The 57,671-nt window shown below is 35.3% G+C and carries 50 protein-coding genes, 3 tRNA genes and 1 pseudogene (1 of these 54 running past the window's edge); 13 read left to right on the top strand and 41 right to left on the bottom strand.

All coding sequences use genetic code 11. The features are described from left to right. The 6 genes from ACLU24_RS02160 to ACLU24_RS02135 all read right to left on the bottom strand — a co-directional run. Positions 1–780, bottom strand: the beginning of a protein-coding gene (locus tag ACLU24_RS02160) for an ABC transporter permease (protein WP_412610041.1). It extends 1,719 nt beyond the left edge of the window; 780 of the gene's 2,499 nt are visible here — the first part of the coding sequence; its start codon is at positions 778–780; the stop codon falls past the left edge of the window. Further along, positions 780–1,448, bottom strand: a complete 669-nt coding sequence (locus ACLU24_RS02155; protein WP_412610040.1) for an ABC transporter ATP-binding protein — start codon at positions 1,446–1,448, stop codon at positions 780–782. The genes ACLU24_RS02160 and ACLU24_RS02155 overlap by 1 nt, the downstream gene beginning before the upstream one ends. Positions 1,449–1,644: 196 nt before the next feature. Then, positions 1,645–2,724: a sensor histidine kinase gene (locus tag ACLU24_RS02150; RefSeq protein ID WP_412610039.1), complete on the bottom strand. Its 1,080-nt coding sequence runs from the start codon at positions 2,722–2,724 to the stop codon at positions 1,645–1,647. Next, positions 2,717–3,412, bottom strand: coding sequence for a LytR/AlgR family response regulator transcription factor (locus tag ACLU24_RS02145; RefSeq protein ID WP_412610038.1), 696 nt, complete (start codon positions 3,410–3,412; stop codon positions 2,717–2,719). Before ACLU24_RS02145 ends, ACLU24_RS02150 begins: the two co-directional genes overlap by 8 nt. A 202-nt stretch (positions 3,413–3,614) precedes the next feature. Further along, on the bottom strand, positions 3,615–4,007 hold the full coding sequence (locus ACLU24_RS02140; RefSeq protein ID WP_412610037.1) for a zinc ribbon domain-containing protein: 393 nt from the start codon (positions 4,005–4,007) through the stop codon (positions 3,615–3,617). Between the two features lie 22 nt (positions 4,008–4,029). Further along, a complete protein-coding gene (locus tag ACLU24_RS02135; protein WP_412610036.1) occupies positions 4,030–6,810 on the bottom strand; it encodes a CDP-glycerol glycerophosphotransferase family protein in 2,781 nt (926 codons plus the stop codon). A 254-nt stretch (positions 6,811–7,064) separates the two neighbouring features. Here ACLU24_RS02135 and sigG point away from each other — a divergent pair, with 254 nt between their 5' ends. The 3 genes from sigG (at position 7,065) to ACLU24_RS02120 (ending at position 11,136) form a co-directional block, all read left to right on the top strand. Further along, positions 7,065–7,847 carry an RNA polymerase sporulation sigma factor SigG gene (sigG, locus tag ACLU24_RS02130; protein ID WP_412610035.1) on the top strand — a complete coding sequence of 261 codons (783 nt, stop codon included), beginning with the start codon at positions 7,065–7,067 and terminating at the stop codon, positions 7,845–7,847. A 260-nt stretch (positions 7,848–8,107) separates the two neighbouring features. Then, positions 8,108–10,174, top strand: coding sequence for a glycoside hydrolase family 31 protein (locus tag ACLU24_RS02125; RefSeq protein WP_412610034.1), 2,067 nt, complete (start codon positions 8,108–8,110; stop codon positions 10,172–10,174). Between the two features lie 20 nt (positions 10,175–10,194). Continuing rightward, a complete protein-coding gene (locus ACLU24_RS02120) occupies positions 10,195–11,136 on the top strand; it encodes a transglutaminase domain-containing protein (protein WP_412610033.1) in 942 nt (313 codons plus the stop codon). Positions 11,137–11,215: 79 nt separating this feature from the next. Here the strand turns inward: ACLU24_RS02120 and ACLU24_RS02115 are convergent, their stop codons facing one another. The 3 genes from ACLU24_RS02115 to proC all read right to left on the bottom strand — a co-directional run bounded on the left by ACLU24_RS02115 (position 11,216) and on the right by proC (position 13,780). Next, positions 11,216–12,145 (bottom strand): hypothetical protein, encoded by a 930-nt coding sequence (locus ACLU24_RS02115; RefSeq protein ID WP_412610032.1) that lies wholly within the window; start codon positions 12,143–12,145, stop codon positions 11,216–11,218. 88 nt (positions 12,146–12,233) lie between these two features. Next, positions 12,234–12,884, bottom strand: a complete 651-nt coding sequence (locus ACLU24_RS02110; RefSeq protein ID WP_412610031.1) for a stage II sporulation protein M — start codon at positions 12,882–12,884, stop codon at positions 12,234–12,236. Positions 12,885–12,973: 89 nt separating this feature from the next. Continuing rightward, entirely contained in the window at positions 12,974–13,780 is an 807-nt protein-coding gene (gene proC, locus ACLU24_RS02105) for a pyrroline-5-carboxylate reductase (protein WP_412610030.1), read from the bottom strand. Between the two features lie 123 nt (positions 13,781–13,903). Here proC and ACLU24_RS02100 point away from each other — a divergent pair, with 123 nt between their 5' ends. Then, positions 13,904–14,860: an RluA family pseudouridine synthase gene (locus ACLU24_RS02100; RefSeq protein ID WP_412610029.1), complete on the top strand. Its 957-nt coding sequence runs from the start codon at positions 13,904–13,906 to the stop codon at positions 14,858–14,860. 5 nt (positions 14,861–14,865) lie between these two features. Here the strand turns inward: ACLU24_RS02100 and ACLU24_RS02095 are convergent, their stop codons facing one another. The 3 genes from ACLU24_RS02095 to ACLU24_RS02085 are packed head-to-tail and all read right to left on the bottom strand — an operon-like array spanning position 14,866 to position 16,249. After that, positions 14,866–15,279 (bottom strand): GNAT family N-acetyltransferase, encoded by a 414-nt coding sequence (locus ACLU24_RS02095; protein ID WP_412610028.1) that lies wholly within the window; start codon positions 15,277–15,279, stop codon positions 14,866–14,868. 11 nt (positions 15,280–15,290) lie between these two features. Further along, positions 15,291–15,668 (bottom strand): winged helix-turn-helix transcriptional regulator, encoded by a 378-nt coding sequence (locus ACLU24_RS02090; protein ID WP_412610027.1) that lies wholly within the window; start codon positions 15,666–15,668, stop codon positions 15,291–15,293. Positions 15,669–15,673: 5 nt separating this feature from the next. After that, positions 15,674–16,249 carry a LysE family transporter gene (locus ACLU24_RS02085; protein WP_412610026.1) on the bottom strand — a complete coding sequence of 192 codons (576 nt, stop codon included), beginning with the start codon at positions 16,247–16,249 and terminating at the stop codon, positions 15,674–15,676. 181 nt (positions 16,250–16,430) lie between these two features. Here ACLU24_RS02085 and ACLU24_RS02080 point away from each other — a divergent pair, with 181 nt between their 5' ends. Next, complete coding sequence (locus tag ACLU24_RS02080; RefSeq protein WP_412610025.1) at positions 16,431–16,721, top strand: hypothetical protein; 291 nt, start codon at positions 16,431–16,433, stop codon at positions 16,719–16,721. A gap of 120 nt (positions 16,722–16,841) precedes the next feature. Here the strand turns inward: ACLU24_RS02080 and ACLU24_RS02075 are convergent, their stop codons facing one another. The 10 genes from ACLU24_RS02075 to ACLU24_RS02030 all read right to left on the bottom strand — a co-directional run bounded on the left by ACLU24_RS02075 (position 16,842) and on the right by ACLU24_RS02030 (position 27,891). Beyond that, on the bottom strand, positions 16,842–17,165 hold the full coding sequence (locus ACLU24_RS02075; protein ID WP_412610024.1) for an LPXTG cell wall anchor domain-containing protein: 324 nt from the start codon (positions 17,163–17,165) through the stop codon (positions 16,842–16,844). Positions 17,166–17,185: 20 nt separating this feature from the next. After that, positions 17,186–17,359, bottom strand: a complete 174-nt coding sequence (locus ACLU24_RS02070; protein ID WP_412610023.1) for a hypothetical protein — start codon at positions 17,357–17,359, stop codon at positions 17,186–17,188. 46 nt (positions 17,360–17,405) lie between these two features. After that, complete coding sequence (locus tag ACLU24_RS02065) at positions 17,406–18,005, bottom strand: hypothetical protein (protein ID WP_412610022.1); 600 nt, start codon at positions 18,003–18,005, stop codon at positions 17,406–17,408. A gap of 41 nt (positions 18,006–18,046) precedes the next feature. Continuing rightward, positions 18,047–18,643 (bottom strand): hypothetical protein, encoded by a 597-nt coding sequence (locus ACLU24_RS02060; protein WP_412610021.1) that lies wholly within the window; start codon positions 18,641–18,643, stop codon positions 18,047–18,049. Between the two features lie 38 nt (positions 18,644–18,681). Next, positions 18,682–19,197 carry a hypothetical protein gene (locus tag ACLU24_RS02055; protein ID WP_412610020.1) on the bottom strand — a complete coding sequence of 172 codons (516 nt, stop codon included), beginning with the start codon at positions 19,195–19,197 and terminating at the stop codon, positions 18,682–18,684. Then, positions 19,184–24,349, bottom strand: a complete 5,166-nt coding sequence (locus tag ACLU24_RS02050; RefSeq protein ID WP_412610019.1) for a fibronectin type III domain-containing protein — start codon at positions 24,347–24,349, stop codon at positions 19,184–19,186. Before ACLU24_RS02050 ends, ACLU24_RS02055 begins: the two co-directional genes overlap by 14 nt. A 20-nt stretch (positions 24,350–24,369) precedes the next feature. Next, on the bottom strand, positions 24,370–25,680 hold the full coding sequence (locus ACLU24_RS02045) for a GHKL domain-containing protein (protein WP_412610018.1): 1,311 nt from the start codon (positions 25,678–25,680) through the stop codon (positions 24,370–24,372). After that, entirely contained in the window at positions 25,670–26,401 is a 732-nt protein-coding gene (locus ACLU24_RS02040; RefSeq protein ID WP_412610017.1) for a LytR/AlgR family response regulator transcription factor, read from the bottom strand. Before ACLU24_RS02040 ends, ACLU24_RS02045 begins: the two co-directional genes overlap by 11 nt. A 174-nt stretch (positions 26,402–26,575) precedes the next feature. Further along, positions 26,576–27,130, bottom strand: a complete 555-nt coding sequence (locus tag ACLU24_RS02035; RefSeq protein ID WP_412610016.1) for an HdeD family acid-resistance protein — start codon at positions 27,128–27,130, stop codon at positions 26,576–26,578. Positions 27,131–27,438: 308 nt separating this feature from the next. After that, a complete protein-coding gene (locus ACLU24_RS02030; protein ID WP_412610015.1) occupies positions 27,439–27,891 on the bottom strand; it encodes a hypothetical protein in 453 nt (150 codons plus the stop codon). Positions 27,892–28,103: 212 nt separating this feature from the next. Between ACLU24_RS02030 and sigK the strand changes: the two genes are divergently transcribed. The 3 genes from sigK to ACLU24_RS02015 all read left to right on the top strand — a co-directional run bounded on the left by sigK (position 28,104) and on the right by ACLU24_RS02015 (position 30,355). Then, positions 28,104–28,787 (top strand): RNA polymerase sporulation sigma factor SigK, encoded by a 684-nt coding sequence (gene sigK / locus ACLU24_RS02025; protein WP_412610014.1) that lies wholly within the window; start codon positions 28,104–28,106, stop codon positions 28,785–28,787. A 96-nt stretch (positions 28,788–28,883) separates the two neighbouring features. After that, positions 28,884–29,771, top strand: coding sequence for a dipicolinate synthase subunit DpsA (gene dpsA, locus ACLU24_RS02020; protein WP_412610013.1), 888 nt, complete (start codon positions 28,884–28,886; stop codon positions 29,769–29,771). After that, positions 29,768–30,355, top strand: coding sequence for a dipicolinate synthase subunit B (locus ACLU24_RS02015; protein ID WP_412610012.1), 588 nt, complete (start codon positions 29,768–29,770; stop codon positions 30,353–30,355). The genes dpsA and ACLU24_RS02015 overlap by 4 nt, the downstream gene beginning before the upstream one ends. A 55-nt stretch (positions 30,356–30,410) precedes the next feature. On the opposite strand, the gene ACLU24_RS02010 is transcribed toward ACLU24_RS02015, so the two are convergent. From ACLU24_RS02010 to ACLU24_RS01955, 12 genes are all read right to left on the bottom strand, one after another. Next, a complete protein-coding gene (locus ACLU24_RS02010; protein ID WP_412610011.1) occupies positions 30,411–31,313 on the bottom strand; it encodes a DUF368 domain-containing protein in 903 nt (300 codons plus the stop codon). Between the two features lie 233 nt (positions 31,314–31,546). Next, complete coding sequence (locus ACLU24_RS02005) at positions 31,547–33,787, bottom strand: DNA gyrase subunit A (RefSeq protein WP_412610010.1); 2,241 nt, start codon at positions 33,785–33,787, stop codon at positions 31,547–31,549. Positions 33,788–34,002: 215 nt separating this feature from the next. Continuing rightward, a complete protein-coding gene (locus tag ACLU24_RS02000) occupies positions 34,003–35,985 on the bottom strand; it encodes a DNA gyrase/topoisomerase IV subunit B (protein WP_412610009.1) in 1,983 nt (660 codons plus the stop codon). A gap of 43 nt (positions 35,986–36,028) precedes the next feature. Then, the gene (gene uvrB / locus ACLU24_RS01995) at positions 36,029–37,996 is read right to left on the bottom strand and encodes an excinuclease ABC subunit UvrB (protein WP_412610007.1); all 1,968 of its coding nucleotides are present in this window, start codon (positions 37,994–37,996) and stop codon (positions 36,029–36,031) included. A 243-nt stretch (positions 37,997–38,239) separates the two neighbouring features. Next, positions 38,240–38,794: a sortase family protein gene (locus ACLU24_RS01990; protein ID WP_412610005.1), complete on the bottom strand. Its 555-nt coding sequence runs from the start codon at positions 38,792–38,794 to the stop codon at positions 38,240–38,242. After that, on the bottom strand, positions 38,781–39,731 hold the full coding sequence (locus ACLU24_RS01985) for a Cna B-type domain-containing protein (RefSeq protein WP_412610003.1): 951 nt from the start codon (positions 39,729–39,731) through the stop codon (positions 38,781–38,783). The genes ACLU24_RS01990 and ACLU24_RS01985 overlap by 14 nt, the downstream gene beginning before the upstream one ends. Beyond that, positions 39,728–40,573: a class C sortase gene (locus ACLU24_RS01980; protein ID WP_412610001.1), complete on the bottom strand. Its 846-nt coding sequence runs from the start codon at positions 40,571–40,573 to the stop codon at positions 39,728–39,730. Before ACLU24_RS01980 ends, ACLU24_RS01985 begins: the two co-directional genes overlap by 4 nt. Positions 40,574–41,027: 454 nt before the next feature. Then, positions 41,028–43,556, bottom strand: a complete 2,529-nt coding sequence (locus ACLU24_RS01975; protein ID WP_412609999.1) for a SpaA isopeptide-forming pilin-related protein — start codon at positions 43,554–43,556, stop codon at positions 41,028–41,030. Positions 43,557–43,654: 98 nt separating this feature from the next. After that, positions 43,655–44,233, bottom strand: coding sequence for a signal peptidase I (lepB, locus tag ACLU24_RS01970; protein WP_412609997.1), 579 nt, complete (start codon positions 44,231–44,233; stop codon positions 43,655–43,657). Then, positions 44,220–44,552 (bottom strand): DNA repair protein, encoded by a 333-nt coding sequence (locus ACLU24_RS01965; RefSeq protein WP_412609995.1) that lies wholly within the window; start codon positions 44,550–44,552, stop codon positions 44,220–44,222. The genes lepB and ACLU24_RS01965 overlap by 14 nt, the downstream gene beginning before the upstream one ends. A gap of 204 nt (positions 44,553–44,756) precedes the next feature. Next, positions 44,757–47,129 carry an HAD-IC family P-type ATPase gene (locus ACLU24_RS01960; protein ID WP_412609993.1) on the bottom strand — a complete coding sequence of 791 codons (2,373 nt, stop codon included), beginning with the start codon at positions 47,127–47,129 and terminating at the stop codon, positions 44,757–44,759. A gap of 126 nt (positions 47,130–47,255) precedes the next feature. Next, positions 47,256–47,972, bottom strand: a complete 717-nt coding sequence (locus ACLU24_RS01955; protein ID WP_412609991.1) for a JAB domain-containing protein — start codon at positions 47,970–47,972, stop codon at positions 47,256–47,258. A 255-nt stretch (positions 47,973–48,227) separates the two neighbouring features. On the opposite strand from ACLU24_RS01955, the gene ACLU24_RS01950 reads away from it, so the two are divergent. Continuing rightward, positions 48,228–48,301 (top strand) — tRNA-Gln (locus ACLU24_RS01950). A 35-nt stretch (positions 48,302–48,336) separates the two neighbouring features. Then, positions 48,337–48,413: transfer RNA gene (locus ACLU24_RS01945), tRNA-Pro, on the top strand. A gap of 176 nt (positions 48,414–48,589) precedes the next feature. Here the strand turns inward: ACLU24_RS01945 and ACLU24_RS01940 are convergent. Together ACLU24_RS01940 and ACLU24_RS01935 are read right to left on the bottom strand one after the other, a co-directional pair. Next, complete coding sequence (locus tag ACLU24_RS01940) at positions 48,590–49,441, bottom strand: IS3 family transposase (protein ID WP_412610340.1); 852 nt, start codon at positions 49,439–49,441, stop codon at positions 48,590–48,592. Further along, a complete protein-coding gene (locus ACLU24_RS01935) occupies positions 49,441–49,977 on the bottom strand; it encodes a helix-turn-helix domain-containing protein (RefSeq protein ID WP_412609989.1) in 537 nt (178 codons plus the stop codon). The genes ACLU24_RS01940 and ACLU24_RS01935 overlap by 1 nt, the downstream gene beginning before the upstream one ends. 107 nt (positions 49,978–50,084) lie before the next feature. On the opposite strand from ACLU24_RS01935, the gene ACLU24_RS01930 reads away from it, so the two are divergent. After that, positions 50,085–51,220 (top strand): IS3 family transposase gene (locus ACLU24_RS01930; RefSeq protein WP_412609987.1). Its coding sequence is split into 2 segments (ribosomal slippage): positions 50,085–50,334 and positions 50,334–51,220, totalling 1,137 coding nucleotides; the frame shifts between segments, so codons are not numbered across the junction. Positions 51,221–51,251: 31 nt separating this feature from the next. Here ACLU24_RS01930 and ACLU24_RS01925 read toward each other — a convergent pair. Further along, entirely contained in the window at positions 51,252–51,803 is a 552-nt protein-coding gene (locus tag ACLU24_RS01925; RefSeq protein ID WP_412609985.1) for an alpha/beta fold hydrolase, read from the bottom strand. A gap of 127 nt (positions 51,804–51,930) precedes the next feature. Next, positions 51,931–52,920 (bottom strand): DUF6270 domain-containing protein, encoded by a 990-nt coding sequence (locus tag ACLU24_RS01920; RefSeq protein WP_412609983.1) that lies wholly within the window; start codon positions 52,918–52,920, stop codon positions 51,931–51,933. A gap of 352 nt (positions 52,921–53,272) precedes the next feature. On the opposite strand from ACLU24_RS01920, the pseudogene ACLU24_RS01915 reads away from it, so the two are divergent. Together ACLU24_RS01915 and ACLU24_RS01910 are read left to right on the top strand one after the other, a co-directional pair. Next, positions 53,273–54,138, top strand: a pseudogene (locus ACLU24_RS01915) (EamA family transporter). Positions 54,139–54,796: 658 nt separating this feature from the next. Beyond that, positions 54,797–54,885, top strand: a tRNA-Ser gene (locus ACLU24_RS01910). Between the two features lie 52 nt (positions 54,886–54,937). On the opposite strand, the gene ACLU24_RS01905 is transcribed toward ACLU24_RS01910, so the two are convergent. The 3 genes from ACLU24_RS01905 to ACLU24_RS01895 all read right to left on the bottom strand — a co-directional run bounded on the left by ACLU24_RS01905 (position 54,938) and on the right by ACLU24_RS01895 (position 57,636). Beyond that, the gene (locus tag ACLU24_RS01905) at positions 54,938–56,143 is read right to left on the bottom strand and encodes a tyrosine-type recombinase/integrase (protein WP_412609981.1); all 1,206 of its coding nucleotides are present in this window, start codon (positions 56,141–56,143) and stop codon (positions 54,938–54,940) included. Between the two features lie 122 nt (positions 56,144–56,265). Continuing rightward, entirely contained in the window at positions 56,266–57,177 is a 912-nt protein-coding gene (locus tag ACLU24_RS01900) for a ParB/RepB/Spo0J family partition protein (RefSeq protein WP_412609979.1), read from the bottom strand. A gap of 300 nt (positions 57,178–57,477) precedes the next feature. Further along, positions 57,478–57,636 carry a hypothetical protein gene (locus ACLU24_RS01895; protein WP_412610339.1) on the bottom strand — a complete coding sequence of 53 codons (159 nt, stop codon included), beginning with the start codon at positions 57,634–57,636 and terminating at the stop codon, positions 57,478–57,480. Between the last annotated feature and the right edge of the window lie 35 nt (positions 57,637–57,671).

The raw sequence follows: 57,671 nt of genomic DNA, 5'->3' as shown, positions 1-57,671 counted from the left end.
AACAGATATAATTCCCATAATAGTAGTAAAAACAAAGAATAAAGACATTGAATTTAAAATTAAACCGCTTGCTTTTAAATTTGAAGTATACTCAATTTTGCTGTCATTAAAGTAATAATACTCCGTATTAAGATTTCTTGATACATAAGAATCTTCCTTTGCGAATATATGAATATAGTTGGGAGTAACATCTTGATTTACTGTTAATATTGAAGGTATTAAAATATCTTTTGTTTCATCATTCAAATTCTTTAATTTATTGGAAAAATTTTTTGTGATTCCAGTTAAAATAAAGCTTTTCTTTTCTGATTTTCCGTCCGAATTTTTAATTGTAAATTCTACTGTATCACCTATTTCACTACTTAAATTAAGCTTATCATATGTACTCTTTTCTATTGCAACTTCATTTGCTGATTTTGGCATTTCTCCTGATATAAATTCAAGCGGTAAAAGTTTGTATACATTCTCATTTGCATCACCAATCCAAATATCATTTTGATTATCGTAAATTTTCCAAAGCCCTTTTAGAATACCGTTTCCTTCATCAATAAGTGTACTTTCATTTTCAGATACCGTAAACTTATCTACATTAAATCCAATATATTCATATAAACCATTTTTTATTTTTGCACTTTCTACAATAGTATATTTAAAACTATCACTGTACCAAAGAATAGTAAGAAAAGCAAACAAGAATAATGATATACATAAAACTATGCCTATACATCGTTTCGGATATGATTTTATGTACTTTTTAGTAAGATATAAATAGCTTTTCATTATATATCACCGCCCAAAATGCCATCACTTATTGTCATAATCCTTGAAAATCTTTTCGCTATATTTTCATCGTGAGTTACTACAAGAAGCGTAACTGAAAATTCTTTTGACATTTCAAACAAAAGGTCTATTACCGATTGTGTACTCTTTTTATCAAGATTTCCTGTAGGTTCATCACATAATAAAAGACAAGGTCTATTTATCAAAGCTCTTGCTATTGCTACTCTTTGTTGCTGACCACCTGAAAGCTGTCCCGGCAGATGATTTATTCTGTCTTTAAGCTCAAGGTGGTCTATAATTTTATCTACATATGACTTATTTATTTTCTTATTTTGAAGCATAAGAGGAAGAATTATATTTTCATATGCAGTAAGTTCAGGCAAAAGATTGAATGATTGAAAAATTACTCCGATATGTTCCATACGAAAATCATCACATTGATTTTGCGACATTTCAGAAAAATTGATATCGTCATAACTTATAATTCCACCAGTGGCTTGCTCAAGTCCTCCAAGTAAATGCAGAAGCGTAGATTTTCCAGAACCGCTTGTACCTGTTATTGCAATCTGTTCTCCATTGTTAATTTCAAAATTACAAGGCTTTAGTGCCTCAACTATAATATTACCCTGCTTATATGTTTTTGATAAATGTTTTGCTGATATTTTCATATAACCACCAACCTCACAAATAATACTTTATTAAATCTTCTTTCAATTCAATAATATATTTTGTACATAAAAAACACCTTCTTATATATAAAATAAAGCTGTTATATTTAAGTATATCGGATTGAAAACTTAATCCTTTCAACTTAAATATAACAACTTTTAATTTATTACAAAATAGCTTTGTGATAGTTGGTGCTTATTTTGTTATACTTGGTATTTTCAACATAACACTTACCTTAAATATTTTATCCTCCTCAGATATATTAACTATTCCATCATATTTTTCAGCGATATTTCTTACTGTTTTTATACCATACCCATGATAAAGCTTATCAGGTTTTGATGAAAATAGCTGATGATTATTTTCTAAAACTGATTTTTCAATACAGTTCATAAAAGTTAAAATATAATAAGCTCCTTTTTCGGACATCGCTATTTGAAGATTACGATTTTCAGGAGATATAGTCTCTAAGGATTCAATGGAATTATCACCAAGATTTCCCAATAATGAGATTAAATCAGAACCATTTATTTTCTTAAAACTGCTTTTTACAACAACCTTTATATCAATATGATTTTCTGTAGCTTTTTTATAAAGCACATTTAAAATAGAATTGAGATATAAATTATCCGTATTAAAGACATAAGATGTTTTATTTAATTCAGATTCGATATTTTTGCATAATTTCTGTGTCTCGCTTATGTTTTCATCTGCAAGTAATTCAGACATACATAATATCTGATTTTTCATATTATGCTTTATAGTCGCAATTTCTTCAATATATTTTCGAGCATCATCTATCTGCCTCTTATACATTTCCTGTTCAGTTTGCATAACAAGCTCTTTACTTTTTTTCTTACTATTTTTGATAATAGTATCAATAGGTATAATTATCAAAAAACTTATAATCATTGCCATAAGCACATATTTATAATAATCTATCTTGTTATAGTTCTGTTCCATAGGTTCTAAAGCTTCATAAAAGCATTTGCCGACTACTATAATAGCCACAAGCGGAAGTATTATATATACCAGCATATCTATATAATTTCGGTTTTTATATCTGATTTTTTTCCTGCGGTCTATAAGATACAATATCAAAACACTTAAATAAATCCACGATGTATAGACTAAAGCCTTGAGCTTATTACTTGATATGTACAAAAAATTATTATATATAATTTTGTCGGCGTAGAGATATAATGTCACAAAGACGACACCAAAAATCAATATCGAAAGAATCAACCATTTTATTATACGAGGAATCTTAGTCATTGATAAATGCACTCCTTTTAAGAAATTCCGACTTAACAAACTGAATTTTATTTCTGCTTACAGGCACTTTCATACCATTTGAAAGCAAAAGTTCTTTATCACTTATTAAACTAATATAATCAAGATTTACAAGATAGCCTATATGACATCTTATAAAACCAAAATCTTTCAATATATTTTCCAATGCTGAAATGGTATTTCTCTCTTTAAAATTTTCATTTTTTGTATGTACAATAATACTGTTTATGAATTTTTCTATATAGTAAATATCAGAAAATTTTATTTTAATAATCCCAGTATTGGTTTTAAGGGTTAAAAAATTGATACGCTGATTATGCTTTTCAAAGCGTTTTATAACGCTTATAAAATCCTCTTTCAATTTGTTTTTCCTTATAAATCCAAAGGAATCGGTGGCGTTATAAGCCTCAAAAACTAAAGCTTCTTTATTTGTAACAAATACAATCGCTGTATTATTTTCCTCATAATATTTAGCCGCTTGTATTCCGTTGATTTTGGGCATATCAATATCAAGAAAAATTAAATTATAATCTGTGTTTGATTTTAAAAGTTCATCAGCACTTATAAAAGTATCCACAATATCTGAATTATTTTTTGTATAGTCTTTTATCATCCTCGAAAAAAGTTCAATAAATTTTTTATCATCATCGCATAATGCTATTTTTAACATACTTAAACACACTCTTTATTTTAATAATCCTAATTATATATAAGTAATATACTTCATTTGTAAATCTATTCAATTATACTGTTAATGATATAAAATTACAAGCACTATTATATAATGAATAATCTCAGAACATAAAAAAGCATAATCCCCAGTTCTTTTTAGGGATTATGCTTTTTATCTTACTGCTGTTTAGATGAAATTTTTATCTGAGCATTTGTCCACAATGATCGCAAGTAATAGAATATCCATCAACAGGGGCACCACAATGTGGGCAGTAACTCTGTTGCTGTTGTGGTTGCTGTGGTTGCTGATATGGATTGTTGCCAAAATATGTATTTGGCTGATTATAATTATTTTGTTGTTGATATGGATTTTGTCCATTTTGTGACGGATATTGTGGGTACTGAGGGTATGAAGGTCCCATAACGGCAACTATAACTATACCCAATACTCCTAAAAGTCCAAACCACATATACGAACTTGGCAAACCTTTAGATTCTGCAATTTTTTTGCAAATCCATACAAATAATGCACATATGCCTACGACTAATGCAATCCAAAAAAGAAATATAATTAAAACAACAGCTATTTCCATAAAATAATTTCCCTTCGATAAATTATTTACCTGTTCTCATCTTATCCTTATCAACAATCTTCTGATAATCCATAATTTCCTTATATATACGCTCGCAGTTATTATGGTCATGGAAATTATAGAAATCATCAACTCTATCAATATATTTCTGCTTCATCTTACAGCCCTGACGCATATATTCGCAAAGAGTATCTACAAGCTGCTCTGAAGTTGTGCAAATTTCACCAAAGCCCATAGTATCGTAGAAGAAGCAACCGTCATCATAATGAGCGGGAAGTTCTGTTGGGTGGAAATATACAAGTGGCTTTTTCATATAAGCAAAGTCAAACTGTACACCAGAATAGTCAGTAACCATAAGACTTGATTCTGTAAGAATTTTCTCATAGCTTAAATCACCCACTGATGGTATAACCTCAACCGCACTATTTGGAGTATAATCCTTTGCCTGAGCACTTACAATCGGGTGAAGAAGATACTTAATCTTATAGCCACATTCCTTGGCTGTTGAGATAAGCTTTTCATTATTTATAAGGTCATTATAAATCTTATAATAAACTGTATTCTTGAAATCAGGATTATATGCTCTCTGTTCACCCTCACTTGTAGTAACAGGCATAGCATTATACATTCTCCATGTAGGAGAAAGCAAGATTTGCTTTTGGTCATTTGATACAAGTCCGTCATATCTGCCGATACCTGTAAGACGAACATAATCAAAGCCCTTATAACCATATGCATGGTGCATAAGGTTATTATACTCATACTTTGATGCGATAAAATAACGCTTTGTATTATCAACTATTCTCTGTTGAGCCATAGCACATTTCTGAACCGTAAGTCCATGCTGTAAGCACATTGTAGAGAAATTACAAAGTCCACGAATAAATCTTGAATACTCCATAGAATAGCCATTAAACGGGAAAGTATTGCTGTTTGTAATAAGGATTACATCAGCATTGAGGAAAGCCATCTTATGCTTTAATGAATGGTTTTTAAGTGGCTTCATACCGTCTTTTTTAAGCTTACGATAATCCGGAGTATTCTTATCTATAATATAGTAGCGAGTAATGCCGTCCTTATTTCCTTTACAGAAACGATAGAGATATTCACTCGAATCTCCGCCCTTATAGAGCTTATCATACATAATCCAAATTTTTTTATTTTTGAAATACGGTCTTGTAACCCAATAAGCAATTCTTCTGAGGAACATACTCTTACTCTGTGGGAAAGTATTTTTAAGGAAATTCATTTCCTTTTTGAAAGTATCCTTAGCGCTTGCCTTAGTTATAAGAATTGTGTTGCTGTCATAAACTGCTGTATATTCGTTAAATCTCCAATAAGCGCCCTTTGGTGAAGCTGTAAGCTTTGCCCAGTGATGTAAGAAAGAAATTCCAAGATTTACTCTTTCACCATTTACAACAGCATAGAAATACAATCTCTGTTTGTTTCTCGCTCTTTTGAGGTCCAGAGCTAAATGGAAAGTAAATTTCTTATAAGCGCTTATTCCAAAATATTTTGTAAGAGAATATCTGTCGTTATTTTCAAGCTCATAATCTACGCCGTTAAAGCTTGCATAGAGCTTATAGTTTTCAAAAGGCATAATTCCTCTGAAAGAACCGTCTATAACAAGCTGTCCGTTATGATATTCCATAACATGAATACCGACCTTGAGCGTACTTACTGCAAGCAACTCAACATCATTAAAGTTAATTCTGACATTTCTCTTGAAATATGTGTATGATAAATCTATATCGCCGTCATTTTTAATTCTCTCAAACATCAAAGCGGCTTCTGCACTATATTTCAGAATCTTATACTTATTCTTATTTAAGATAGTTGCGTCATCAATAAGGTTAAGAATTGCACGAACCTTTCTGAAGAAATCCTGAAGTTCTTCATCGTCCATTGTACGCTTATTTCTATTATCAAGGTTAGCAAGAAAACGGATTGCAATATGGAACATCGCTGCAACCTGAACAAATTCAGGTGTTTTGCCATCTTCGTCCTTAATTTCGCTCAAAAGCGGGATTAAAAATTCAGTTGTTTCCTCTGTATACCATTCCTTGAAATGTGCAGGAAGATAATACATAAATTGGTCTTCCTGTGGCATACGGAAGCTATAATAGCAATCAGAAACCGTCGATAGAGCCATTTTCTTGGCTTGAAGTCTTATAATATAATCATTTCCTGCATCATAATTAAGCTGTTCATTAAAGCGTAATTCTTTTGCAGTGCTTGTCTTTATAAAACAAGCATAGATTGAATCGTGAAAAAACTGCGGTGTTCTATGAAGGTCGATAATCATAGATCTATTATACTTTGAAAGATTGAAAAGATATGCTTCCTTACTTGTGGTAATAGCCTTATTTATACAATAAGCCATAGTGGAAACAACATCTGTTCCAGGCGTTTTTCTAAATCTTTCAAGTCCTGATGAAAGGTAATTATTGTTTATAATATCTCCGCAGTTAATTACTGTAAAAATATCTGTTTCAACAAGCGGTAATGCAATATTCATAGCTTTCGCAAGACTATCCGCAGGAGAACTTACCATATTAAGAATATTGCCAAAGGTTTTCTTATATTTTTCTTTTTCGCAGGTTTTTCTGCAAGATTTAGAATTTATACCATTTATAACAATAACCTTAATCTGATTTTGTTCAATATCTATCTGATCGAGAATCGAATCGAGAGTAGCACTCAGTTTATTTTTGAAGGTTCCGTCAAAAATTGGTACAATAACAGTCAATGCCGAAGGATTAAAGCTGCTATTAGTCATTGACATTGCTACTTTATAATCCATTTATATAGCCTCCGTAAAAATTCAATATCTAAGATATTATACCACAATTCTGACATATTTCAATCTTTACGAAACAATTTTAACTAAATATACAAAATAATGAATTATATTTCCTATTATACACTCAAAAAGCTACTGCATCTATATAAGATATGTTATTCATGTGTATATCAAACAATAAAAATCCTAAATCTGAATTAAGCCATACTTTCTTGCTAATACTAAAAAATATCAAAGAAAGTGGGGTTTATATAATGCAATTTTCAAAGGTTGAAATTTGTGGTGTAAATACATCTAAACTTAAAGTTCTTAGCGAAAACGAAAAAAAGGCTCTACTTAAAATTATGCACGAGGGAACTCCGGAACAAAGAAAACAAGCAAGAGAAGATATGATAAACGGAAATCTCAGACTTGTTTTAAGTGTTATAAAACGCTTTGCCAACAGAGGTGAAAACCCTGATGATTTATTTCAAGTCGGTTGTATCGGTTTAATAAAAGCGATTGATAATTTTGATAATTCTCTTGATGTGAGATTTTCTACTTACGGCGTACCTATGATAATAGGAGAAGTGAGAAGATTCCTTAGAGATAATAATGCCATAAGAGTTAGTCGCTCTATGCGTGATACAGCATATCGTGCAATGCAGGTAAGAGAGCGTATCACTGCCGAAAAAAATCAAGAACCTTCTGTTGAAGAAATTGCAAAGGAACTTGGCATAAAAAAAGAAGAAGTTGTTTTAGCTCTTGAAGCGATAGTAGAACCTGTGTCATTATATGAACCCGTCTTTTCCGACGGAGCAGACACTATTTATGTAATGGACCAAGTCGGTGATGCAAACGACGATATGAACTGGCTCAATGAAATAGCACTAAAAGAAGCTATCCGCTCACTTGAACCGAGAGAAAAGCGTATACTTTCCTTAAGATTTTTTGCAGGAAAAACGCAAACAGAGGTTGCAAAGGAAATCGGAATAAGTCAGGCACAGGTATCAAGGCTCGAAAAAGGTGCATTAGAGAAAATTAAAAACGAAATTTAGAGGCAGTAATGTAATAATCAGCGAATTATATTTGATTTTTTAGAAAGCATCTGATTTATCATACCGTATGCTTTTTGTCATCAATTTTTTTATCAATAGTGCATAAAAAATTGTAAATAGTGGATACAATGTCTTGATTTTATCTAACTATATGATATAATCATATTAAGAACTTTAAAAATAATTCTTTTTAAAAAATTTATAAAGACTTGATTTTTATATGATTTTTTAAATAACATATTTTGGAGGGTAAGTCTGATATGATAAAAAAGTATATTTATGGTTCTCCGATTGAAACAGGTGCGGTTGTAGTTAATATCTTTCCGGAAAATGATAAACCTGATATGTTCTATGAAGAGGACTATAAGCCAAATTGCCTCGAATTTGGTATGACTGACGCTGATATTATATATGGTCTTGGTGAAGCTAATCGTGGAATAAATAAGCGTGGATATATTTATACAAGTTTCTGTAATGATGACCCTGTTCATACAGAAGAAAAACGCTCACTCTATGGTGCTCATAATTTCATATTAATTGATGGCTTTGAGCGTTTCGGTGTTTTTGTAGACACGCCTTCAAAGGTTACATTTGATATCGGCTTTACTGACAGTAATATACTTTCTATTGATTGTGAAAACGGAAATTTTGCTCTTTATATTATTACAGGCGAAAGTCTTTACGATATTGTAAGACAATTCAGAGGACTTATCGGCAGAAGTTATATTGCTCCAAAATGGGCTTTTGGTTTTCAACAGAGCCGTTGGAGTTACCGTACGGCTGACGATGTTCGCAAGGTTGTAAAAAAATATCGCGAGAGCGGTATTCCGCTTGACGCAGTATATCTTGATATTGATTATATGGAGCGTTATAAAGATTTTACAGTTGATAAAAAATCCTTCCCTAATTTCAAGGAATTTGTTTCAGAAATGAGAGATGAAGGTATTCATCTCGTTCCTATTATAGACGCTGCCATTAAAATTGAAGATGGCTATGATGTTTATGTTGAGGGTGTTCGTGATAATCATTTCTGCAAAACTGCTAATGGAAGTGATTTTACCGCTGGAGTTTGGCCCGGAAAAACACATTTTCCTGATTTTTTAAACTCAAAAACCCGTAAATGGTTTGGAGATAAATATAAAACTCTTGTTGATGACGGAATAGAAGGTTTCTGGAATGATATGAATGAACCGGCAATCTTTTATAGCGAGAAGGGTTTGGCATCTGCACTTGAGGCTGCAAAAGAGGCACAAGGAAAAGATTTGGATATAAATTCATTCTTTGAATTAAAGGATAAATTCACAGGTCTTTCCAATAGCGACAAGGACTATGCATCTTTTTATCATAATATGGACGGCAAGGTTCTCTGCCACGAACTTGTGCATAATCTTTATGGTTATAATATGACTCGTGCTGCTGCGGAAGCTTTTGAAAGATTCGACCCAAATAAGAGAATGTTGATTTTCTCAAGAGCGTCATATATCGGTATGCACAGATATGGCGGTATCTGGACAGGCGATAACCAATCATGGTGGGCTCATCTTCTTATGAATATCAAACAAATGCCATCGCTTAATATGTGCGGTTTTCTTTATACAGGTGCAGACCTTGGTGGTTTTGGCGGTAACTGCACAAGAGATTTATTGCTCAGATGGCTTGCTTTCGGAATATTTACTCCACTTATGAGAAACCACTCAGCCCTCGGAACAAGAGCTCAGGAATGCTACAATTTCGGTAGCACAGAAGATTTCAAGAATATAATTTCAATCAGATATAGTATGATTCCATATATTTATAGCGAATATATGAAAGCGGCTCTTTCTGATAAGATGATGTTCAGACCGCTTTCTTTTGATTACCCTGAAGATAGTTTTGTATCTTCTGTCGAAGACCAACTTATGTTTGGTGACGGACTTATGCTCACTCCTGTATATACTCAAAATGCAAGGGGAAGATATGTATATCTGCCTGAAGATATGCTTTATATTAAATTCACAAGTCCAACACAAAGAAAATATGCGCTTCTTCCAAAGGGTTATCATTTTATAGATGTCGCATTGAATGAAGTACCACTCTTTATGAGAAAAAATAAACTTCTTCCACTCTGCAAACCAACAGACCGCACAGACAATATTGATACTTCTCGTTTTGAAGTTATAGCGTATGCAGATAAGCCTTGCGAATATGTTCTTTATGATGATGACGGCTACACCACAGATTATGATAAGCCTGAACATTTCGATTCTATCGCAATCAAGGAAGATGATAACGGTAAGCTTGTAGTATTTTCTAATAAGCAAATTGTCAAGGTATCATTATTTAATTAAGGGTGATTGCTCTGAAAAAGATGATAATTTCTTTAATTCTTGCATTCCTTACAGCAATACCACTGACAGCATATGCTTATGAGGGTAACTCAAGAGCATATATTGAGCAGCTTATCGTTGATAAGCTTGAAAGCTTCAATGATGAAATTGATATAAGCGGATATAATATCCAAAAAAATGATGTCAGCGAAATTGTTACAAGTATTATAGAGAAAAATCCTCAATTATTTTATGTTGAAAAGGAATATAAAGTAAGCTATTCGGAGCAAACCGACGAAGCCATCTCAATATACTTTTCATTTAAATACAGCGATTCTGAACTTGGAATAAAGGTTAATGATTTTAATTCAAGAATTCAACTTATAACTGATGAGATTATGAAATCAGAAACCGATTTTGATAAAATACATTCCTGTCACGATTATATAGTAAAAAATTATAGCTATGACGAAACTAAGGGAAGTTCTGATGTATACAATATGCTTTTGACTGGTCAAGGCACTTGTATGGCATATACCGGACTTTTCGGCTATGTTATGAAGCAGTGTGGCATAGAAAATACTACTGCTAAAAGCGAACAACTTAATCATATATGGAATGTAGTTAAGCTTAACGGGAAATATTACAATGTAGATGTAACCTGGGATGACCCTATTGGCGGAGTATCATTTTCAATAAGTCATAAATATCTCTTAAAAAGTGATTACTATTTTGATTTGCATAAACACGAAGGCAGAGAATCTGAAATTGATTGTACAAGTACGCTCTATGATTCTTATAAATGGTCTGATGAGGGTATTCTTACTCAGGTTGAAGATGTAGATGATGTATTTGAATATCTTACAGCAACAATGCCGGCAATATTCATAGTATCGGTCATAAGCATTATTATAATAGTAATAAGCATTATAATAACAGCTATAAGAAAACGCAAAAGAGGAGATTCCAGCCCATATTATTGATTAAATATTTCAGCTATATAAAAAGTCCACAGCTCATTATTATTTGAGCTGTGGACTTTTAAATTTTGTTTAAAATTTGTTATTGCTGTGACTCCTCAGATGCTTTGATTTTCTCAATCATTTTCAAAACCGTTGCTCGCTTAACCATCTTTCCATCTACATAAACATATTCGTTCGGGTCGCCCTCAGCATATTCTTCAAGTTCTTCTGCCGTAAGCTGTGGTAGCATAACTTTTTTTTCTTCCTGTGGCTTTTTCTCTGTTTTAGAATCAATAACAAAATCCTTTATTGCAGGATATGAGTTATAACCAATTACAAGAAAAATAAGAGTTGGCAAAATAATAAGCACAAGTGCCGCAAGAACACAAATAACAATAGTCATATCAGAAATAAGAATAGTTACAGAAAATATCAATGCAAATATAAACAACATTGCTAATAGCGTTTTTACATTCTGAACTATCGCCATAAATGAAAGCAAAAGCGAGTTTTTGAAAATATCTATTGATTTCAGCTTTACTGTTACCGTCATCATACCCATATTAAAGGTCATAAAAAGATAAATCAGTGCAACTATTATGCTTGCTACTAATGCGGAAATTATGAGCGGATTTGAAAGGTCGCTCCGATAAAATTCAAACGCAAAATAAAAACCGGTGAAAACAAGGTAATGTATTATTCCCTGTATAAAAAACTGAAACGCATTATCCTTAATACCACGCTTAAACTGCTCTACAATTTTTATCTTTTCACCCTTGGCTATGTTTCTTACTATATAGAAAACACCTGCCGAAAACGGTGCAAGCAATGGAATAACAAGCATTACAATAAATACATAAATTCCGCCGAGCAGATATGATATTAAGGCTATGATTCCGGCTATTATTACAAGCGGTATATCAAGCAATAAATTTGTAAGAACAAGCTTTTTAAAATTCTCTGTCAGAACATTGGTGAGAAAATCAATTAAAGCACCGTTCTTTTCAGGCTTACTGTTAGAATTGGACATTATTATTTCTCCTGAGTTTTAATAGTCCTGTCGATATCCGCTATGTCAAGATAAGCTTATTCGACAAACTATTTTATATTATATCACTTCAAGAAAAGGAAAACAAGCCCGAAAATACAAGCGAAAACAGCATATCTATAACAGATGCACCTGCAAGAACTATCAATGCCCAAAATATTCTTACTATGTAAAGTCGAAATTCTCCCGAAATATCAGATTTATATCCTCTTAGCGAAGTCATAATATCCCAAGAAAATCTGAAACTCTCTTTTGATATTATAATTAAAATCAAGGCTGAAATAAACGCCCCCGGAAGTACAACAAGAATATTATAGAAAATTCCTGACGCACCATATGCGGCATACATATAGCCTGTTGAAATTCCAAAACCAAAACCTTTAAATAGTGGTATGGCAGGCAGGACGAAAAAGCCCCACGAAGAAATTCCAAGCAGAAATGTTGCAAGCAGCAGCAAAAATCCAGAGGCAAAGCTTGCAGAGAAAACCGAAAACAAGCCCATATTACGCTTATTTTCAAAATCTGTCAGAAATAGAAAATCAAGCTTTTCTATAAGTGACTTGTCCCCATTTCTTGCACAGATAACGCCTAAAATTACTCCAACGAGCAAAAATAAGCACAGCAACAGAAACATAGCATTTTTTCTGATGTCAAATTTCGGTCTGTTGCGTCTGAAAAGATTTTTTAAAAATTTTGGTTTTGTAAAAACTATGCCCTTCATAATTATTTAACTCCTCTACCTGTTTTACATCTCGTTAAATAATATGAAGGGCGGATATGTTTTATGACCTATAAAATATCTACAAAGACTTATTTGCCTAATTCTTCAGCTCTCTTTGTGCAAGCTGCCATTCCCTCTTTGATTGCCTCAGGAATACCCTTTGACTTCATTACATCAAGTGCAGCTATTGTTGTGCCACCCTTTGATGAAACCTTTTGAATAAGTGTTTCAAGAGTATCTCCGCTCTCAAGAATCATATGAGCACTGCCCTCCATTGTCTTTGCAATAAGTTTAAGAGCAGTTTCGCCGTCAAAGCCAGCCTCCTCGGCATATTGTTTCATTGCTAAAGCAAAAAGATAGAAATATGCTGGACTACTGCCGTTTATAGAAATAACCTCATTCATCTTGCTTTCTGGGAAAAGGCAAACCTCTCCGCTGAGTGAGAACATCTTATAAATTTCGTTAAAGTCTTCATCAGAAATATTCTCTGAACGGCACATAGCTGTTGCACCATAGCCGAGCAAAAGTGGAGTATTTGGCATAACTCTTACAGCAGGACAATTTACACCAAGAGTTTCTGTAACATAGCTTATAGAAATTCCTGCAGCGATTGTTACGAAAACCTTTTCTGCTGTTACACTTGATTTAATACCAAGAAGAACTTCTTCGTAGTTCTGTGGCTTAACTGCAAGAACGATAATATCGCTCTTTTCAACAGCCTCATTAGCACTTGCACAAGCATTTACACCCTTTTGCTTCATAATATCAAGCTTTGCATTGTCTAAGTCAAATACATAAATCATAGATGGTTCTTTTGCCTTATTGCCAATCATTCCGTTGATGATTGCAGTAGCCATATTGCCTGCACCGATAAAGCCTATTTTCTTATTACTCATTATAAGCCCTCCAAAATCTGTTTTTCTTTATGATAATACATTTATCTGCAAAAATCAAGGACTGCCTTGCAGTTGTCTGCCCTAAATGATATAATCGTATCAAAAGACTTTGAGAGGTATAATATGAGAACAATAGAAATTGGTAAAAATGATGCCGGACAGCGTCTTGATAAGTTCCTTACAAAACGCTTCAAGACTATGCCAAAGGCTCTTATGTATAAATATATCCGCACTAAATATATCAAGCTCAACGGCAAACGCTGTGAAATTTCTTCAAGGCTTAATGAGGGAGATATTCTTACTCTTTATATTAAGGACGAATTTTTCGAGCCGCAAAAGGCAGAATATGACTTTATGAAAGCTCCTTTAAAGCTTGATGTTGTATACGAGGACGAGAACATTCTGCTTATTGATAAAAAGCCCGGACTTATTGTCCACCCTGACGAAAACTATCACTTTGATTCAGCTCTTGCAAGAATACAGCATTATCTTTACGAAAAAGGTGAATACAATCCAGAGCAGGAAAATTCCTTTGCTCCTGCACTTGTCAACAGAATTGACCGCAACACAGGCGGTATCGTAATCGCCGCAAAAACAGCCGAGGCTCTGCGAATACTCAACCAAAAGATGAAAGACAGGGAGCTTATTAAACTATATCTCTGCATTGCTGTCGGAAATTTTGAGAAAAAAGCTGACACAATGACCGCCTATCTCGAAAAGAACGAAAAACAAAATCGTGTGTATATCAGTAGTAAGCCTCGTGAAGGTGCAAAGACAATTAAGACAAAATATAGTGTTCTTTCTGAAAAGAATGGTTTGAGTCTTGTTGAAGTTGATTTACTGACAGGGCGTACACATCAGATTCGTGCTCATATGGCTTATATAGGACATCCTTTGCTCGGCGATTCAAAATACGGCAAAAACGAATACAACCGCAAAAGTGGTTATAAATATCAGGCACTTTATTCATATAAGCTTGTATTTAAATTTACAACTGACGCAGGCTGTCTTGAATACCTCAACGGCAAAAGCTTTGAGGTCAAGAATATATGGTTCTTAAATGAATTTAACGATTTATAATAGCTTTAACGCTTATCGCTATAATTGCTTAGGAACATAGCCGTACCGCCTTCCATAACTTTAAAGCCATATTTTTCATAAAATGGCACATTCTTCTTTTCCTCTGGCATAAGCTCTATGTAAAGATAATTTTTATATTTCTCTTTTATGTACTTAACTAAATGAGCCGCAATTCCATTACCTTGATATTTTGGATTTACAAGAAGATAGTGGATATAAGCAACTAATTCGCTGTCATCTAAAACTCTTACAAGGCCAACAAGCTCTTCCCCACTCCACGCTGTAACAACTGTTGAGGAATTTTTCAAAGCTTTATATAATCTGTTTGGATATTCTCCAGATACCCACCCAACAGATAGAAAGAGTTTTTCTATCTGTTCTTTAGCGAATATTTTTTCTTCGGTATATCTTATTTCCATATATCTCACCCTTAGTTATTATAATCGCATTTCTGACATTGCAGCAAAGTATTTTCATTGTCTTCCTTATGATACGCACCTGACCATTTACAAATACTTTGCAAAATCGGTATTACTGATTTGCCTTTTTCTGTAAGGCAATATTCCACTCTCGGAGGAATTTCGTCATAAGACTGCCTTGCAACAATCCCATCGGAGATAAGCTCTTTTAAAGTAGTTGCCAATACAGCGTCAGTGATATTACTCATCTCCTTGCGGAGCATACTATATCGCAAAGTTCCTTTTTCAGCAAGGACACAAATAATTCTTGATTTCCATTTACCACCGAAAATTTGAAGTCCGTATTCGAGCGGACAACGAATATCTTTTTCCATTTTATGCTGATACATTTTAATCAACTCCATATAATATTTACTGCACAATACACTAAGAATAAAGCAAGAATGACATTGCATACTTTGAAATGTGCTTTATAAAATTTTTCCAGCTTTATTCCGAGAAAAGCCCAAGTCAGTGTTGCAGTGCAACCTATAAATACAACAAAAATTCCCATCAATAAAACTGCTGTCATATCCGACATCATTGGAATAATATATGCTGAAAGCAAGGTCATACAATAAAAATATATCTTTACATTAACAAGCTGCATAAAGAATCCAACCGTAAAGCTTGCTTCTTTTTTATTGTTCTGTTCGTATTTTTTGCTTAATGCTATATGTAATGCAAACCATATAAGATATACTGCACCTAAATATTTTATATATACCATTGCATTATTTAAATAAGCATTCAGAAAATATAATGCAAGCGTACACATATACTGAACCACAAGATAGCCTATACCTATTCCTAAAACTAAGCGTCTTCCTTTTTTCCAGCCGTAATTTACCATTGTGTTTAAGGCAAGTATATTTCCAGGTCCTGGTGTAAATGAACTTATCAGCATATAGCCAAGCATATTAAACAGCATCTAAAATTCTCCATTCATTTATATAACAACATAATTATAAAAAAATCACTACACAAAAACAAGTCACTATGAAATTTATTAGTAACTCATAAATTAACTTATATCTTTTACTTCGGAAGTAAATCTCATATAATAAGCACAAGCTCAATGAGCAAATAAAAACTTTCGGAGGTTATCAACTATGAATGTAAAAGCTTATTTGGAAATCACAATGAAAATCAGCAACAATAATCGTCCTGCTGCCGCTAAGGTATATAATGACTATCGTCAGCCATTTCTTGATACTATCAAGGGTGCTTTGACCAAGAATTTGCTTATTCGTGATGAAGATGTTCAGGTTCTTCATGGTTTTGACTCTGTTGAAAATGCACAGGCTTATCTTTCAAGCGAACTTTTCAAGAATGATGTATTTGTAGGGCTTCAGCCATTATGGGACGCTGACCCTGAGGTTAAAATCTATACGGTTGCTTAAAAGCTTTATAATCTAAAAAAATCACCCTATATTCAGATAAATTGAATATGGGGTGATTTTCTTATGCTTAATTTTATAAAAACATCGACATTGTTAAAAACAATGCCGATTTTCTGAAACTTAATTTAATTTTTTATTTCTTTTACGAAAAGAAATTATAACTACAACCATTGATATAGATATTGTTAAAACAATTATCCAAATTGTTGATGAATCACCTGTTTTTACAGCCTCGCTATCTGTCTTATCAGATGAAATTATGCTTTCCGAAGTATCTGAACTTTCTGGGATATCTGAACTACATATTTCAGAGGATTCAGCTTCTATACGAGCCACAACCTCTATATCGCCTTCAAATCTTGCAAATGCAGGTATTGAAAATGCCATAATCAGAAACAAATATAAAACTAAACAAAAAGCTTTTTTGAAAATATCTGTATTCATATTATACTATCTCTATTGTTTTAGACTATTGAAGAGGTAAATACCATATTTTCAGTGTATTCACCTGCTATTTCATATATATCTTTGTCATAAAGCTGTTTCTGATTTAGTCTAAATGTTCCTGTTATCACTTCTTCTGTTTGTTTGAATGTCGTGACAGCCATAGAAAGTGCTAAAATTCTTCTTGCTTTCATAATGACTCACCCTTTCAATATAAAAGTATAATTTTGTTTCTTATATTTAAACTGTAAGTATTGAAGAAGTAAATACCATAGTTCCGCTATAATCGCCTGCAATTTCGGATATATCCTTGCCATAAAGTTGCTTTTGGTTAAATCTGAGTGTTCCTGTGGTTTTTGCACCTACCTTATCAAAAGCTACAAAAAAATATCCGTTAGGTTCTGTCATCGGAACAACAGCAAAAGGAAGATAATAATCCTCTATAGGAGAAACATTGTATACATCATATATGAATTTTGTATTAGGTGATGTTTTTTGAGTTAAATAGAATTTGCCATCCTCTTCAGTTGCATCCTTGTCCTTAATACGAACCAATACATATTGATCTTCAGAAAGACCCTCTATATTCACTGCTGTAACTTCATAAGGTACATCTTTAAAGCTATCAGTATCAGTTTCAGGCGGTGTTAAAGTTCCGAAGTCAACCTTATCAGGAATGGTTATAACATAACTTATTTCTCCAGAAGCTTGAATATTTGCTGCTATTTCAGTTTCTCCGACTGGAGAATTTGGAGTCAATTCTGCTGCAAAAGCTGCTGTTGACGCGGTAACCATTGTTGCTACTGCCATAGATAATGCTAAAATTTTTCTTGTTTTCATAATGACTCACCCTTTTGATATAAAAGTATAATTTTATCTATTTAAAATGTAAGTATTGAAGAAGTGAATACCATAGTTCCACTATAATCGCCTGCAATTTCAGCTATATCCTTGCCATAAAGTTGCTTTTGATTAAGTCTGATTGTTCCTGTTGCACTTTGTCCTTGATTTTTAAAGTATGCAAAGTTATATCCGTCATTACCCATTTCACCCTCAGCCAAATGATTATCACTTTCTCCTATTGTATCTGTATCATATACTAAGTACATAAGTTTTGTGTTAGGTGAAGTCTTTTGAGTTATGTAAAATTGGTCATCATCTACAGTTGCATCTTTATCCTTAACAGCAACTGCTACACGATTGTTATCAGAAAGATTTTCTATTTTTGTTGCAGTAACAGTAAAGTTCACATCTTTAAAACTATCAGTATCAGTTTCAGGCTGTGTTAAAGTTCCGAAATCGACCTTATCAGGAATAGTTATAGTATAGTTTACTGCTCCAGGGTCTTGAATATTTGCTGTTACTTCTGTATTTCCGGTTTGAGAACTTGGAGTCAATTCTGCTGCAAAAGCTGCTGTTGATACAGTAGCCACTGTTGCGACCGCCATAGATAATGCTAAAATTTTTCTTGTTTTCATAATAAAACATCCTTTCCAAAATAAAATATATGTTAATATCAATTAACAACCAGTTTAAATTTAGACTTTGCAGAATTAAGTGGAGATTGCTCTTCGTCAAGCGTTACGCATTCATAAAAAACTTCTGCATCATATGTGCCTTTTTTAAGAGTTTGTTGAAGCGGAACTTCTGTTAAGCCATATCCCGGTTTTAAAAGCTCTGATTTATACAATACCGTGCCGTCTTCAAGCTGGAGTGTTGCATAAAATCCGCAGTTATTTTCTTTAGGATTTCCTATGCTTAAATGCAGTTGAGTATCCCCTGCTTTCATTTTTGCTGTACCGTATCCCGGAATCTGTGTACCACTTGAAGAACTTTCTGTAGATTTTTTTGATTCTTCGGGAAGCCCTGTATTCCAGCCAGCTGATACTTTGCCGACTACTCCATTTGAATCTGCTTGCGTTTCTTCATTATTCATAGATTTAATAATAAAGAATGCTGATATGGCTAAAGCAAGTACAATAACAACTGAAATTATCACTATTATTAATGTCTTTTTCTTAGTCTTTTTCAACTTTTCTCCTCCTTAGCCATGATGTAAGCACAATTACTGCTATTGATGATATAATTAAAATATATACAAAAGAATAATTATAATCTCCTGTGTTTACAACAGAATTATTTATTGAATTATCTTTTGAACTATCATTCGGTTGGCTCGAAGTATTACTTGAAAGTAATGCAAATGAAGCAATATTGTCTGATTTGAATGTGAGCTTGCCGTCATTAATAGAAAGCACTTCACATTCTTTTATTTCTCCATCGTCTGTAATTCCGACAACAGAAAGCTCGTTTGAAGAACTTACAGGAACTGAAATTTCTACTCCAGGCAAATACCAAAGATTAGATGGAATATAATTTCCGTCTGAGTCAGTAAGAGTCAAATTATAAGAAGAAACTATATTTTTATTGCCTGCATAGCTTAGAAGCTTTTTATAGTTTTCATCATTAGCATTAAAATCCTTGCTGTTAATTTGAAGCGAACTATGCATTAGACCTTTTATTTCAATTCCATTTTCAAGGTTTTTAGACAACTGCTTATAAAAATCACACTTTATTGTTGGGTAATTATTATTGAGTTTAGTATTTGCATTATAAATCCACTCAACTGAATCATCTGTAACAGAATTAAGCTCATCTACAAATTCTTTGGTCAGCATTTCTGATTTCAGCTTATTCTTATTTGTATCATCAGGAATAACTGTTGAATTGCTTCCGACAGCTTTAATACCATTTGTAGTATGATAAAATACATTCTTTACATTTTCAGAAGCATTAAGACCTGCAATAGAGCCTGCATTTTCGTCAGTTGCATTTGAAATCTTAGCAGAAGTATATGAAGAAGCTATTGAACCGAAGTTCTTTCCTGCTAAGCCGCCTTTTAATTTTGAAGATGAATTACCTATTGTGATATTGCTTGCACAACCATATATATTTCCTTTTTCGTTGTTTATGCCTGTAATTCCTCCACAAACCTCTGTTCCGGCTACCACAGAAGCATTTCTGCACCCTTTTATATTTCCGTTATTTACAGCAGCTACACCACCACTTGTAACGCCTTTTATATTGGAGTTATAATCTGAAAGCTTTATAGATTGTCCATTTTTATCAAATGTACGACCTGTGGTTAAAGCAATACCGCTTATGCAGTGGTCTATCAAGCCGTCATTTATTGCAGCAATACCGCCAGCATATTCCGAAGTAGTATTATAATCGCAGTCTATAACGAATAAATCTTTGACTATTCCTTTTGTTCCTATTCTTTCAAAAAGACCGCCATACCCGGAATTATTTACATTCAAACCGAAGATTATATAGCCGTTTCCGTCAAAGCTTCCGTTGAAAGGCTTATCATAAATTGCTGAACCTATTCCCTTTGTCCACTCAGAATCATTTGGTGCAACTATATTATTTTCGAGAATATAATCAGCAGAACCATATAAAGAATATTCATAATCAACAAGCTGAGAAAGTGTTACTAAGTCATTATATGTTTTTATGATAAATTTTCCATTTTCGTCTTTATCAAAGGCATAAGATTGCTCTCCACCTATGTTAAGAACTGCTGCTCGGCTTATAACTTCACTATAATCATTACCATTTTTAGAATGTTCGGTAACTATGCAACGATAAACGGTTTTATCAAGATTTTTTGCATTAGCCTCATTGATAACGCCATTTTCTGCAAAATATGCTGCATTAAATGAACTTGATTCTCCAAATTCCTGCTCTATATCTTTCCATTCTGCAAGATAAGTGCCTACAACAAGTTTTTGCCACTTGTAGCTGAGAGTATTTTCAGGATTACTCGAAGCAGCATTTATATTGAATATCGGTGCTTCGCCAATATTTTTATATAAATCCAATGGTTGTTCTACTATAATTGCCTCGGTAGAACCACCCTTAGTTTTTCCATAAGCATATGGGCCAAACACACTTGAAATTCCGCTGGCATCTTTAGTAGAATAAGCCTGCAATTTAAAGTAATATGTAGTATTTTCGTTAAGTCCGTTTACAGTATAGCTATCAGCCTCACCAGAAATAACAACATCTTTTCCGTTTTCTCTTACAGGTGAATAGTTGCCTGTCTGCGACTTAGAATAGTACATTTTATATGATTGTGGTTTTCTTAGATAGTTTACAGTATTAGTCCATTTTAATGTTGCACTATTATTTGTTGTTGATGAAACATGGAGGTCTACCGGAAGCTTTGGCGGTGCTGCGTCTGCACCCTCAACAAGACAGCCTATAACACTTGTAGCATTTGTAAGTTCTATGCCATCAACTGTCTGAATATTTGAACTGCCCAACTCCTTCGGATTCCATTTTACTTCTTTTGCGGTAAACGCATAAGCTGATGATGCTGTTCCAGCAGAAGTAGTTTCAGTTTTTGCGGATTCAGGAAGTGAAGCAAATGTAGTTGTATAAGTTATATTTTCTGAATTTGCAGTTGCCCATGTACAGCCACCACCTAAGCTTACAGAACCCGATATTTTAAAAGTCTGTTTTGCTACAAAAATTGAAGTTACATCTACACCAAATGATATAGATGAAGTGGCACCTAATTTCAAAGAAAAAGAAAAACCATTACTTGTTGAACTTGAGCTTCCCTCTCCCATAGCTATTGAAGTTGTTGAACTTCCATTTACATTAACAGCCGCTGCATTATTTGAAACGCTATAGCTTTCTTTATCATCTTTATTTAATGAGCTTATTCCAAATTCATCAGTAGCATAAGTAGATGGATCACCCGGATTTCTGCCAGCATATAAGCTATCAACATCAACTGTCTGTAACTTATAATTATCTTCTGCAGTACGATTAAATTCTTCAACAACCTTATTATAATCCGAAACAGGTATACATGAGTTAGCAGGGTTTAATTGCACATTGACACTCATTTTTTTAAATTCTCCCGGAACGACCTCCCCTACGCTTGGGCACTTTCCATCTCCATTATAATATTCAACCTCTTCTTCAGTTACTTCATGCTCTGGTATCCATTGGTCATAGTGATATGATACTATTGGCACTGTAATAAGTGCAACATAATCTTCACCTCCGCCTGAAGTAAAAGTAAGCGTTTCGGTTTTTGTATGTGATGTCTGATAACTTCCTACATACTGGCCTGCTCCATCAATGTTAAATCCAAAAGAACAGTGTTGCCCCAATACACCTACATTAAACGAAGCTGCAAACGAAATTCCAAGACCAAGATTCCAATTTCCCGTTGTTGTATTAGTAGTACCTGTTGATATGCTATATGAAGTCGAGCCTCTTGCCGTCATAGCTGAACCATAGTCAAGCTCACTCCAATATGGAGCACTTAACATTACGCTATGTACCGCAGGGTTAGACCAACCGACTGTTTTTCCTGTATATTTCATATATGTAGTATCATTATCAATATCTATTGGCCATAAAGTAAAGAAAGTAGCATAATCATCTTCATCAGCTTTACTGAAATAATCATTATTTTTGCATTCTATTTTTATTGAACCACCATTAAAATGACACCAATATATATCAAGATAAATTTTATCTTTATCTCCACTATATTCATCACCTATTACAACGAGAGTTTGCTCAACAAGACGGTCACTTTCTACGAAAGAAGCACTTACTGCAAGATGAACAAAGGCATTATTATCTCCCGTACTTCCATCAAACTTTGAATTCGTATTAAATTTACCATTCTTTATACGCTCATTTGCCGTTTCGCCATCTGTTGAAGGAATAAAATCGTAAAATACACCTTCTACAAATAGTGTAGCTTTTTCGCTATTTTGATTAAACCTTGTTCCAGTTATTGCAACAGGCTCTTTTCTGTCTTTATCCTTTTTAATCCAGTCAATAGCCTCAATAATTTTTGGTTCGCTCCAAGCATTGCAGTAGCTACCGTTTTCCCAAAGAACTATATTAACAAGATTTTCACTTTTGCTCATATCTCCACGGCTTTTTTTATTACTATAATTATAGTTTTTATTAGCCGCAATTACTAATTCCTTGTTGCCGTCACCATCTAAATCCATTGTTGCAGATGATGTAAATTTCATTCTTCCGCCTGAACCTTCACCCTTATCACAATATTTCTGGACAGGCTGATTATTTTCCCATTTATAAATAGCTGTGTAACCATCTTTGCAGAAATCGTGGTCATTGCTGTATGGCATAGTAACGCTTATAACGAGGTCATCACTGCCTGAAATATCTGTTGTGCTGAGGGATACAAGCGGACGATTTGTATCTTTACAGCAATTAAAATCAGAAGAAATAGACTTTAAATCTACACTATATTTCCATTCAAATAGTGGCTTATTTTCATTTTTGCTTTGCGTGAATATGCCTATCTTAGGATTATTCCTATATGAGAAATAAACCGCAATATCTTCATAATTATCACCGTCAAAGTCACCTACGGTTATACCCATATATCCACTGGATTCCTGAACTTCTATATCCTGAACAAACTTACTCTTATCATCAAGTATTTCAATACGCTCAAACTTTTCTTCGAGCTTATTTTCGCCAGATTTTTCTTTACTATAATCGTAAACTAAAAATCCGAGCTTGCTCTTCTTATCATCATTTCCATCAAGAAATAAACTGCATTGAATAATTGAATCTTTTATATAATCTTCTCTACTCAAATCACCAAGCTTTATACTCCTTGTAGTAGATGTCTGATACTGCCGTTTTCCACGAGCATTAGCCTTATCATATTTATATTGGTTACTATAAGAAAGCTTGTTCTTCTTGAATGTTTCTATATCCAAGCTGTTATAATCCTTGGCATTTTCCAATATATATGCTTCGCAGACATCACCTTTACTATGGTTTCCTTGTCCCATATAAAGCTCGCTCAGAATAGATGGTTTATAGCCCTCAAGAGGGTTAGTCGTATCATTTTCGTCAAAAAGCTCTGGGTCTTGAAATGAATTAAATCCAAGCTGAGAATACTGTTCCTTACTCATATAATCAGCTCTGCCATCATCTTCTGCCTGACTTTCTGATGAAACCGATTTCTGGCTAATTTTTTGAACAGGAATACTTTCCGTACCTTTTTTTTCATTATTCAGAGCATTTGCAGAAACTGCAAACATAGACGAAGAAATACACATTGTAAGCAAAATTGACAATGCTTTAACAGAAAATTCCTTTAACATATTTTTCATCTCCATTACCTTTATGCTGTATTAAGCAAAATTGATGCAAAAAACACTCCGTTTTCATACTTAAAATCAGTAATTCCATCATATTTTTCTACAATATTCTTTACTGAAATTAAACCTATTCCTACATCATTGCGTTTTGATGAACGATATTCCTTGCCCTCTTTTATAGGTTTTTCCTCACAACTATTATCAATAGTAATTGAAATTGAATTTTCACCAATAAGCTTGCCACAAATTCTTATAAATTTTTCGCCGCTTTTTTTTCTTTGACAAGCTTCAAGTGCATTTTCTATAAGATTACCTAACATAACGCATAAATCCGGCTCTGATATCGAAAGCTCCTTAGGCAATTCAATATTGGTATAAAATTCTATATTACTCTGCCTTGCTTGCTCCGCATAATACCTTACCAAAACATCTATTGCATAATTTTTGCAATAGATTTGCGATGTATCTATCGGAAGTGTTTTCTTATACACCTCCAGATAATTTTTGAGAGCCTCTTGGTCGCCACTATCAATATAGGCTTGTATAAGGTTCAGATGTTGACGCAAGTCGTGTCTAGCAATTCTCGTTTCTTCTATATGCTTTAATATAAGATTATATTGTGCTTTTTGTAAGTCGTTGATTGCCTCTGCTTGTTTCGCTCGTTCCTCAAGCATAGCGCTCTTACGCAGTATATCGAATGAACGCAGTAAAACATAATAGATAACAAATGTACAAATAAGCAAACATATTCTTGTGATAAAGAACTTCCAGCTCTTTGTAATATCATTATCAAACGAACCCGTAAACATCATAATTAAAAAAATCGTAAAAGCAGGTACGAGCCATATTGTCTTCCATATATCTGATTCGGGGGAATCTAATATTCTTTCTGCCGTTTTATTATACAAAATAAGTATAAGAGGAAGTGCAAGCATAAAGAATACAATCTGTATAATACTGTTTTCGATTGAGTAATATAAAGTTGAATCCGGAAAGATAAGCCCTGTAATAAATACTGATAAACCTCGTATAATCATTGTATATGCCGCTGTAAAAAAATAGAAGAAAACTAATTTAAAGAAATTTACTTTTACACATAAACTATATACTACAAGACATATAGCTGAGGTAATAACATCTGAATATCTTGGATTAATTCCATTTTTCAGACATAAAAGCGAGCTATTTACAAACACAAATTCGCTTATTATAATCAATACAATAACCAGCCACTTTTTGCATCTAAGATATTTCCACATAGGGCAATAAGCTAATATACAATAAGGCATGGTCGAAACTATTACATTTATTATAAGCTGAAGTTCAATGCTCATAAAAGGCTCCCTTCCTCGTTTTATCAAAAGCATATGTTGCATAGGCATTTCTTATTTCTATTTTTTTTGAACGACTTATTGGTACTCTTTCATCATTTTTTAAAATTATTGTTTGTTCTTCAAGTTTTTTAACGTTATCAAAATTCACTATAATTCCTCTGCAGCAACATTGAAAACGAAGTTGGTCGGGAATAAGATTTCTCAAGCCATCAAAGGTCATATATGCACGATGAACTCCTGTTGATGTATGAAATTCCGCATAGTGATTACGCATTTCTACAAAATACAAATTATCAAGCATAATCTTAACCGTCACACGACTTTCTTTTATACTGATATATTGCGGCGTTTCCATATCACCTAATATATGGTCGAGAACTGAATATATTTTATCGGGATTGAAGGGCTTGAGTATATATCCTACCGCATGAACCTCATAGCCCTCCAATGCAAAACTTCTTTCTACTGTTGCAAATATAATATTAACTTTTTTATCTATTTTCCTTATCTCATGTGCAGCCTGCATACCTGTCATTCCTGACATAGATATATCTAAAAAGATAATTGCGAATTCATGATTTTGAAAATCTCTGAGAAATTCTTCAGCTGAACTATATGTATACATACTGCAATTTATGTTTTTTATATTCAGATAATATGAAAGTATTTGGTAAAGCTTTTCTCTATCATAGTTCACATCATCAACCAAAGCTACCTCCATTAAAATCAACCCCTAATTATATAAATCATACCATCTGTACTAAAAATAAGCTCTAATGTCATTTTAATTATAGCATAATAAACGATATATGTAAAATTAGAAAGTTTTATATAAAGGCGCTTTGAACTTTTAAATATATTTTTAAATACTTAAAATTTATTTTCTTTATCTATATCATTTCTTGCAGTAATCATCTTTTTCAAACAATGAAGCTATCAACTTAATACCGTAGCTCATAAGCATTACGCCTATCATAATTCCAATAAATCTTGCTACAAAAATAAGATGGCAAATTCCATATATTCCAAATATTAGCATTATTATACCAAGTACAAGTGCAAGTATCCAAGATTTTGATGTTGAGGCCTTTTTCATAGCGAACGATTCTGCTATTGATGAAACGCCATCTAATATCATCCAAATTGCAAAGATAATAAGTATTATTAAATCAAGTACAGCTTGAATACTTGGAACAAATATTGCAAGTATTGAAACAACGGCTGCTGCAATACCTACAACAAGTCCGAATACTCCGTGTATGCCTTCTATCATAAGGTTCTTATATATTTTTTTCTTGGTAAAGTAAAAAATAATCGAGCATATTCCGAATATTCCAAGAATAGCTGTTATAACCCAACCCGCATTAATAAATGACATTCCCGGGAAAAATAAACAATAAATCGCACCAAGTATAGATAATACTCCTATTACACCGTTAATTACTTTCATAAAAAATTCTCCTTATCACTTTTTTAAATATAACTAATCAATGGCTATCTTGCAAACATTGCATTATTCATCTTTTTCACCCCTTAATATACAAATTTCTCCATTGATTTTGTAATTTTATTCTATTTTATCAAATAAAAAAATTCAATCTATTTTTCGTAAGGTGTACTTTTTTTACCCGAATTGTACAATAGAGAAATAAAACAATTCCCAAACACATAAAGCAATATTTTTATGTTTAAATACTTCTAAAAACGAATAAATAGCCTTCGGTTTTTCCGAAGGCTATTCTATAAAATAATTATAACTTATTGTACATTTGAATTATTATTGTTATTATTTCTGTTATCGCCAAGAATATCTTCCGCTCCGCCAACTACTCCGCTGACAACATCTTCTACACCTCTGCCAACGCCGCTGATTACATCTCCGGCTCCACTTGCAACATTGCTGACCACATTTTCGCCGTCTCCGATAATTCCGTTTCCGTCTGTGACAGTTCCGTTATTATTAGCGTCATTGCCATTAGCAGTATTGTTTCCATTGTTGTTATCTCCATTTGCATTAGGGTTTGGATTAGGTGCAGAGTTTATTGTTCCTGATGAATTATTGTTGTTTGTTACCGTTGAGGATTCAGCATTTCCGCCACTTGAGCCGTTACCCATATTCTGTGCGGAATTTCCATTGTCATTACCGTTACATGCGGCAAAGCTCACCGTTAGAAGTGCCATTGCCAAGATTGCAATAATTTTCTTTTTCATACACATTATCTCCTTGAAAATTTTATATGCACTGGTTTTCATAAAGTGTCGTGCTTTGATAAGGCTCGTCACTTTCTTTATTATCATTCGTAATTTTTTGCAAATTATCAATCTTGGAATAAATTTTGTCAAAATTTTATTTAAAAGACAAGCAAAACAAAATATTCCACGCATAAAAATTAGTAAGGTTAAATTTTTTATGGAGGTGCGTTATGTTTGATTTAATTTTAAAACTTCTGAACCAATTTTCTATGTTCTTCATACTTCATGTTACAGGAGGAGGCTCATTTCCGAAACCTCTTTCGGCAAAGGAAGAGCGTGAATGTCTTTTAAAATGGAAAAATGGAGATATAAAAGCAAGAAACAAGCTTGTTGAGCATAATCTAAGGCTTGTAGCACACATTGCAAAAAAATATTATGCTTCTTGCAGTGATACAGACGAATTAGTTTCAATCGGCACAATCGGTTTGATTAAAGCCGTAAATACCTTTGATATTGATAAAAATATCAGACTCTCAAGCTATGCCTCAAGATGTATTGAAAACGAAGTTCTTATGTATTTCAGAAATAGTAAAAAATCCGCTCAGGATATGTCGCTTGACGACGCAATCGACTCCGATAGTGACGGAAATAAGCTTACGCTTATGGATATAATGTCTGTAGAAGACGATTTTGTAGACAATCTTGATATAAAACTTAAAAGTGAAAAGCTTAAAACTTACATAGAAAAATGTCTCACACCAAGAGAAAAACTTGTAATCACTTTGCGTTACGGTCTTGATGGCAGTGACCCGCTGACTCAGCGTGAAATTGCAAAAAAACTAAATATTTCACGATCTTATGTAAGCCGAATTGAACGAAAAGCATTAGATACTCTCAAGGCTCAGTTTATGTAAAGTTCTTATCTCCCGCAATATGGACTATCATCTGCACCTAAACTTTATTGCAAACATATTATATAGTATCAAGTCTGATTGCGGGAGGTAATCCTATTGATAAATAATTCTTTTTGCGTTATAGGTGGCGATTTGCGTCAATTATATTGTGCCAAAGCTATATTGAATGACGGCTATTCTGTCTGCATTTCTTGTTTTGAAGAATGTAGGTTTTCTTTACCCTTTGATATGCTTGATTTCAAAACTGCTATAAGAAAATCTGAAATCGTTATACTTCCACTTCCTGTTACCAAAAACGGTACAACTCTTAATGCTCCATTTTCTAAAAATTCTATTACACTTGATGACTCTTTCGCAAAAATCTGTTCAGGCAAATATGTTTTCTGCGGTATGAAGGAAAATCTTCTCTCTACAAGCTCCCTCTGGAATTCCAGTATGGTTTTTGATTACTCTAAAAGAGAAGAATTTGCCGTTATGAATGCCGTTCCTACAAGTGAAGGTGCGATTGAATGTGCTATGCACGAATATGACGGAACAATAAATGGTTCAAACTGTCTTGTAATAGGTTATGGAAGAATCGGCAAGGTACTTTCAGATATGCTTGGAGGTCTTGGTGCTAAAGTTTCTGTCAGTGCCAGAAAGAAAAGCGATATGGCATATATTCAGGCAAAGGGATTTAAATCACTTAAAACCAATGAGCTTTCTCTTATGCCACAAGGACACACCGCATTCGACTTGATATTTAATACAGTGCCATTTATGATTTTAGATTCACATACTCTTGCTCGTATCGCTCCAAGCGGTTCGGACACGATTATTATAGATTTAGCCTCACTACCAGGGGGTGTTGACCTCGAAGCCTGCGAAAGAATGGGGCTTAAAGCCATGCGGGCATTATCGCTGCCAGGGCGTGTTGCACCAAAAGCGGCCGGAGAAATCATAAAGAACGCTGTTTATAATATAACAGAGGAGGATTTACGGTGACACGCAAAACGGTGGGATTTGCTATGTGCGGTTCTTTTTGCACCTTTTCACGAGCAATTCCCCAGATAGACGCATTGATAGATGCGGGCTATGATGTGCTTCCAATAATGTCATATAACGCTTCAACTACTGACACCCGTTTCGGCAAAGCACAAGATTTTATTGAGGAAATCGAAGAAAAAACAAAGCGAAAAATCATAAGAACCATCAACGACGCTGAGCCTATTGGTCCTAAGGCTATGACGGATATTATGCTTATTGCTCCCTGTACGGGAAACACCATCTCAAAGCTTTCCTATGGGATAACAGATACGCCAGTAACAATGGCAGCTAAATCCCATCTAAGACAGGAAAAGCCGCTTATCCTTGCTATTGCAACAAATGATGCTCTCGGTGCTTCTGCTCAAAGTATAGGCAGAATGTTAAATACAAAGCACATATTCTTCGTACCATTCGGACAGGACGCTCCTATAAAAAAGCCAAAATCATTAGTTGCCGATTTTGAATTGATTCCACAGGTTGTTGAAGCAGCATTTATGGGTAAACAGCTTCAGCCAATTATAATTGCTCCAAAAAATGGGTAAAAATAAGCTGTCGTATATCTCAAAAAAGATATGCGACAGCTTTTATTAGGTATATTTAATGCTTTGCGGCGATTTCTTTACGGCTCTTGCGATTCTTGAAAAGTTGTAAGCCTATTACTATTACTCCACCGATAAGGAACGGAATAATTGAGAATGTCGAGAAATCCATCATCGGTTTTGGCTCATCAAGTGTTGTAGGTCCCATAACTATTGCATAGAGAGAACCAATCATAAGTCCGAAAATAAAGAATATCGTCTGTGCTCTGAACTTTTCCAAGCAAAGCTTCACAAGCTTAATAATCAAAACGATTCCAGCAATTACTCCTAATCCAAAGCAAATTATCATTGGCAAATATTCAAAATGCATATGAAGTAATTCTTTTATTGATGTAATGACAGGTAAATAAAATCCAAAAATTAAAAGAAGTGTTGAACCTGAAATTCCCGGGAGAACCATTGCAGTAATTGCTATCATTGCTACAAAGAACAGGCTTATTCCAAGCTGAAAACTTGGTTGTCCGAGGTTTATACTACTTTCTCCACCGCTCGTAGGATTGAAATATGTAATGCAAAATACAAGTGCTGCACCAAGAATCACAAAAAACGCACTCCAATATTTTCCTTTAAGGCTTTTCTTTTCTTCAATGAAAACAACCGGTATTGCGAAAAGTGTTAAACCAATAAACAATGAGCTGATTTCGTAAATATAAGTATCGAAAAGCTTTGTGAGAATCAAAACGCAGGATACAAAACCAACTACCCAACCAACTCCAAGCTTAGCTAAAAATTTTAATGCTTCAATTTTTTCAGCTTTCTTTCCTGAAATCAAATCATTCAGCGAATTGATGAATTTATCATAAAAACCCATCAGGAAAGCAATCGTGCCACCCGAAACTCCGGGGACGCTATCCGCCATAGCCATACAAAAGCCACGAATCATATCAATAACGACCTTCATATTTTTCCTCCAATATTTAAAATTTTCATACACTTTAGGATTATAATTGTATATAATGAAAATGTCAAGTAAAGTCTAATTAAGTAAACAAGATTTTACCATAATTTTACATAAGCTAAATTGCATAATATGTTTTATAACTAAACATAATAATAACAGTTATGAATAAAATGCGTTTGCTATTCATAACAAAACGGCAGAATCCAAAGTAAAAACGGATTCTGCCGTTCTTATTATTTAAGCTCTAATTGTTCGCCCTCAAGTTCTTCTGCTGTCGGCAGCGCTCCTGATGACGGAATAGACTTTGTTCTATATCTTTGAGGCGTTTGAAGCATACCATCATGATATAATTCCGCAGAAATCAGACGATGACCTTTTCTTTGCTTGAATACAGCTACACCTTGGGTATTTCTTGTGGTTTTTGAGGCAATAGCACCTGTATGCAATAATAATGCTCTGCCAGACGATGAACGCATAAGAATTTCGCTATCCTCATCATTGACAAAAACTATTGCACTAAGTTTTTCTTTATCACTATATGCGCCTGTCAGCTTTTTACGGTTGGTCTTTGTTTCATATGCTTTAAGGCTAACTTTAGCAACCTTGCCGTTTTCAAAGAAAAAGAAAACATAACCCGAATAGTCGGTAGTGGCAATCATATAAATAGCACTCTCGCCCTCGTCCATATTCAGCTTGGCAGGGATAAATTCTCCAAGTACGCTTGCTTTGGTATCAGAGAAATCACGAGCCTTTGTTTTATAAACCTGTGATTTATCACTGAAAAACAGCAAATCCGTATTATTCATAGATTCTTGCGATTGCTGTATGACATCTCCCTCTTTTAGCTTCTGTTCACCGCTCATTCTTAGTGAAAGCGGAGTAATTTTCTTGAAATATCCCTCTTTTGTAAAGAATAGATTTACAGGATAATCAGGAATCTCTTCCTCAACTTCAGCTTCAACAATATCAGAAGCATAAATAATCATACTCTTTCGTGGCTGACCATATTTTTCAGCAATAGCGGTAAGTTCTTTTACGATTATATTCTTAACCTTAGTTTTGCTTTCGAGGATTGATTTAAGCTCGGCAATATCTTTCTCAAGATTTTCAATTTCATCTGTGCGTTTAAGAATATATTCTCGATTGAGATGACGAAGTTTAATTTCAGCTACATATTCAGCCTGAATTTCATCAATTCCGAAACCAATCATAAGATTTGGAACCACATCGCTTTCTTCTTCGGTTTCACGAACGATTTTTACAGCCTTATCAATATCGAGGAGAATTTTTTCAAGTCCCTTGAGAAGATGAAGCTTGTCCTCTTTTTTGTGCAAATCATAATAGGTTCTGCGTTTTACACACTCAACTCTGAATGCAATCCATTCGTTAAGTAAGTCCTTAACGCCAAGAACTCTCGGTGTTCCTGCGATAAGAACGTTAAAATTACAGGAGAAACTATCCTCAAGCGGTGTGATTTTATAAAGCTTCTGCATAAGCTTATCAGGGTCAATATTTCTCTTAAGATCGATTGTGATTTTAAGACCGCTTATACCTGTTTCATCACGAATATCAGAAATTTCTTTAATCTTGCCAAGCTTTACAAGCTCAATAATCTTATCAATTATAGCTTCTGAGGTTGTTGTCGGAGGAATACTTGTTATATCAATACAATTATCAAATTTATCATAGGTATAGCGTGAGCGAACCTTTATACTTCCTCTACCTGTATTATAGATATTTTCGATAGTTTTCTTATCATATACAATCTGACCACCGCCCGGAAAATCAGGTGCAATAAGCGTTTCGGAAACATCGTGCTTTTCGTTACGCATAAGCGCAATAGTTGTTTCGCATACCTCTCTAAGATTGAAAGGACAGATAGAACTTGCCATACCAACAGCAATACCTGTATTCGCATTTATAAGTACGGACGGAAATGCTGCCGGAAGAAGTGTTGGTTCTTTAAGAGTGTTATCGTAGTTATCAACAAAATCTACGGTATCCTTATCTATATCACCGAAAAGCTCTGCACATATCGGGTCAAGTCGTGCCTCGGTATATCTTGATGCCGCCCACGCCATATCTCTGCTATAAAATTTACCGAAGTTACCCTTGGAATCGACATATGGGTGCAGCAGTGCTTCATAGCCTCGGCTAAGACGAACCATAGTATCATAAATCGCACTATCACCATGCGGATTAAGTTTCATTGTTTGTCCGACTATATTTGCGGATTTAGTTCTTGCACCACCGAGAAGTCCCATTTTATACATAGTATAAAGCAATTTTCTATGTGACGGCTTAAAACCGTCAATTTCAGGAATTGCACGAGAAAGTATAACACTCATAGCATACGGCATATAGTTTTCTTCTATTGTATCAGCTATTTTTTGCTCTACAATCTCACCTGCTCCTGCAATATATCCATGCAGCTTAGGTTCTATATGAGGTGTATTTTTCTTCTTTCTTGCCATATCATTACCCCTTGAATTTTTGTACTGGAGCTTTTCCAAAACCCCACGAGAGACGCTGTCTCTCGACTCTGCAAGCCTTTAAAAAGGCTTGACCTAAACTTTGCGGCGAGTCACCGCTCCCAAGACGCGTAATCGGTTCTGCCTTGCAAAACTTCGACATTGATGAGAAAAGCTTGTTGCCGCGAATTTGGAAACTATCGATGAACTACCAAATATTAGGACACATCTATATTATCAATGTACTTTACTCCGTTTTCTACTATATATTCTTTTCTGCCGTCAAGATTATCTCCAAGCAAGATATCAAATATCTCACTTGTACGCTTTGCATCATCAGGCAAAACCTTTATAAGTCTGCGTGTTGACGGATTCATTGTTGTAAGGCTCATCATATCAGGCTCGTTTTCACCAAGTCCCTTTGAACGCTGAATAGTGAATTTCTTATTGCCTATCTTCTTAATAAATTCTTCCTTTTCCGCTTCGGTATATGCAAAATAGACCTCATCTTTAGTGTTAAGCTCATAAAGCGGAGATTCTGCAATATAAACTTTTCCCTCGTCTATAAGAGTTGGTGTTAATCTATAAAGCATTGTGAGCAGAAGTGTTCTAATCTGAAAACCGTCAACATCGGCATCAGTACAGAGTATAACCTTGCTCCAACGGAGATTATTTATATCAAATGAGGATAAATCCTTATTAGCCTTAGATTTAACCTCTACACCACAACCGAGAACCTTTAATAAATCGGTGATAATTTCGCTCTTGAAAATTCGGTCATAGCCCGCCTTTAAGCAGTTAAGTATCTTACCTCTGATTGGTATAATTGCTTGAAAATCCGGGTCACGGGCCTGTTTACAAGCACCAAGAGCCGAATCACCCTCAACTATAAAGACCTCTCGTCTTTCTACATCTTTGCTTCGGCAGTCAACAAACTTTGCAACTCTGCCCGTCATATCCATATTGCCTGTGAGTTTTTTCTTTATGTTAAGGCGAGTTTTTTCAGCGTCTTCACGACTGCGTTTATTGATTAAAACTTGATTTGCGATTTTCTCTGCATCAAGTGGATTTTCTATAAAATATATTTCAAGCTGATGACGGAGAAACTCTGTCATAGCATCTTGAATACCCTTATTTGTGATAGCTTTTTTAGTTTGGTTTTCATATGAGGTTATGCTTGAAAAAGATGAAATCACTATTACAAGGCAATCTTCTACATCAGAGAAATTGATTTTGCTTTCATTTTTAGTATATCTGGAATTTTGCTTTAAGTAAGAGTCAATCTGATATACGAAAGCGTTTCTTACAGCCTTTTCAGGAGCACCGCCATGTTCAAGCCAGCTTGAATTATGATAATATTCGGCACAGCTAATCTTATTTGAAAAGGCCATTGCAATATTAATTTTAACCTTATATTCAGGCTTGTCCTCTCTGTCACGAACTATTCTCTCTGTTTTCCATGTCTGAACCTGTGTCATACCATTTTCGCCGATAAGCTCTGTTACATGGTCTGTTATGCCGTTATCATACTTAAATTCAGTTGTTTCAAAATCTTTACCGACTTGATTTCTGAAAATAAATGTAACGCCTGCATTTACAATAGCCTGACGCTTGATAATCTCTATATAATATTCCTTACTTATATCAATATCGGTAAAAACCTGTAAATCTGGTCGCCAATGGATTCTTGTGCCCGTATCCTTCTTGGAATACTTTTCTCGCTTTAAACCACCGATATTTTCGCCTTTTTCAAAGTGTAGAGTGTAGCGTTCACCGTCACGACGAATATCTACATCCATATATTCGGAGGAATATTGCGTTGAACAAAGTCCCAAGCCGTTAAGTCCGAGAGAAAACTCATAGCTTTCTGCATCGTTATTATTGAATTTACCGCCGGCATAAAGCTCGCAGAAAACAAGCTCCCAGTTAAAGCGTTCCTCATTTTTATTATAATCTACCGGAATACCTCTGCCGAAATCTTCAATTTCAACAGATTTATCCTCATAGCGTGTAACTATTATTTTATTTCCGTAACCCTCACGAGCCTCATCAATAGAGTTTGAGAGAATCTCAAAAACCGAATGCTGACAACCCTCTATACCGTCCGAACCGAATATAACGGCAGGACGCTTACGAACTCTATCCGCACCCTTTAAGGTTACTATACTTTCATTTCCATATTCTTGTTTTTTCTTTGCCAAAATAGCAGCCCCTTTTAAACTAATATATCAATAATTCATCTAATTACTTGTTATCCCCTGTTCTCAGCTTTTTAATTTTATCTCTTAAAAGGGCTGCGTGTTCAAATTCAAGAAGCTTTGCAGCCGCTTTCATTTCCTTTGTAAGCTGTTCTATGAGTTTTTCCCTTTCTGCTTTTGTCAGTTTCTTTTTGGATTTCTTTCCGTCGTCGGAATGAGTAGAAATCTCAATAATATCACTGACTTTTTTAATAATTGTTTTAGGAATTATTCCATGTTCTTCGTTATATTTCTGCTGAATAGCTCGTCTGCGTTCGGTTTCATATATTGCCTTTTCCATAGACTTTGTAACCTCATCAGCATACATTATTACTTCGCCATCAGCATTTCTTGCGGCTCTGCCGATTGTCTGAATAAGCGAACGGTCACTTCTCAGGAATCCCTCTTTATCAGCGTCAAGTATAGCAACAAGTGAAACTTCCGGAATATCCAAACCCTCACGCAAAAGGTTTATTCCGACAAGCACATCAAATTCGCCCAAACGCAAATCTCTTATAATTTCCATACGCTCGACCGTATCAATATCATGGTGCATATAGCGAACCTTTATACCCATTGTAGTGAAATATTCAGTCAAATCCTCTGCCATCTTTTTGGTGAGAGTGGTTACAAGAACACGCTGATTTTTCGCCGTACGCATATTGATTTCTGAAATCAAATCGTCCATCTGACCATCGGTCGGCTTTACGGTTATAAGCGGGTCAAGAAGTCCCGTAGGACGGATAACCTGTTCAACAATCTCGGCGCTATGCTCTTTCTCGAAATCGCCCGGGGTTGCACTTACAAAAACCGCTTGATTTATATGCTCGTAAAACTCATCAAAGTTCAGCGGTCTGTTATCTAAAGCGCTTGGCAAGCGAAAACCATATTCTATAAGGCTTTCCTTTCTTGCTCTATCGCCTGCAAACATTCCCCTTACCTGCGGCAGCATAACATGAGATTCATCAACAAAAAGCAGAAAATCATCAGGGAAATAGTCGAGCAAGGTAAAGGGCTTACTGCCGGGTTTTCTGCCCGAAAGTACTCTTGAATAATTCTCAATACCTGTGCAAAAGCCTATTTCACGAAGCATTTCTATATCATAGCGGGTTCTTTGCTCTATGCGTTCAGCCTCAAGCAGCTTACCCTTATCATTGAAATATTTTATGCGTTCCTCAAGCTCTCGCTCAATCTCTGCAATAGCTATTTCCATCTTATCTTTTGGAACGATATAGTGCGACGCAGGATAAATCGCAACATGCTTTAGCGTGCCACGAATTTCTCCGCTGACAGCGTTAATTTCTGTTATACGGTCTATTTCATCGCCGAAAAATTCAACACGAACAATATTCTCATCAGAGTTTGTCGGATATATCTCGACAACATCTCCCCTGACACGAAACTTATTACGGGTGAAATTTACATCGTTTCGCTCGTATTGAAGTTCAACAAGCTTTTTAAGCAAATCGTCACGACTTTTTTCCATACCCGGACGAAGTGAAATTACCATTGTGCGATAATCAATCGGGTTACCCAAGCTATAAATAAATGAAACCGACGAAACAATTATTACATCTCGGCGTTCGGAAAGTGCAGAAGTTGCAGAATGGCGAAGCTTATCTATCTCGTCATTTACAGCGGAATCCTTTTCTATATAGGTATCGGTTGTTGGAATATATGCCTCAGGCTGATAGTAGTCATAATATGACACAAAATATTCAACAGCGTTTTCTGGGAAAAATTCTTTGAACTCACTGCAAAGCTGTGCCGCAAGAGTTTTATTATGAGCAAGAACAAGCGTTGGTCGGTTCATTCTTGCAATAACATTTGCCATTGTAAAGGTTTTTCCTGAACCTGTTACACCCATAAGAGTTTGTTCTCTGTTTCCTGCCTCTATACTTTTGCATATAGCGTCTATTGCCTGTGGCTGGTCGCCTGTCGGCTTATATTCGGAATGAAGCTTAAACTCTGACATATTCAACCTCCTATACATCGCATTATAATCCCAAAGCTTGGTACTAAACAAGTCGAATTTTGTTTTTCATAAAAATTAAACAAAATTAAGCCCTAAAAAGGGCATTTCATAACTTTAAATTGATTAACGATTTAGCAAAAATCTATCTTTTAATTAGAATTTACAATTGCTAATTTTTTATTATAACACATATAAACAAAAAAGTACAGAACAAATGTTTTTATTTGCTCTGTACTTTCTAAATTATTCACTATAAATTATGATGTAGGAACTATTATATTTTACAAAAATCGTTAAAGCTTGATTATCAGATTGAAATTTTTCAGAATTGATATTATCTGAATGGGTTATTCGCTTAACTTTATAGCGAAATACATTGCCATATAGGTCTGTGAATATAATCTGCTCTCTTACCTCAATTTTATCGGCGAAATTAAATTGATTTTCCAAATACCTCCCCTCTATAATAAGTGAATAATTATATATACTTCCGCTATAAACTTTTGGCATATACTCCTCAAATTCTGAATATATCGGTAGCTTTATTCCATAGCTTGGCACTTCAATAAGTCCGATAAAGTCACAGCCATCTATTTCAATACTTGGCATTTCACAAGCAAAACTGTTTGAAACACCAACCTCGCTTTTTTTCGGAATAAGCTTTTCTATCTTTTCAGCAATTATTGATAGGTTTTCATCAGATTTATTAAATTTCTGCAAATTAAAAATCAATAATAACAGTAAACTTAATATAAGCACCAAACCTGTAATTAGTAATAATCTATTAAATTTTTTCATTAAGCTTATTTCTTTTCCTTGAAATTATCAAAACAGTTATAATTAAAGCTGTTCCAAGTGTTGCAAATGCAATAGTATAAATCTTGCTATTAGTATCGCCAGTCTTTGGCGGAGTGGTAATTTTTTCTGAAGAAGTGTTCACTATAACAAAGCTTTTTGCATTTTTCTCTATGCTGACCTTATAACCATTTGGAATATTTCGCTCAACAACTGTCCATTCACTGCCATCGTCAACTGCTCTCCAGAAATACGACCAGTTATTCTCGCTATTAAGAGTCTTGCTCTCTTGAAACTCTCCATTTTTATATATAGCAATCTCAACACTGCTTGGTCGTTTATCACTATTTGAATCTTTCCACAGCTTTACTGCTTCATACTCAACTTGACTATTTACTGGTTCTGTTTTAATAGATTTAGGTTTTGCATTAATACTGTAATTCAGTTTACCATCATCATTAACTATTGGAATTGAAAGTACAAATTCAGAAAAATGATATATTTGATTGTTTTCTGCAGCGTCAACTGCCGATACCAAATACAGGCCACAGGATAAATCCGAAAATACTGCCTTACCATTGTGGTCTGTTATGGCTGTTTTGGTCGGTGAAATATTATCCGCAAGCATATATGAATTAAGTGTTGTACTTAATTGTTTCCATTCACTTTGCGAGGATATATCATTTATGCTTATAGGATAATTTGCAAATTTTCCGATCAAAGTATACTGAAAATCTTCTGAAACCTCTGCTACTTTATATAATTGTACATTCAGTTCATCAAATTGCATTTCGCCTGAAGAATAAAGCAATTCCAAAGAGCAGAGCCTTGTTATATCAATTTTTTCTTTAGCATCGACTGAGGATAATGCCATTGTAGTTGATATAGGCATAAGCATAGATAGCATAATTGTAATTATAACAATAAGCCTCTTTTTCATATTTCCTCTCCCTCCTCTTCTAATGGCAGTTTTTGCTTTATTGGTTTAAAGAATACATAAATTATCAATAAAAGTAAAATAGGCAATGCAACGGCAGAGGTAACTATAAATTTATCTATAATATATGCATCTGATGTTATTGATAAATTTTCTTCTTCGATATTTTCAGTTCTTACGCCACGAACAAGCAATCTGTGGGTGTTTATTCCATAGGGTGTACAAGTCAGCAAAGTGCAATAATCCTTACCGCTCTCAAGCTGAACATCGTTTATATCCGCAGGATTTACTATTCTTATTTGGTCAACCTTATATGTCAATATTCGATCAAGAATTGTAATCTTAAAAGTATCTCCCTCCTCAAGCTTATCTAATTCGGAAAATAGCTTTGCTGAGGGAAGTCCTCTATGTGCAGATAAAACCGAATGTGTGCCTTCTCCTCCGATAGGAAAACTTGAACCTTCAAGATGTCCGCAAGCAGAGCTAAGAACTGTATCACTTGTACCATGATAAATAGGAAGTTCCACTCTGAGCTTATCAATAGAAATATACCCTATCATACCATTATCATTGATATTCAAAGTATCTTCGTAATTTTTAAGCTTTGTATATTCCGTAAGCGGAGAATCTAAATCAGCAAGACTTTTATTATAATTTTCCGCCTGTTCAAATATCTTGCTATAATCTTCAGGCTTAATATTTTTTACATAGTCATTATAGTCCTCTACGGCTCTCGATTGTCTTTTCATATTCCAATAATTGCTCACTGATGGATATAGCAATATCGACAAGCCTATAAAAAATATGCCAAGTAATATAAGGCTTATAATTTTTCTTTTATTCATAGCTATCTTCCCATGCTTATCATTTTATTTAGGGTTCGATAGTAGCTTTGAAAAGCTATCAAGTTCAAGGTTTTAGCAACATTATCTTTCAGTGAACCCCCTGCGAGGGTTCCCTACGAAAAACATTCCACCGGAATGTTTTTCTACCCTCCTGCGCTTAAAGAAGTATAGAGAGTTTCGCCGTCTGCGGACGGCGACCAAAGGCTCTGCCTTTGGAAACTGCAAGCTTTTGAAAAAGCTTGAGCAAAACTTTTAGCTGTCTTAGGAAAGTACAGTAGTTAATTGAGAATTTCCTCGACCGCGGCAACAATCTTCCCTAATATATTACGAGCGAGACTTGTCGCAGATAGTCATCTGATGCGATTCCGTGTCTTGACAGTGGCGGCACGCCACCGCATAAAAATCGAGGAAGAGCGGAGTTTCGCTCTCCCTCGGAGAAATACTTTATATAGCTTTAAATATCTTCTTTGCTCATTCTCTTATTTGTTACAAGGAATAAACCAGCACCCACAGCAATCAACGCACCAAGTGATATAAAGATTATTGTACCTACCCCACCTGTTTCAGGAAGAAGTGTACCCTTTGAGTTAGCTAATGGAGTTATTACGCAGTTTATATCATCAATAGTAGCATCAGAAGTATCTTTGCTTACTGTTACATTAACAGGGTCTTTAAGCTGGTTATAGCCTGCCGGTGCAGCTGTTTCAACGAACTGATAACCTCCGTCTTTAAGACCGATTATAAGGATTTCACCATCAGCAGGAGTTATAACTTCATTTAATACACTTGTCGTATCTGTATATACACAATCTGCATAAGCTTGTGTTGTAGCATTATTGATATAATAAACATCGTTCATACTCTTGGACTTCAAAAGTGTGATAACATTTCCGTTTGAATCTTTAAGCTGGAATTTTGCACCTGCAAGCGGTGTACGCTCTTCTGTATTTGCAACATATTTTAATATACCAAGACCAAATGTATAAGTAACAACTGTCTTTTCTTCGTCGTTATATTCGCCCTTGTCAGTTATCCATTGAAGTTCAGCTGTATTTGTGTTTTTCTCTACATCTTCAACGCCAATATCAGCATTTGCCATAAGTGTTCCGCTATATGTCAATTCTATATCAATAGTAACATTTATACGAGAAGTGTCATTCGGATATAGCGCCTCATCAACAATCTTTCCGGATTCTTTACTCCATTTGTATGAAACAACATTTTGAATATCTGAATGTACGGAAATATTGCCGTCTTTAGGTATAGAATTTTGAATATAGAAATTTGGTTCCGGTATTGATATATAAAATTTCTCACTCTTATTGCTATTTCCGTATTTAGCCGTTACTGTAATCTTATCTGCCGGGTGCTGTGCTGTAATCTTTATCCATACATATTTTTGCATCCATTTTTCGTTTTCTATTTGTTTGCCGGGGTCGTGCAAATTCCAGAGAACAGCGTCTGTCGGGTCGGTAACAGTCCAAGTGGCGTGAGCTTCATTGGTATTTTCATAGAAAACTCTGCTTTCGCCGACATTCATTTCTATAGTTGAATTTGCTCTGATATAAGTTCCTGTGGTGACATTTACAGAAGCCACCTGATATATAGAAAAGCTTTCAACAGGAATGGTAATACTTCCATCTTGATTTGATTCTGCTTTATGTTCGGTATATGCAATGCTATCATCTGATTTTTCTGCTGATGAAGGAACTGCATTAAGCTCATCTTTAAATAATGGCAAGCTTTCTTCAGAAAGCTCGGCAAATTGAAGTGTGTCGGAATCTATCGCCTTATCTATTGCCAAAGTATCGTCCATAAGATGAGCAACAAATAAATCATATTTTTCAGAATCGTAACTGCCATTAAGCTTTTTAATATTCATTTTAAGCGGTTCGCTTGGAGTAAATTTATGACCATACTTATCCACTACTGAAATATCCAATGTATCAAGCTTAACCTCAAAAGGAAGTTCATCTTCCAATCCTTGAAGATTTTCCTTGATGTAATCGGACATTTTTTCAGATACATTATTTAGCTTGAGAATGCTATCCTTTGGAAGCTTACCAGAAACGCTTACAGAAAGTGTTTCTGAATTTGCGTTCAATTCTTGCTGTGAAGCAGTATCGTTTAAAAGTTTCTGATACTTTTTCTCAAAGGTTGATTGCTCGTTTTCATTAAGACTTATCCAAAAATCCTCAAACTCGCTATCACCAAGTATAGACCACAATTCATCGAGTGTAGAGGCTTCAAGCACTTTTTGATAGGTACTTTCATATGCGCCATAATCTATATCTTTCCATTGTGCTATGAGAGCGGCATCTTCTGTAAGCTTATAGGCACCTGCTGATTTGTATATCGTTCCGTCAGATGCTTTCCAGCCTATAAAGCATTTATCTTTTAATATAGGTTCTTCTTTCGGCAGAGTATATATCTCATCGCTTGAACCTGTTATTTTTTCAAATACTCCGTTTCCACCATTAGTATCAAAGCTTATGTTGCACTCATTAATTATTTTTATATTTATGCTTTTTTCTGATAATTCTGAACCTAAAATAACTGTTGTACCCTTAGGAATATCTTTTTGAATTGTCAATAAGCCGATATCACTATCAAAATTTATGTAATCGCTATTGTTAACTTTAAACGAGCTTGTATTACCACTGAAATATATATTTTGTGTTTCTTGCGTTGACCTTAGATAAATTGTTCTGCCGATAAAAGACTCTATATTGATTGAGCTTTTTTTGCTTAATTCTTGACACTCTTTAAGTTTTCCGTCTGAAAGTTCATATATTTGTGGCAGTTTTTCTTCTATGATAAAAGAATCTGATGAAGCCTCTAAGGTAATTGCAGGCAATATCAACGCATATGTTGTCACAAATACTGCTATACTACACAGCACTGAAATGATACGATACCACACACGCTTTCGCCTATGTCTAAGGTTCAGTTTTTCAAGCTCAAACTGAAATTCATTTCTCATAACTTATGCCTCTCTTATCGTGGGGTATTTCCATTGCTTTAGTTCGTAAATACAATGGATATTCTTGCATTAAAAAATGCTACTGAAGTAACTACCAATTATGTTTTTTGTTTATAAACTCTGAAAATTATTTTTCCGACTATTTCTTCCCTATTTACACAGCCGACCACCGATTTTCTGGAATCTATGCTTGTTTTTCTATGATCACCCATTACAAAAAACGAATTTTCTGGTACTTGATAGGGATATTTTATGTCATTTTCGCCATAGGATTTTTCAGTTACATACGGTTCGTCTAAAAGCTTATCATCAACATAAACATTTCCCTTATCATCTATATTTACCCATTGCATAGAACCTGCGACTATTCGCTTAACAAGTATATGGTTATTATAGTAGAATGCAATTATATCTCCTGTATTATAATTTCCGTCCTTAACAGAAACTACTATATCCCCTTCCGAAAAGGTCGGTGACATTGAGTTTCCATAAATCTGCAATACAGGCAAAAATAAAGTTGCTACTAACACACTGAAAGCAGATACAATTACAAGTGCAAAAAATGTACTTCGCAAAATCTTCCTATACTTCGATTTATACTTTTCTCTGTGTAATTCCTTTTCAAGCTGTTCTAAGGTCGGAATTTCTTTATATAGATGTTTACTACGACTTTTCATTTTCTTTTCCTTTCGATAGTTTAAATTCAACGCTGTTGTCGGCTATTACTTCATCAATCGGCTTTTCTGCTACGGAATTAAGCATTTTAATATTATCTATATATTGTTCAGCCGCCTTTTGTGCCGCAATAAAAACACCATTCAACTTTAAGGCTGCTTCTGCAATAGAGCCTGATTCCTTAATAGCTATACGCCTTTCACTAAGATCCGCCTCAGCTTCATCAAGCTTTTTCTGAAGCCGTTCCAACTTTTTTTCTTGCATAATAAGCATTTCAAGAAGTTCTCTGCGATTCAGTCTTCTGAGTTCTTTCTCTGTCATTTCATTTTCCTCCTACTATAACATTAAAAATGTACTTGACCTCTTTAAGGAAGATTGATATATCAACAAATTATTTATATGCAGACAGACCTTTCTTCTATTCATTTGGATTTATAAAAATTTCAAAATAAAAAGCACTCAATCCCAATAAAAATGGAATCAAGTGCTTTTATATAATATCTTATTTTAAATTCAAATTAATAATTATCTTTTTATCCTTTGCTTATTTTCTATTTTATTCACTATATGCATTGTAATCTTTCTGAATAACCAGAAAATCAAGACGCAAATTGCAAATATTACAACTAAGTTTATTGTCATTTTACCAGTAAATAATGTAAGCGAGAATAGATTTCTAAAGCATAAAATACCTATTGCCAAGCCTGCTATCATCGTTACAAAAAGTGCAATTCTAAGCTTATTAAACGGCAAGCATTTTTCAAAGAGAACTATTATTCCCATAACGGAAACCACTGCTACTGCAAGCGTTACATATTGCTCATGAGAAATTTTAAGTATACTTTCAGAAATAATTACAAGCATAACGCTTACAACCGACGCAAGTCCTCCAGGCAATGAACTTTTAACAATATTATTAAAGAATGAACCTTTAATTCTGTTTTTATTTGGCTCAAGTGCAAGTATAAAAGACGGAATACCTATTGTAAATGCATTAACAAGCGTCATTTGAATTGGTTCAAATGGTGCGGCAGTATTTACGAAAAGGAAGATTATAGCAAGAACCGTCATATAGATTGTCTTAACCAAGAATAACGATGCTGAACGCTCTATATTATTTATAGTTCGTCTGCCCTCTGCAACAACCTTTGGCATAGATGCGAAATTAGAATTTAGCAACACAAGCTGCGATACATTTCTTGCAGCATCACTTCCTGAAGCCATAGCAACACTGCAATCGGCCTCTTTAAGTGCAAGAACATCATTAACGCCATCACCTGTCATAGCTACTGTATGTCCATTAGCTTGAAGCGCTTGTACGAACTTTTTCTTTTGTGCCGGTGTTACTCTGCCGAATACGGTATTTTCAAGTATCGCTTTTTCTATATCTTCGTCAGTTTTGAGAGTTGTTGCATCAACATACTTATCGTAGTTTTTAACTCCCGCTCTTCTTGCGACATCAGAAACAGTGAGAACATTATCGCCTGAAATAACCTTAATCTCAACACCCTGTTCATCAAAATATTGCAAAGTTTGCGGAGCTTCTGCACGAATTTTATCGACAAGAAGCAACAAGCCACAAATTTCCAAATCATCTGGTAAATCTCTATCATTAAAGTCATTCTTTGAATGAACTATTATAAGCGAACGATAACCCTTTGAATATTTCGCTAAAAGTTCTGAAAGTTCATGAGGAATTTTATCCTTTAGAATAAATTCAGCCGCACCGATTACATAAGTACCTTCTTTCTCAAAATTAGCACCAGACCATTTCTTTTCAGATGAGAATGGCATAATGTTATTCCCTACCCAATCGGTATCATTAGGAAATTTTTCTCTGATTGCGGCAAAGGTAGCATTATTATCATCAAGTGCTGAAGTTAATGCCGTAAGGGCTTTTTCAATCTGTTCGCTTTTGTTATTACCATAAGGAATAACATCAACAAGTTCCATACAGCCCTCTGTAATAGTACCCGTCTTATCAAGACATAGCACATCTACTCTTGCGAGGGTTTCTATACAGTAAAGCTCCTGTACGAGAACCTTATGTTTTGAAAGCCTTATGACGCTTACAGCAAGAACTGTACTTGTCAAAAGAACAAGTCCTTCCGGAATCATTCCTATAAGCTGTGTTACAGTTGAAAGAACTGTTTCTTTAATATTTCCATGAAGACTATATTGATGAATTGCAAGACCTGCTCCAATAGGTACTATAAAGAAGGTTACTATTTTTATAATCTTCTTTAGAGTATCCATAATTTCTGAATTGATTTTCTTAATATACTTTGTCTGTGCCGAAATAGATGAAGCATAATTGTCTTTACCTACACATTCTACTCTCGCACGACAGCTGCCACTTACTATAAAGCTTCCCGAAAGCAATTTATCGCCTTTTTGTTTATGTATAGAATCTGATTCACCTGTAAGAAGTGATTCATTAACATCACAACCACCTGAAATCAATATACAGTCTGACGGAATCTGATTACCATTAGAAAGCTCTAAAATGTCATCAAGTACAATATCATTTACTCCGATTTCCTGTATTTTTCCATCTCTGATAACCTTAACCTTTACAGACGAAATAATAGAAAGCTTATCAATCGTTCTCTTCGCACGAATTTCCTGAAAAATTCCTATTGCTATATTACAGAACATAACACCAAGGAAAAGCATATTTTTATAAGAACCAACAAGAAAAACCGCTATACCGAGAACAATATTAATTATATTAAAAAGCGTAAGAGTATTATCAAGAATAATTCTCTTTATACTTTTCGTAGGAACATCTGCATTATGATTAACTAAATCAAGTTCTATCTGCCGCTTAACCTGTTCCCCGGTTAAGCCAATCTTAGGGTCAGCCTTTATACGCTGCCGAGCTTGTTCTTCGCTCATAAGCTACACCTCTCATTTTTAATTTTAAATATTATTGATATAGTTATATACAAACAGCTACATTTAGAATTATATCAATCCAAATATTTATTGTCAATTAATAAACTCTTACATTTTGGTAATAAATCAATCGCTGTCATAATCAAACATTCTCGAAAATGGCGGCGTTGATGAAAGTGAGATATAATCTCTATCAGCAACAATAATATGGTCAGCAAGATGTACCCCTATGGCGTCTAAGGCATCGGCTATATCGGCAGTTGCCTCTAAATCTGCCCTCGACGGAAAAGCTATTCCACTTGGATGATTATGTGCAATTATAACTGTAACAGCTTTGCACCTTGCCGCTATACCGACTATATCCTTTGAAAACATAGGTGCAGAGCTTGCATCGCCCTTAGAAATTATACCTGAATATTTTTCTTTTCCCTTAGCATCAAGAAAAAACGCATATACACATTCTTCATTTTTTCCTGCAAATAGATGAACCATCTTTTTACCTATGTTTTCATCTGTAATAATCTTTTCCTCGTTATCAAATTTATCGCTTTGATATGCTCTCGAAAGGTCAGGTATCATATGCAAAAGAACGGCCGCATTATAAGAAAGTCCCTGCTGCATTAAAATATCTATCGGTGCGTCAAAAACAGCAGAAAGCGAACCGCAAGCCTCTAAAAGTCTATGAGCAATATCATTCGTATTCTTTCTTGGTACAGCATAAAACAAAAGCATTTCTAATATTTCGTGCTGCTCAAATACATCTATGCCCTTATTGACATATTTATTCCTCATTCTTTCTCTATGCCCTTCATGGACATTTTTCTTTTTATTTTCCTGTTCCAAAAAATCACCACCAAGTAATTGAGGCTTTTATATAGATTAAAGACATATGATACTTTATTTCTATTAAAAATTTCCATTTAATTATAACAAAATTTTTAATTTATAGCAATATAAAGACTATTTATTTTACAGCTTGTTTATAATTTTCAAATTTATGGAGTTTTTTAAATTTTTTTCAAAAAAGCTATTGACATTTCAGAAATTTAGAGTATAATAGTCTATGTTGTCAATCAACAAACGGCAATAAATCAGTTTTGCGGAATTGTGTAAAGGTAGCACAGCAGACTCTGACTCTGTTTGTCTGGGTTCGAATCCTAGTTCCGCAGCCAACTAAAACCTCGCTCTTTGAGCGAGGTTTCTTAAACGAGGTGTAGCTCAGCTTGGTGGAGCGCTGTGTTCGGGACGCAGAGGCCGCTGGTTCGAATCCAGTCACCTCGACCATACTGTAATAAACTCGCATAAACAAGCCGTTTGTGCGAGTTTATTTTTGTTTGTACACGCTTTTTACACGATTTATTATGCAAAAATAAAAAATAATGTTTTCAGGGCAAACAAAAAGAGCTGTACCCACACGAAAGTGTGATATGTACCCAGAATTCTGGACACATATTTATAAATTAAGCTGAACACATGGATGTCTTCCTGTATTGTACAGGAGGCATCCATTTTGTTTTTGCCTGAATTCTTTTATTGTTGTAATAATCTATATATTCTTTGACAGCTTTTGCAAACTCATCAAATGTTTTATAAGCATTTTCGTACCCATAATACATTTCATTCTTCATCCTACCAAAGAATGTTTCCATAATACAGTTATCGTAGCAATTGCCCTTTCGTGACATACTCTGGATAATGCCATGTTCTTTTAAACAATTCTGATAGTAAGTGTGCTGGTATTGCCATCCTTGATCTGAATGAAAAATCAATCCAGTTACATTTGGGAAACTTCTAAATGCTTGATCAAGCATTCTTTTTATTTGTTCCATATTGGGGCTTAATGAGATGTCATAAGATATTATTTCATTTGTTGCCATATCAAGTATTGGAGACAAATAACATTTACCCCAAGAAAAATTGAACTGAGATATATCGGTTGTCCACTTTTGAAGTGGTTTATCGGCAGTAAAATTTCTATCTATTATGTTGCTAGCAATTCTTCCAATTTCACCTTTGTAAGAATGATATTTCTCCTTTGGACGCTTGCCTATCATTCTAGTTTCGTGCATAATGCGCTGTACTCGTTTGTGATTCACCTCATAGCCTCTATTACGTAGTTCTCTGTAGACACGTCTAACGCCATATCTGCATTTGTTTTGTTCAAAGATAATTTCGATTTCTTTAACCAAATCCGCATTTTTTACAGCAATAACATCTTCTTTGCTAAGCTCAAAGTAGTAAGTGGATTTAGCCATTTGCATAGCTTTAAGAAGATACTTTAATTGATATCCTTTTTCTCTGAGTTCTTTGATTATTGCCGCTTTTTCGCCTTGAGATGCGCAGCTTCCTTTTTTTCTCTCAAGGCGATCTCTTTTTTTATTACTTCAATCTCTGTCTTGATATATTCATTTTCGGCACGAAGTCTAACTAATTCTTCATATTCTGATTCTTCTAACTTCCTTGGCTTATTGTAATTAATCTTCTTCATATCTAGATTCTTTTTGGGACGACCTTTCTTACAATTTACAAGACCATTATATCCCAAAATCATATATTTGTGAACCCATTGATATAATAGACCATCACCTATTCCTGCAGAAAATGCAACAGATTTGTTAGATTCACCAGCCAAAACACGTGCAACTAAGGCATAACGTTCCTCTGGAGTCCATTCTTTGTTATTCCCTTTGTGTCTTAATGCATCAGGACCACATGCATCCTCAATTCTAACCCATTTACGAACTGTTATATGAAACGCCTTAGTGCTTAGACCATCTGGTGTATCAGGCCATTGACCCTGTCGATATAATTCTACGGCATTTCTTTTGTACTCATAACTATAACGCATAAAAATAACCCTCCTTACTGGTTTTGTCCAGCAAAGAGGGTATGGATATATAATAAAAAAGTGGACAAGTATGATAAAATAGAAGACAGAAAAAGGAGGAATAAAAAATGTCTTCAAAAAATCCGAAATACACCCAGGAATATAAGCAAACAATAGTCAATCTGTACCATTCGGGAAAAACATATTCTGAAATACACAAGGAATATGGAATTTCTCACAGTGCTTTATCCAATTGGATAAAGCAGTACTCAGAAGTAAAAATTGATGATGAAACAGTTTTTACAGCCAAACAAATAAAGGAGCTTCAAAAACGCAATGCCCAACTTGAGGAGGAAAATCTAATACTAAAAAAAGCCATTGCGATATTCACGCCAAACTCAGGCAAAGACTGAATGCCGTAAAGCTGCTGTCATCGGAACACGCTGTTACAACGCTTTGCCGCGTTCTTTGTGTCAACCGAAGCACATATTACAAATTTCTTCATCACAAGCCCTCCGAAAGAGAGCTTGAAAACCGTAGGATTCGAAGTTGTATTGCCGAGCTTTATGCAAGGTCAAAAAAACGCTTCGGAGCTTACAAGATAAAAAATTGCCTTGCCGGTGAATATCGCATAAATATAAGTACGCAAAGGGTTTATCGCCTTATGAAAGGTATGAATCTGCCAAAAATGAGTACAATCAAGCCGTCCTATCCAAAACACAAAACAGCTTCGAATGAGCATTGCCCAAACATATTGAAACAGCGTTTTAATCCGTCCCAACCTAATAAAGTATGGGTATGTGATTTTACATATCTTCGTGCCGCGGGAAGATTTTATTACCTTTGTGTAATACTTGATCTGTTTTCAAGAAAGGCTATCGCATATAAGTTATCTCCACATCTCAACACAAAGCTTGCAATTGAAACACTTGATTCAGCTGTCGCCAACCGTAATATTTCAGGCAGCCTACTCTTTCACAGTGACAGAGGTTGTCAGTTTACAGCAGAAGCTTTCAGGAAACATTTGGACGAGCTAAATATTGTTCAGTCATTTTCCGCAAAAGGGCATCCTTATGATAATGCTGTAATGGAGTGCTTTTTCAAATACTTGAAAAAAGAAGAAACCAACCGCAGAACTTACTCTTCCTTTGATGAACTCAAACTGAGCATTTTTCAGTATATCCACGGTTTCTACAATTCTTTCAGACCTCATTCTCACAATAACGGCCTCTCTCCTGATCAGGCAGAAATGAATTTTTTGTAAAATTTGCTCTTTTACTTGTCTACTTTATTGACTATGGTCCAGTTTCTTCTGGAGTTGCGTTATCAAGCTTCTGCATACAGGAGCGTTTTTCAACTTTTTTGATTAAACTATATGGCAAGTGCCTTATCATCCACAACATAGGTTTGATTTTTTTGCCAAAGCCTGCCGCAAGGCTGTCCATTGTCTGCTTAGTAAATGCAGCAGTAGATGATAGGCAAAGTGCTTCTGTCTGTTCAGGATATGCAGCTGCAAAAATTTGTCCTAAATATCCTCCATAAGATGCACCAAAAATTGCAACCTTTGGAATATCGAGCGCCTTGAGTAATTTTGATATTCCTTCTGCAAGACTAACATTATCTTTTAATTCAAACGGATAATCAAAAGTAAGTATTTGGTAATCATTCTCAAGCAATTTAATATATGGCATCCAAAGCTCCGATACTCCCATACCGCCTACTAAAAACATAATCGTTTTCTTGCCCTTTCCGCAAAGCAAATAATTAAAAGTCGCACCATCTACAATCTTGGTTCGGTAATGATGCGTTTTACGAAACTGACTAATTTGTTTTTTAAATTCTTCCATAATTTTTCCTCCAAAATCCTTTTTAAAATTTTATATTTTAAATGTACTAACTATATAGTTAGTTTTTTCTAACCACTTTTCGTTTAAAAATCGCCATAGCGGCGATTTTTAAACTATATAAATTTACTTAATATCGTTTATTCTTTTTCATACCATACTTAATATATAAATCTCTAAAACTCGTATAAAGATTTCTAAGCTTACTATGGCTATATTTAAACTTTAAATCAATATATGAATTTTTGATAAGAGAATAATATTTCGTCATATATAAAGTGTTACAATCATTACAGAGTTGATTTATAATATTCTCTTCTTTTTCTTTTGGGTACTTTTCTTGAATACATTCAAATGCCTTAAAAATGTAATCGTAATATTCTTGGGTATAATGCACAGGAGCTTTACCTAATCTATGCTTACTATCTGCCATCAAATTATCGGGTACCGGAATTATATGACAGCCATTTAACATATCTTTCAATATATTAAAGCATCTAAGCATTCTTTTATTCTCTAAAAGAATATCTTTTCTATATAAAAAAATGTCTATTTCTTTATCTCCATCATATAATAATTCCGCATTTTTATTTTCTACCAAAACAATTTTTTCTACCGGATATATTGATAATATTTCATCTACATAAAATTGTAATCGTCTTTTTAGTTCCTCATCAGACATATCATCTATACATAGCGTGCCTGTAATTTTAGGAATAATCTTATTTTTACTTATAAACTCAATAAAATCCTCAGCTTCAAGTAAACAAGTCAGTTTCTTTTCGCCAATTTGATATAAATTTCTGCGAAGTAACGCACAATCAATTATTAACCAATCGGTTTTTTTACTTTTTATATAATTAACACTATCTCTTGTAAAATCAAGAAAAATACATCTTTTTCTATAATTATAAATATAATTTGAAAAATCAGAGCTTTCATATTTATCCACATCTACAGGGATAGCTTCTTCACATACAGATAAGGGCGAAAACAAATTCACATACTTAAAAATTCTATATCCACCATCATTTTCTTGTGTAAAAAATGAATCTCTTATTATACAGCTACCTAATATATTGATTGAGGCTTTATATACATTACTTGTATTTCTTCCCATAAGCTTCCTCTTTTCTTAATTGATTATATCATATTTATAAAATGAACACAATATCAGAATTTAATTGATATTTATAGAAATCAAAAATTATTTATTAAAAATAATTTCTACTTTCATATTTTCACAAATATAATAAATGATTTATATTAAAGTTATTGATATATAATAAATTACGGAACTAAATTAAATTTTCAAATTTGCCTGATTGCTTGTCTTGTGCTAATATAAGGTAAGAAGATTTATCATTTACCCCTATATTTATTATTGAAACTTTAAAAATGGCACTATATAAATAGTAATTCTATTTAATATAGCATCTTATATTATTTAAATAAAACCAAAGGTGATTTTTATGTGGATACTTTTTGCATTTGGTTCAGCATTTTTTGCAGGTATAACATCAATTCTTGCAAAGTGTGGAATCAGAAAAACCGATTCGGATATAGCAACTGCAATTCGTACAATCATTGTATTAATTTTTCTTGGTTGATGGTTTTTATAGCAGGTTCTATATCTACAATTACAACATTGGATATAAAAACATGGATATTCCTAATTCTATCCGGTTTAGCAACCGGAGTGTCTTGGTTATGTTATTTTAAAGCATTGCAACTTGGCAATGTAAATAAGGTTGTTCCTATTGATAAATCAAGCACAATACTAACCATTCTTTTATCATTTATTCTTCTTGGAGAAAAAATCACATGGATTAAAATCTTTGCTATAATTTCAATTTCTATCGGTACATTTTTGATGATTGAGAAAAAAGAAGTATCACAAGAAAAATCTAGTAAAAAAGGCTGGATATTCTATGCTGTTTTATCAGCAATATTTGCAAGCTTAACTGGTATTCTCGGTAAAATTGGTATTGATGGTGTAGAATCTAATCTTGGTACGGCAATTCGTACCGGTATAGTACTAATAATGGCGTGGGGAATTGTATTTATTAAAAATAAACAACATAAGCTTCATGATATTCCTAAGAATGAACTTATTTTTATTTGTCTTTATGGGCTTGCTACAGGTGCATCTTGGCTTTGTTATTACAAAGCATTACAAGACGGTTTAACAAGCGTAGTAGTTCCTATTGATAAATTGAGCATTTTAGTTTCTATAGGATTTTCATTTATTATATTCAAAGAACGCCTATCTAAAAAAGCTGCTTTAGGACTTCTTTTAATAGTTTTAGGTACATTATTTATGCTTATAAAAATATAATTTCATATCAAAAAAGCTTCCTACATAATAACTTCTTAAAACTTTCTATAGTTTATTAAAATTAATTTTGTGAATTTTCATTTAACCAATATATTCAAAGCCAAGAATTCAGATATTAAATATTTATACATTGTTCTCGAATATTTTCACTTTCAAACAAGCTTATCTTAAATAATTATACTGAGGTTTGATTTGCGTATCCTTTTAAATATTTTTCTTGACATTCTTATTTCTTGAAGATATAATATTATAGTACTTTAAATAGTCTGGAGAGTTATCGAAGTGGTCATAATGAGCTCGACTCGAAATCCTCCGCGGCAAACGGAAGTCCGACTTCCAAAAAGCCTTTAACCGTGCGTGTTTCGGGCACTTTCCCGTCACCGGCACACCTTGAGTTCTAACAGTAATTCTAATACAACTGAATACTTGCGTTAATCTCGGTTTTCCGAGTTAACATATACGGAGACGTATCGAAGTGGTCATAACGGGGCGCACTCGAAATTTCGGCAGGACCTGTGATTTTCGTCCCCCCGATTGTCCTTGATGCTCCTCAACACAGAAAATCTCAAAATCGAATATTTTTTGCTTTCTCTCCTGTTTTCTCCCCAACGAATTTTTGAGCAATTTTTTGGAAGAAAACACGGATAGAAATAGATACGGAGAGTTGTCCGAGAGGTCGAAGGTGCGACACTCGAAATGTCGTGTTCCCAAAAGGAACCTAGGGTTCGAATCCCTAACTCTCCGCCACATCGCCGGAGCAAAGTTCGCTTTGCTCCGGCATTTTTATGCCCAAATTCCATCAATTTGCACTTTCGGTGACTTTCCATTTGCTTTCAAAGCTCCCGCCCTCCGGCAGGGCAAACCCTGTCTCCATCGCCTGCGCCGAGGTGATCTTGGACTTGTAGTCCAAGTGAGCGTAGATGTTCGCCGTGGTGGTAAAGTCGCTGTGACCCAGCCACTCCTGAATGTGCTTGAGGGGTACGCCGTTGGCCAGCAGCAAACTGGCGCAGCTGTGACGCAGATCGTGAAAGCGCATCCGCCGCAGGCCGTGGCTCTCCAGAAATTTCGGGAATGCGTTGGTCAGGTACTCCACCCGCATCCGCTCCCCCAGCTCGTCCACGAACACGAAGCCATCGTATTCATAGTTGTAGCAGTTGCCGCAGACTTGCTTGTTCAGCTCCTGCGCCTCTTTCACCTGCAAAAAGTATTCCCGGAAGCTGCCGATCAGCGGCAGGGTACGCAGACTGGACTTGGTCTTGGCAGACTGCTGTTCAATTTCCGTCTGCTTGCCATCAACAGTAATCGTCGTAACGGTTCGTATGACCGAAATCGTTCCACGCTCAAAGTCGATGGCATCCCATTTCAGCCCTACCACCTCGCCACGGCGAAGGCCGTAAAAAGCGGCTACCAGCACCGGCAGCTCCAGTTTAGTGCCCTGCAGAGCCTCAAACATCTTCTGCATTTCATCCGCCGAAAGAAAGACCGGCTGAAAGCTGTTCTTTCTGGGCCGGTCCACCTTGTCCGCTACATTCTGGATCAGCATATCGGTCTTGACCGCATACTTCAGCGCCGAGTGAATGACGGCGTGATAGTGGATGACGGTGTTAGGCGTGACCCGCCTGAGCATTTCGGAATAAAACATCTGCAAGTGCCGGGCTTCCAGCTCCCGCAGCGTCAACTTCTTTTTGCGGAAATAAGGGACGATGGTGCTTTTCAGCAGTCCTTGATAAGCACCGTAGGTTGCGTGGGCCAGCCGTCCCTTGGCGATCTCCAGCCACTCCAGCAGATAATCGGCGAACAGCATATCGCTGCTCAGGTCGCCCGCCTCTTTGGGCGGCTCAAACTCTGCACGGAGCCTTGCCAGCTCTGCCTCCGCCTTGCGCTTATTTCCCTTTTCGGGAAGTCCCAGCGAGATCCATTTCGTTTTTCGCTGCCCTCCGGCGTTTTTGTAGTTCAGCACGGCATAATACTTGCCGTTTTTCAAAGTCAGATGTCCTGCTACCATTTTGTTTTCCTCCTGTCTTTCTATTTGCAGAACAGAACTCCAAACCGACAGCATTAGTATACCATCGGTTTGGGGTTCTCTCTATTCTGCGATTTGTTTGATCACAGCCGCATCAATACGAATCAGCGGGCATCCCGGTTCCGTTCTCTCTGCCGCTTCAACAGTTCCAGTCCCTTGATGATGTCCCGGCGCATCTGCTCCTCGGTGTAGCCGGAGGGGAAGTATTTCCGCAGTTCCTCCCGCTTGAATTTCAGCTGCTCTTGCTGGTTGGGCTTCGTCTCCGCTAGCACGGCGTAGATCGTCTGGTCATCCAGTACGCCCTCCTGCGCCAGCTTTTTCAGGCGGATGCTCTGGGCGTGGGACGGGGTGCAGTCGTTTAGCGCCATCGCGTCCAGCACCGCTCGCTGCTGATACGAGTCTAAGTAGGAAAGCTCCACCGCCGGATTGAAGGCGATCTTGCCGTCGTCCACCATCGAAAGCAGCTCGGGAATCAGGTAGGTCAGGCGGATATATCTTCGCACTTGGTCTTTACTCTCACCTGCATCGTCTGCCACTTTTTCTACGCTAAGCAACTTCTCTGCAACTTGCACAGAAGCGATGCCCTGATGCTTGATGGCATCCAGCTTCATCTTGTAGGCGAACGCCTTTTCGCTGGGCAGGATGGTCTCTCGCTGCAAGTTGGCGTCCACCATTGCGATCACCGCTTCATCGTCGGACAGCTCCCGGACGATGACGGGCATCGTCTCGACGCCCAGCACCTGACACGCCGCCAGTCTCCGGTGACCAGAGATCAATTCATAGCCGCCGTCGGGCAGCGGCCTTGCCAGTGCCGGGGTAATGGCTCCCACCTTGCGGATGCTCTCGATCATCCGCTGCATCTCCTCGTTGTTCTGCACCTTGAAGGGGTGACCCTTGAACGGGTGCAGCTCGGCCAGTGGAATATTCCGCACCCGCTCCAGTTTGGCATCGTCCCGCTCCGCCTGCGTGGAAAACAGATCGTCCAGCGTGGGTAAAGTAAAATCAGATTTTCTCATTGTGTTGTCCTCACTTTCATAGTTTTTTCTTTCGGGGTTTTAGGGCACGCCCTAACGAGTGTTTTTGCGCTCCGGCCCTGCCGGGAGTAAAAACGCACTGCTCGCTAAGATGACGCAGGCATCGCAAGCAGATACACTGTTTGGCTCCGACAGGAGTAAAAACAGTCTGCTCGCTTCGTCGTCACAAGCTCCGTATCCTTCGTTTCGCCGCAAGCGGCAAAACTCACTCGCTCCGCTGTTCCTCCTCTCCCCAAAAAGTCCAAAGGACTTTTCGGGGACCCCATATGGCGTAATTCTCGCTTACTTTAATTCATTCAAAACTGCTTCCAGCCTGCTCAGAATTTCCTCTTTCTGAAGCTGTGGGAGCTCCGCTTTCAGGCCGTTCAGCATCCGAAACAGGCGGTAATCCCGCTCCCTGATCGCCGCTTTGACCTCTTTTCCAAGCCCCAGCCGCCGCAAGTATTCCGACAGCGACAGAGAACAGAACCGGGCAT

Source organism: Pseudoruminococcus sp. (assembly GCF_047012705.1).
Classification (GTDB): Bacteria; Bacillota; Clostridia; order Oscillospirales; family Acutalibacteraceae; genus Pseudoruminococcus.
The sequence above is the reverse complement of the archived record's forward strand: the minus strand, read 5'-3'. Positions and strand labels throughout refer to the sequence as shown.

Excerpts from the sequence above, each read along its gene's own strand:
- proC (WP_412610030.1), bottom strand. The coding sequence starts at position 13,780 with ATGAGTAATAAGAAAATAGGCTTTATCGGTGCAGGCAATATGGCTACT.
- ACLU24_RS01900 (WP_412609979.1), bottom strand. The coding sequence starts at position 57,177 with ATGAGAAAATCTGATTTTACTTTACCCACGCTGGACGATCTGTTTTCC.
- sigK (WP_412610014.1), top strand. The coding sequence starts at position 28,104 with ATGTTTGATTTAATTTTAAAACTTCTGAACCAATTTTCTATGTTCTTC.
- ACLU24_RS02045 (WP_412610018.1), bottom strand. The coding sequence starts at position 25,680 with ATGAGCATTGAACTTCAGCTTATAATAAATGTAATAGTTTCGACCATG.
- ACLU24_RS02115 (WP_412610032.1), bottom strand. The coding sequence starts at position 12,145 with ATGTCCAATTCTAACAGTAAGCCTGAAAAGAACGGTGCTTTAATTGAT.
- ACLU24_RS01935 (WP_412609989.1), bottom strand. The coding sequence starts at position 49,977 with ATGCGTTATAGTTATGAGTACAAAAGAAATGCCGTAGAATTATATCGA.
- ACLU24_RS01960 (WP_412609993.1), bottom strand. The coding sequence starts at position 47,129 with ATGAGCGAAGAACAAGCTCGGCAGCGTATAAAGGCTGACCCTAAGATT.
- ACLU24_RS01920 (WP_412609983.1), bottom strand. The coding sequence starts at position 52,920 with ATGGGAAGAAATACAAGTAATGTATATAAAGCCTCAATCAATATATTA.
- ACLU24_RS02030 (WP_412610015.1), bottom strand. The coding sequence starts at position 27,891 with ATGAAAAAGAAAATTATTGCAATCTTGGCAATGGCACTTCTAACGGTG.
- ACLU24_RS01965 (WP_412609995.1), bottom strand. The coding sequence starts at position 44,552 with ATGACAGAGAAAGAACTCAGAAGACTGAATCGCAGAGAACTTCTTGAA.
- ACLU24_RS01975 (WP_412609999.1), bottom strand. The coding sequence starts at position 43,556 with ATGAGAAATGAATTTCAGTTTGAGCTTGAAAAACTGAACCTTAGACAT.
- uvrB (WP_412610007.1), bottom strand. The coding sequence starts at position 37,996 with ATGTCAGAGTTTAAGCTTCATTCCGAATATAAGCCGACAGGCGACCAG.
- ACLU24_RS02120 (WP_412610033.1), top strand. The coding sequence starts at position 10,195 with ATGATAATTTCTTTAATTCTTGCATTCCTTACAGCAATACCACTGACA.
- ACLU24_RS02085 (WP_412610026.1), bottom strand. The coding sequence starts at position 16,249 with ATGCTGTTTAATATGCTTGGCTATATGCTGATAAGTTCATTTACACCA.
- ACLU24_RS02005 (WP_412610010.1), bottom strand. The coding sequence starts at position 33,787 with ATGGCAAGAAAGAAGAAAAATACACCTCATATAGAACCTAAGCTGCAT.
- ACLU24_RS02080 (WP_412610025.1), top strand. The coding sequence starts at position 16,431 with ATGAATGTAAAAGCTTATTTGGAAATCACAATGAAAATCAGCAACAAT.
- ACLU24_RS01990 (WP_412610005.1), bottom strand. The coding sequence starts at position 38,794 with ATGAAAAAATTTAATAGATTATTACTAATTACAGGTTTGGTGCTTATA.
- ACLU24_RS01925 (WP_412609985.1), bottom strand. The coding sequence starts at position 51,803 with ATGGAAGAATTTAAAAAACAAATTAGTCAGTTTCGTAAAACGCATCAT.
- ACLU24_RS01985 (WP_412610003.1), bottom strand. The coding sequence starts at position 39,731 with ATGAAAAAGAGGCTTATTGTTATAATTACAATTATGCTATCTATGCTT.
- ACLU24_RS01980 (WP_412610001.1), bottom strand. The coding sequence starts at position 40,573 with ATGAATAAAAGAAAAATTATAAGCCTTATATTACTTGGCATATTTTTT.
- ACLU24_RS02070 (WP_412610023.1), bottom strand. The coding sequence starts at position 17,359 with ATGAAAGCAAGAAGAATTTTAGCACTTTCTATGGCTGTCACGACATTC.
- ACLU24_RS02035 (WP_412610016.1), bottom strand. The coding sequence starts at position 27,130 with ATGAAAGTAATTAACGGTGTAATAGGAGTATTATCTATACTTGGTGCG.
- ACLU24_RS02145 (WP_412610038.1), bottom strand. The coding sequence starts at position 3,412 with ATGTTAAAAATAGCATTATGCGATGATGATAAAAAATTTATTGAACTT.
- ACLU24_RS02100 (WP_412610029.1), top strand. The coding sequence starts at position 13,904 with ATGAGAACAATAGAAATTGGTAAAAATGATGCCGGACAGCGTCTTGAT.
- ACLU24_RS02125 (WP_412610034.1), top strand. The coding sequence starts at position 8,108 with ATGATAAAAAAGTATATTTATGGTTCTCCGATTGAAACAGGTGCGGTT.
- ACLU24_RS02065 (WP_412610022.1), bottom strand. The coding sequence starts at position 18,005 with ATGAAAACAAGAAAAATTTTAGCATTATCTATGGCAGTAGCAACAATG.
- lepB (WP_412609997.1), bottom strand. The coding sequence starts at position 44,233 with ATGAAAAGTCGTAGTAAACATCTATATAAAGAAATTCCGACCTTAGAA.
- ACLU24_RS02150 (WP_412610039.1), bottom strand. The coding sequence starts at position 2,724 with ATGACTAAGATTCCTCGTATAATAAAATGGTTGATTCTTTCGATATTG.
- ACLU24_RS02140 (WP_412610037.1), bottom strand. The coding sequence starts at position 4,007 with ATGGAAATAGCTGTTGTTTTAATTATATTTCTTTTTTGGATTGCATTA.
- ACLU24_RS02135 (WP_412610036.1), bottom strand. The coding sequence starts at position 6,810 with ATGGATTATAAAGTAGCAATGTCAATGACTAATAGCAGCTTTAATCCT.
- ACLU24_RS02155 (WP_412610040.1), bottom strand. The coding sequence starts at position 1,448 with ATGAAAATATCAGCAAAACATTTATCAAAAACATATAAGCAGGGTAAT.
- ACLU24_RS02095 (WP_412610028.1), bottom strand. The coding sequence starts at position 15,279 with ATGGAAATAAGATATACCGAAGAAAAAATATTCGCTAAAGAACAGATA.
- ACLU24_RS02040 (WP_412610017.1), bottom strand. The coding sequence starts at position 26,401 with ATGGAGGTAGCTTTGGTTGATGATGTGAACTATGATAGAGAAAAGCTT.
- sigG (WP_412610035.1), top strand. The coding sequence starts at position 7,065 with ATGCAATTTTCAAAGGTTGAAATTTGTGGTGTAAATACATCTAAACTT.
- ACLU24_RS02075 (WP_412610024.1), bottom strand. The coding sequence starts at position 17,165 with ATGAATACAGATATTTTCAAAAAAGCTTTTTGTTTAGTTTTATATTTG.
- ACLU24_RS02090 (WP_412610027.1), bottom strand. The coding sequence starts at position 15,668 with ATGTATCAGCATAAAATGGAAAAAGATATTCGTTGTCCGCTCGAATAC.
- ACLU24_RS02060 (WP_412610021.1), bottom strand. The coding sequence starts at position 18,643 with ATGAAAACAAGAAAAATTTTAGCATTATCTATGGCGGTCGCAACAGTG.
- ACLU24_RS02050 (WP_412610019.1), bottom strand. The coding sequence starts at position 24,349 with ATGTTAAAGGAATTTTCTGTTAAAGCATTGTCAATTTTGCTTACAATG.
- ACLU24_RS02010 (WP_412610011.1), bottom strand. The coding sequence starts at position 31,313 with ATGAAGGTCGTTATTGATATGATTCGTGGCTTTTGTATGGCTATGGCG.
- ACLU24_RS01905 (WP_412609981.1), bottom strand. The coding sequence starts at position 56,143 with ATGGTAGCAGGACATCTGACTTTGAAAAACGGCAAGTATTATGCCGTG.
- ACLU24_RS02110 (WP_412610031.1), bottom strand. The coding sequence starts at position 12,884 with ATGAAGGGCATAGTTTTTACAAAACCAAAATTTTTAAAAAATCTTTTC.